33 protein-coding genes and 2 tRNA genes are annotated in these 41,097 nt (G+C 41.3%); 16 read left to right on the top strand and 19 right to left on the bottom strand.

Annotated features, from left to right (window positions below):
- The 6 genes from BP74_RS20025 to BP74_RS20000 all read left to right on the top strand — a co-directional run.
- The coding region (locus BP74_RS20025; protein WP_496373928.1) for a transposase at positions 1-266 on the top strand (266 nt) is incomplete at its 5' end.
- A gap of 223 nt (positions 267-489) precedes the next feature.
- The gene (hutU, locus tag BP74_RS20020; RefSeq protein ID WP_496377034.1) at positions 490-2,172 is read left to right on the top strand and encodes a urocanate hydratase; all 1,683 of its coding nucleotides are present in this window, start codon (positions 490-492) and stop codon (positions 2,170-2,172) included.
- A 224-nt stretch (positions 2,173-2,396) separates the two neighbouring features.
- Positions 2,397-3,329, top strand: coding sequence for a hypothetical protein (locus BP74_RS20015; RefSeq protein ID WP_496377032.1), 933 nt, complete (start codon positions 2,397-2,399; stop codon positions 3,327-3,329).
- Between the two features lie 133 nt (positions 3,330-3,462).
- Positions 3,463-5,694 (top strand): bifunctional alpha,alpha-trehalose-phosphate synthase (UDP-forming)/trehalose-phosphatase, encoded by a 2,232-nt coding sequence (locus tag BP74_RS20010; protein WP_496377030.1) that lies wholly within the window; start codon positions 3,463-3,465, stop codon positions 5,692-5,694.
- A 57-nt stretch (positions 5,695-5,751) separates the two neighbouring features.
- On the top strand, positions 5,752-6,990 hold the full coding sequence (gene hutI, locus BP74_RS20005; protein WP_496377028.1) for an imidazolonepropionase: 1,239 nt from the start codon (positions 5,752-5,754) through the stop codon (positions 6,988-6,990).
- Positions 6,991-7,151: 161 nt separating this feature from the next.
- The gene (locus BP74_RS20000) at positions 7,152-8,207 is read left to right on the top strand and encodes a formimidoylglutamase (RefSeq protein WP_496377026.1); all 1,056 of its coding nucleotides are present in this window, start codon (positions 7,152-7,154) and stop codon (positions 8,205-8,207) included.
- Here the strand turns inward: BP74_RS20000 and BP74_RS19995 are convergent.
- Positions 8,204-10,177 carry an ATP-binding cassette domain-containing protein gene (locus BP74_RS19995; protein ID WP_496377024.1) on the bottom strand — a complete coding sequence of 658 codons (1,974 nt, stop codon included), beginning with the start codon at positions 10,175-10,177 and terminating at the stop codon, positions 8,204-8,206. The genes BP74_RS20000 and BP74_RS19995 overlap by 4 nt on opposite strands.
- A 310-nt stretch (positions 10,178-10,487) precedes the next feature.
- Between BP74_RS19995 and BP74_RS19990 the strand changes: the two genes are divergently transcribed.
- The 3 genes from BP74_RS19990 to BP74_RS19980 all read left to right on the top strand — a co-directional run bounded on the left by BP74_RS19990 (position 10,488) and on the right by BP74_RS19980 (position 14,957).
- Positions 10,488-10,943, top strand: a complete 456-nt coding sequence (locus BP74_RS19990; RefSeq protein ID WP_496377022.1) for a DUF3347 domain-containing protein — start codon at positions 10,488-10,490, stop codon at positions 10,941-10,943.
- On the top strand, positions 10,940-13,294 hold the full coding sequence (locus BP74_RS19985) for a TonB-dependent receptor (protein WP_496377020.1): 2,355 nt from the start codon (positions 10,940-10,942) through the stop codon (positions 13,292-13,294). Before BP74_RS19990 ends, BP74_RS19985 begins: the two co-directional genes overlap by 4 nt.
- Before the next feature lie 94 nt (positions 13,295-13,388).
- Entirely contained in the window at positions 13,389-14,957 is a 1,569-nt protein-coding gene (locus tag BP74_RS19980; protein WP_496377018.1) for a M28 family metallopeptidase, read from the top strand.
- A 51-nt stretch (positions 14,958-15,008) separates the two neighbouring features.
- Here BP74_RS19980 and BP74_RS19975 read toward each other — a convergent pair whose 3' ends face one another.
- Both BP74_RS19975 and BP74_RS19970 read right to left on the bottom strand, forming a co-directional pair.
- Positions 15,009-15,800: a hypothetical protein gene (locus BP74_RS19975; protein WP_496377016.1), complete on the bottom strand. Its 792-nt coding sequence runs from the start codon at positions 15,798-15,800 to the stop codon at positions 15,009-15,011.
- A gap of 52 nt (positions 15,801-15,852) precedes the next feature.
- Positions 15,853-16,956 carry a hypothetical protein gene (locus tag BP74_RS19970; RefSeq protein WP_496377014.1) on the bottom strand — a complete coding sequence of 368 codons (1,104 nt, stop codon included), beginning with the start codon at positions 16,954-16,956 and terminating at the stop codon, positions 15,853-15,855.
- A gap of 77 nt (positions 16,957-17,033) precedes the next feature.
- On the opposite strand from BP74_RS19970, the gene thrS reads away from it, so the two are divergent.
- On the top strand, positions 17,034-18,977 hold the full coding sequence (gene thrS, locus BP74_RS19965; RefSeq protein ID WP_496377012.1) for a threonine--tRNA ligase: 1,944 nt from the start codon (positions 17,034-17,036) through the stop codon (positions 18,975-18,977).
- 169 nt (positions 18,978-19,146) lie between these two features.
- Positions 19,147-19,761 carry a translation initiation factor IF-3 gene (gene infC / locus BP74_RS19960; RefSeq protein ID WP_072834346.1) on the top strand — a complete coding sequence of 205 codons (615 nt, stop codon included), beginning with the start codon at positions 19,147-19,149 and terminating at the stop codon, positions 19,759-19,761.
- A 58-nt stretch (positions 19,762-19,819) separates the two neighbouring features.
- On the opposite strand, the gene BP74_RS19955 is transcribed toward infC, so the two are convergent.
- Genes BP74_RS19955 through BP74_RS19945 form a run of 3 tightly spaced genes read right to left on the bottom strand, consistent with a single transcriptional unit; the run spans position 19,820 to position 23,700 of the window.
- The gene (locus BP74_RS19955) at positions 19,820-21,778 is read right to left on the bottom strand and encodes a tetratricopeptide repeat protein (RefSeq protein WP_496377010.1); all 1,959 of its coding nucleotides are present in this window, start codon (positions 21,776-21,778) and stop codon (positions 19,820-19,822) included.
- 31 nt (positions 21,779-21,809) lie between these two features.
- On the bottom strand, positions 21,810-22,430 hold the full coding sequence (locus BP74_RS19950) for a hypothetical protein (protein ID WP_496377008.1): 621 nt from the start codon (positions 22,428-22,430) through the stop codon (positions 21,810-21,812).
- Between the two features lie 40 nt (positions 22,431-22,470).
- A complete protein-coding gene (locus BP74_RS19945; RefSeq protein WP_496377006.1) occupies positions 22,471-23,700 on the bottom strand; it encodes an OmpA family protein in 1,230 nt (409 codons plus the stop codon).
- Positions 23,701-23,797: 97 nt separating this feature from the next.
- On the opposite strand from BP74_RS19945, the gene BP74_RS19940 reads away from it, so the two are divergent.
- Both BP74_RS19940 and lepA read left to right on the top strand, forming a co-directional pair.
- Positions 23,798-24,145 carry an MmcQ/YjbR family DNA-binding protein gene (locus BP74_RS19940; RefSeq protein ID WP_496377004.1) on the top strand — a complete coding sequence of 116 codons (348 nt, stop codon included), beginning with the start codon at positions 23,798-23,800 and terminating at the stop codon, positions 24,143-24,145.
- A 100-nt stretch (positions 24,146-24,245) separates the two neighbouring features.
- Positions 24,246-26,123: a translation elongation factor 4 gene (gene lepA, locus BP74_RS19935; RefSeq protein WP_496377002.1), complete on the top strand. Its 1,878-nt coding sequence runs from the start codon at positions 24,246-24,248 to the stop codon at positions 26,121-26,123.
- Positions 26,124-26,172: 49 nt separating this feature from the next.
- Here the strand turns inward: lepA and BP74_RS19930 are convergent, their stop codons facing one another.
- From BP74_RS19930 to BP74_RS19870, 13 genes are all read right to left on the bottom strand, one after another.
- Positions 26,173-27,147 (bottom strand): hypothetical protein, encoded by a 975-nt coding sequence (locus BP74_RS19930; protein ID WP_496377000.1) that lies wholly within the window; start codon positions 27,145-27,147, stop codon positions 26,173-26,175.
- A gap of 59 nt (positions 27,148-27,206) precedes the next feature.
- Positions 27,207-28,448 carry an HAD-IIIA family hydrolase gene (locus BP74_RS19925; protein WP_496376998.1) on the bottom strand — a complete coding sequence of 414 codons (1,242 nt, stop codon included), beginning with the start codon at positions 28,446-28,448 and terminating at the stop codon, positions 27,207-27,209.
- A 32-nt stretch (positions 28,449-28,480) separates the two neighbouring features.
- A complete protein-coding gene (locus tag BP74_RS19920; protein WP_496376996.1) occupies positions 28,481-29,053 on the bottom strand; it encodes a D-sedoheptulose-7-phosphate isomerase in 573 nt (190 codons plus the stop codon).
- Between the two features lie 12 nt (positions 29,054-29,065).
- The gene (locus BP74_RS19915) at positions 29,066-30,088 is read right to left on the bottom strand and encodes a GHMP family kinase ATP-binding protein (RefSeq protein WP_496376994.1); all 1,023 of its coding nucleotides are present in this window, start codon (positions 30,086-30,088) and stop codon (positions 29,066-29,068) included.
- 46 nt (positions 30,089-30,134) lie between these two features.
- Positions 30,135-31,265 (bottom strand): glycosyltransferase, encoded by a 1,131-nt coding sequence (locus tag BP74_RS19910; RefSeq protein WP_496376992.1) that lies wholly within the window; start codon positions 31,263-31,265, stop codon positions 30,135-30,137.
- Entirely contained in the window at positions 31,265-32,206 is a 942-nt protein-coding gene (locus BP74_RS19905) for a glycosyltransferase family 2 protein (RefSeq protein ID WP_496376990.1), read from the bottom strand. Before BP74_RS19905 ends, BP74_RS19910 begins: the two co-directional genes overlap by 1 nt.
- Positions 32,206-32,727 carry a DUF4199 domain-containing protein gene (locus tag BP74_RS19900; protein WP_496376988.1) on the bottom strand — a complete coding sequence of 174 codons (522 nt, stop codon included), beginning with the start codon at positions 32,725-32,727 and terminating at the stop codon, positions 32,206-32,208. The genes BP74_RS19905 and BP74_RS19900 overlap by 1 nt, the downstream gene beginning before the upstream one ends.
- Before the next feature lie 4 nt (positions 32,728-32,731).
- On the bottom strand, positions 32,732-33,991 hold the full coding sequence (locus BP74_RS19895) for a dihydroorotase (RefSeq protein WP_496376986.1): 1,260 nt from the start codon (positions 33,989-33,991) through the stop codon (positions 32,732-32,734).
- Between the two features lie 103 nt (positions 33,992-34,094).
- Positions 34,095-35,120, bottom strand: coding sequence for a phosphatidylserine decarboxylase (locus BP74_RS19890; protein WP_496376984.1), 1,026 nt, complete (start codon positions 35,118-35,120; stop codon positions 34,095-34,097).
- 75 nt (positions 35,121-35,195) lie between these two features.
- Complete coding sequence (locus BP74_RS19885; protein ID WP_496376982.1) at positions 35,196-36,098, bottom strand: cyanophycinase; 903 nt, start codon at positions 36,096-36,098, stop codon at positions 35,196-35,198.
- Positions 36,099-36,267: 169 nt separating this feature from the next.
- Positions 36,268-36,344: transfer RNA gene (locus BP74_RS19880), tRNA-Pro, on the bottom strand.
- A 221-nt stretch (positions 36,345-36,565) separates the two neighbouring features.
- Positions 36,566-37,543 carry a fasciclin domain-containing protein gene (locus tag BP74_RS19875; RefSeq protein ID WP_496376980.1) on the bottom strand — a complete coding sequence of 326 codons (978 nt, stop codon included), beginning with the start codon at positions 37,541-37,543 and terminating at the stop codon, positions 36,566-36,568.
- 967 nt (positions 37,544-38,510) lie between these two features.
- Positions 38,511-38,587, bottom strand: a tRNA-Pro gene (locus BP74_RS19870).
- Positions 38,588-38,651: 64 nt separating this feature from the next.
- On the opposite strand from BP74_RS19870, the gene BP74_RS19865 reads away from it, so the two are divergent.
- The 3 genes from BP74_RS19865 to BP74_RS19855 form a co-directional block, all read left to right on the top strand.
- Complete coding sequence (locus BP74_RS19865; RefSeq protein ID WP_496376978.1) at positions 38,652-39,248, top strand: TrmH family RNA methyltransferase; 597 nt, start codon at positions 38,652-38,654, stop codon at positions 39,246-39,248.
- A complete protein-coding gene (locus BP74_RS19860) occupies positions 39,238-39,720 on the top strand; it encodes a TlpA family protein disulfide reductase (protein WP_496376976.1) in 483 nt (160 codons plus the stop codon). Before BP74_RS19865 ends, BP74_RS19860 begins: the two co-directional genes overlap by 11 nt.
- Positions 39,721-40,321: 601 nt before the next feature.
- Positions 40,322-41,097: hypothetical protein (locus BP74_RS19855; protein WP_496376974.1), on the top strand; the 776-nt coding region annotated here is incomplete at its 3' end.

Here is a 41,097-nt window from a genome sequence, read left to right as displayed (position 1 = left end):
AAAGTCTAAGCACTTTTTATGAGTTTCCAGGGTGCATCAGAAAAATAATATACACCACCAATATTATTGAGAACATCAATAGGATCATAAGAAAGTACACAAAGACAAAATGCAGCCTGCCCAACGATCAGGCAGTAGAAAAGGTAGTGTACCTGGCACTGATGCAAATAGCCAAAAAATGGAGCCAGCCCCAGGATGACTGGGCCACCATGCTGGTAAACTTTATTGATATATTCGGTCAGGAAAGATGTGATGTTGAAGTATAAACCCTTTGCACAGTTATCTAAACTGGATAGAAAACCAGCTTACACAGATAAGTTAACACTCTCTTATTATACTCTTATGTATGGCTTTACTGCATATTATCAAAGACATTAGTTTCTTAATAAATAGAGATGAAAAATGATCGGATTTTGATAGTATTCCAATGATTCACCGGCGCCTGTATATAAAAGAGTAATATTTTAGCCTTCTAATATTACTTGCTATATGATCACTGACATCCTTCCGAAATATGATCCTGTAAAATATAAAACACCCACCGGCAATACATTACAGTGTAAAGGCTGGATCCAGGAAGCGGCACTACGGATGCTGTTAAACAATCTTGATCCTGAAGTTGCGGAAAGGCCGGATGATCTGATAGTATATGGCGGAAGGGGAAAGGCTGCCAGGAATTTTGAGGCGCTGGACAAGATCATTGCGTCACTGAAAGTTCTGGAAAATGACGAATCCCTGCTTATTCAAAGCGGGAAGCCTGTTGGTATTTTAAAAACACATAAGGATGCCCCCCGTGTATTGATTTCCAATTCGCAACTGGTGCCTAACTGGGCTAACTGGAAGCATTTTGATGAACTGGAAAAGAAGGGGTTGATCATGTATGGACAAATGACAGCAGGTAGCTGGATCTATATTGGATCGCAGGGAATTGTGCAGGGCACTTATGAAACCTACGCGGCTGTAGCTGATAAAGATTTTGGCGGCTCGTTAAAAGGCAGTTTGAATGTTTCAGCCGGGCTGGGAGGTATGGGTGGCGCGCAACCATTGGCCATTACAATGAATGAGGGTGTGGCATTGATAGCGGAAGTGGAAGAATGGCGTATAGATAAAAGAATAGAGACCAGATACCTTGATCAAAAAATAACCAATATTGATGAAGCCATTGATGCTGCCTTGAAAGCCAGGGACTCGGGACAAATCCTAAGCATTGGCGTATTATGCAATGCTGTTCATTTATTGGAAAGGCTGCTTGAGCGACAAATCATTCCCGACACACTTACAGACCAAACCTCTGCACATGATCCCCTGGTAGGGTACTGGCCACATGAGATCAGTTATGAAGCAGCTAAACAATTGAGAAAAGATGATCCCGAAAAATATATAGAACTGGCTTATAACTCTATGTACAGGCATGTGGAGCTGATGTTGGCCTTACAGAAAAAAGGCGCTGTCACCTTTGATTATGGAAATAATATCAGGGCCAGAGCAAAAGAAAAAGGTCTTGAAAATGCTTTTGATTTTCCCGGATTTGTTCCAGCCTATATCAGGCCATTGTTTTGTGAAGGTAAGGGGCCATTCAGGTGGGCAGCCTTAAGTGGCGACCCTTCGGATATTGCTGTAACGGATAGATTGATAGCAGATATGTTCCCGGGAAATAGCTCATTACAGCGATGGCTAAAACTGGCTAAAGAACGCATAGCCTTCCAGGGATTACCGGCACGCATTTGCTGGCTGGGCCAGGGAGAAAGAGAAAAAGCCGGGATTGCATTCAATGAATTGGTAAAGAGTGGCAAGGTTAAGGCTCCGATTGTTATTGGCCGGGATCACCTGGATACCGGTTCGGTTGCTTCGCCCAACAGGGAAACGGAAGCCATGATGGATGGTAGTGATGCTATTGCAGACTGGCCAATTTTAAATGCGCTGGTCAATACTGCGGGTGGTGCCAGTTGGGTTAGTCTTCACCATGGTGGAGGTGTAGGCATGGGATATAGTATTCATGCAGGCATGGTGATAGTGGCAGATGGTTCGGAAGATGCCTCCATAAGATTAAGCAGGGTACTGCGTAACGACCCGGGACTAGGTGTTATACGTCATGCTGATGCCGGGTATGAGCTTGCTAAAGAAACCGCAGAAAATAACGGGCTAAATTTAGAATCGAGACTGGAAGAATAATAACTGTTTAAATAATCAATTGTTTAAATATAAGTGGACTTTGAATGATACAGGGTATTATTACGAGGTAAAAAAACCATGTGGATCATGGCAAAAACACCTATTTGTTTTGCATGCTGCTGTTTACTTTTGTTCAAGGAAAAAAAATTGATATCCTGATTTAAACTTTATTGCAATCACTGCGTCTATCTGTGATCAATAAACGAAAAACTAAAACAAGCCCTATGCGAATGAACCTGCGCCTGATGTCTTTATTGACATTAGCACTATTCACCACTTTTATTGCCTGTAAAAAAGATTCCAGCACCACCCAACAGGACCCAGGCCCTGAACTGACTGTTCACTCTGAAGACCAGGCTCGTATTTCTGGCGAGATGGATGCCGTTGATTATGACCTGAATGTAGCCCTGGAAAATAATCCGGGATTCAGCGGAAGGTTATATGGTATCAACAGCCTTTGTGGAGCAGACGTAATACCAGATACACTAAGCAATCCACGCAAGATCACTATTAGCTATAATGGAGAAGATTGCGAAGGCCTGCATTCACGCACTGGTAGTATCGTTATTTCCATGCCTGCAGGTGTTCGTTGGAAAGATGCAGGTGCCGAGCTTACCGTTACTTATCAAAACTATAAGGTGACACGACTGAGCGACAACAAAAGCATTACGATCAATGGAAGCCACCTGCTTACCAATGTAAGTGGTGGATTACTCTACCAGCTTCCAACACGCCAAACGATCACCCATACTATTGGAAGCAGCAACCTTTCCATCACTTTTGATGATGGCACTAAAAGAGACTGGAGCGTAGCCCGTAAAAGGGTATATAGCTATAATGGGGGTGCGCCTTTGATCACTATTTATGGAACACATACTGAAGGTAGCCAAACAGGAATTGCTGACTGGGGAACAGACAGGTTTGGTCGGGCTTTCAGCACTGCCATCACACAACCATTGGTAATCAGCTCTGATTGTGATTTCAGATTGACGAGCGGACAGGTATTACATACCAGGCTTGGGGCCACAGCTGTGGTAACCTTTGGTTTGGATAAAAATGGCAATGCCACTTCATGCCCCGCTACCGGTAGTTATTATTTTAAATTGGTATGGACAGGAGCAGGCGGCAATTCGCAAACTTTTATAGCACCTTATTAATCATTCACATAGCAGAACTTAAACCGTGGGCAAGCTCACGGTTTTTTTTTATGTCTCCTTAATGTATGAAAGGGTAGCTCATCAGTTCAATGGTCTAATTTTTGGACATCATACAGGGCATTAGACTGGATTCATGAGCAGATTAATTATTATTTCTAACAGGTTGCCCTTTTCTATAGACAAGGATGGTGATCGTATGACCGTCAGGCAAAGCTCGGGTGGACTGGTATCAGCTATCAAAAGCTATTTTGAAAGAGAACAGGGCCACTCAACGGGGTATACCCATAAGATTTGGGTGGGAAGTATGGATTCAAGCCTGGAAGATTGGGAAAATGTGCAAAAGCAGGGAAATGTCAATGAAGATTTCGAGATAATTCCATTGTTTCCACCCAAAGAGTGTTATGACGATTTTTACAATGGTTTTTCCAATTCCACACTGTGGCCTCTTTTCCACTATTTCCCTTCTTTAGTTGAAAATAAAAAGGAATATTTTGAAGCCTATAAAAGGATCAACCAACTTTTTGCTGATAAGATCCTTGATTTTGTAGAACCAGGTGATGTCATTTGGGTGCATGATTACCAATTAATGCTGCTTCCACAAATGCTTAGGGAAAAACTCCCTGATGCGGCCATTGGATTCTTCCTTCATATACCATTTCCTTCTTACGAGATATTCAGGCTGATGCCAACGAATTGGAAAAAACCAATCCTTGAGGGAATGCTGGGCGCCGACCTGGTTGGTTTTCATACACATGAATATGTACAACATTTCCTGCATTCAGCCAAGATGATCTTGAAAGTAGAATCACAGTTCAACAATATTCAATATAGGGACAGGCTTATCAAGACTGACCTGTTTCCAATAGGCATTGACTATGAAAAATTCAGGGAAGCATGCATTGATGAAACCGTGGTGGAAATAGGTACCAGTCTTGAAGAAAGGTTTTATAACCAAAAACTGCTCTTTTCTGTTGACAGGCTGGACTACACAAAAGGGCTTAATTACAGGCTTGATGGATTTGAAGTGTTTCTCAATAAATATCCTAAATGGAGAGAGAAAGTAGTGTTCATTTTAAATGTGATTCCATCAAGGGATGCCATTCAAACATATAGTGAAAAGAAAGGAAGCATAGAAGAAAAGGTTAGCACCATTAATGGAAAGTTCTCAACGCTGCATTGGCAGCCCCTGATATACCGTTACAATCATTTGACGTTTGAAGAATTATGTGCTTTATACCAGGTGGCAGATGTAGCCCTCATAACGCCCTTAAGAGATGGAATGAACCTGGTGGCCAAAGAATATGTTGCCAGTTGTATTGACAAAGGGGTGTTGATATTAAGTGAGCTTACTGGTGCTGCCAATGAACTCAATGAAGCCTTATTGGTAAATCCAACGGATGTAGATGAAGTGGCTTCCGCCATTGATACCGCATTGAATATGCCTTTAGTGGAACAGCGTTCCAGGTTATCGTATATGCAAAGACGTTTGAAGAATTATGACGTTTTTAAATGGATGGATGAATTTTTAGATTGCCTTATAGAAACAAAAAAAGAACAGGAGTCAGTAAAAGTGAATTTATTAAAAGAAACAACCATTGCCCAGATTCAGGATGATTTTAACAATGCCAGCAAGCGATGCATCCTTTTAGATTATGACGGAACCCTTGCTCCGTACCAGAAAGTGCCTTCGCTAGCCTTGCCAAGTGATGACCTGCTGCAGTTATTAAAACAATTATCCTCAGATCCTTCGAATGACCTGATCATTATAAGCGGAAGAGATGCGCAAACCCTGGATAACTGGCTGGGACATCTGCCATTGACTCTTGTAGCCGAACATGGGGCCTATGTAAAATACAAGAATGAAGAATGGCGGGAATATATCACAGTTCCCAATGAATGGAAAGACCAGATACGCCCACTGATGCAATTATTTGTAGACCGATGCGCTGGTTCTTTTATAGAAGAAAAAAACAGCACATTAGCCTGGCACTATAGAAATACGCAACAGGAGCTGGGTTTTTCCAGGTCAAGGGAATTAAGAAACAGCCTGATGCAACTGATTACGAATACCCCGCTACAGGTGATCGATGGTAACAAAGTGCTGGAAGTAAGAATGATTGGTGTGGACAAAGGGGCAACAGCCATGAACCTCATTAATTACCTGAACCCTGATTTTATTTTATGCATTGGTGATGACACAACTGATGAAGATATGTTTCGTTCATTGCGTGAAAGAGGATATACAATTAAGATCGGAAGGGGCAACACTGCAGCTCAATATACCATTATGACCCAACGGGAAGTATTTCCATTTTTAAGCAGGTTTCTTCAAACGGTAACGAAACCACAACCGATCTTTTCCTGACCCTGGAATTTTCCAAATCATTGCCAAACAGGTCAACAGTGCTATTTTAGCTATTGTATGACCACATTAATATTTGACATCGGCACTCTGGCCAATGTACGGGAAAGCTATAGTCTTTTATATGGGAAAGAGCTGGCTTTCCTTCCCTGTATTCATAATGCCTACTTGTTGGTGGAAGATGGAAGAATAGCTGATTACGGTAGTATGAAAGACTTGCCTTTCCCCATCACGGATTTTACGTTGCGGTATAGTGCTGAAGGACGATGTATTCTTCCCTCTTATTGTGATAGTCATACCCACCTGGTGTTTGCAGGTAGCAGGGAAGATGAATTCGTGGATAAAATAAAAGGATTAAGCTACAGCGAGATAGCGGCTAAGGGTGGTGGCATTTTGAATTCCTCAAGAAAACTACAGGAAACGACTGAAGATGCGTTATATCAACAATCTTATAAAAGGCTGCAGGAGATTATCCGGACTGGTACAGGTGCAGTAGAGATCAAAAGCGGTTATGGGTTGACAGTGGAAGATGAATTGAAAATGTTGAGGGTGATCCGGAGATTAAAGGAAAGTTCACCGATCCCTGTCAGGTCTACCTTCCTGGGTGCGCATGCTCTTCCAGAGAAATATAAAGACAACAGGGAAGGATATATCCAATTGATCATTGAAGAAATGTTGCCCCGGGTAGGTAAGGAGGGACTCGCCGATTACATAGATGTCTTTTGTGAAAAAGGATTTTATACGCCTGAAGAAACCAAAAAAATATGCCTGGCAGGTAAAGAATTTGGATTAAAGCCAAAGATCCATGCTAACCAGTTATATGCTTCAGGTGGGGTGCAGGCAGGTGTTGAATTAAATGCTGTTTCAGTAGATCACCTTGAATCGATGGACGATGATGCGATCAGTTCCCTTGTCCATTCCAAAACCATTGGCACTTTATTACCTACAGCAGCATTTTTCTTACGAATGCCTTACCAACCGGCAAGAAAATTAATTGACAGCAACTGCGCGATTGCCCTTGCATCGGACTATAATCCCGGTTCCTCTCCTTCAGGCAATATGAATTTTGTAGTGTCTATAAGTTGCATCCAGTTGCGCATGCTTCCGGAAGAAGCTATGAATGCTGCAGCGTTGAACGGAGCTTATGCCATGGAATTACAGGATGAAGTAGGAAGTATTACTAAAGGAAAAAGAGCTAACCTGGTGATGACCGTTCCCGTTCCTTCCATACAATACTTGCCTTATTCTTTTAGCAACAATCTTATTGAAAAAGTTATGGTGAATGGAGAGTTCATCTAAGTTATTATTACTTCCAAAAATTTTTGCTGGATTTTCATGCTTTCAGTCGGCTTGGGAAACACTAAAATGAAAATTCCATATTTATTTGAGTTATCATATTATTTAAAAAGAAAAATGATGAAATTGTGGGGTCTGAATATCAAGATTGAAAAGAAATAACTATGAGCCTTACACATTTTAAAAGTTATAGCAAACAGGATGTACTTTCTCTCGTTAAGATCCGGCGATTTGAAACCAAATTGGGTGAAAGGATACAGGTGCTCAGTGATACATCTGCAATTGTTGATTCTTTAAAGAATCTGACAGCCCGTTATGTGATCATAGGCATTCCTGAAGATATTGGCATACAAGCCAATTATGGCACTGCGGGCACCAGCACAGCTTGGCTTTCCTTCCTGCAATCATTTCTGAACATTCAAAGCAATGATTTTTTTGAAGGGGGTGAAGTGGCCGTAATCGGCCATTTTGATTTTGGTGACATACAGTTTGTTATTGATAAAAACGCGCATACCGAAGAAGAAAAAATTGAAGCATACAGGCATGCTGTGAATGCAATTGATGAAGAAGTAGAAGGCCTGGTAAAACAAATCACAGCCAACAATAAGATCCCTATTGTAATAGGTGGCGGTCATAATAATGCTTATCCCATAATCAAAGGCAGCGCCAAGGGTTTATTGCAGGCCCAAAAAATCAGTCTTGCACAGATCAATTGTGTAAACCTTGATGCGCATACCGATTACCGTCCCCAGGAAGGAAGGCATAGCGGCAATGCCTTCAGGTACGCTGAGGAGGACAATTTTTTACAGAAATATTGTATTGTAGGTATTCATGAGAACTACCTTCCTCAGAATGTATGGGTTGATATCGTAAACAATCCTTTTATTGATTGCATAACATTTGAAGACATATTTATTCATGAAAAGCGAAGTTTCCGCCAGGCGGTTTCACATGCCATTGAATTTACAGAAGATAATTATGCAGGCATCGAGCTGGACCTGGATAGTGTAGAAAATGTTTTAAGCAGTGCCTGTTCTCCTTCAGGTGTGAGCGTTGTAAATGCGAGGCAATATGTGAATTTATGCGCCGCTCATGTGAAAGCAGCCTACCTCCACATATGTGAAGGAGCAACCAGGCTGAATAATGGAAAGACGAATGATTCAACCGGTAAACTGATAAGCTACCTTGTAAGTGATTTTATAAAGATGCACGAGGTTTAGGACTGTTGTTCTTCCAGCGTCATGATCTTTTCAAATACTTTTTCATAATCAGCATTAACTGAAGCCAGTTTATCCTGCACCTGCCTGTATGCATTTTCCGTTTTCTTAAAGGCTTCTGGATCAGCATAGGTGGATGGGTTGGATAATTGTGCTTCCAGTTCGGCTTTTTGTTTATTCAAATCCGCTAGCTGTTTTTCCAATTGCTGAAACATTTTTTGTTGCTTCTGCAATTCTTTCTGGGCTTCTTTGTTAATGGGAGCGTTGGGACCTCCGGTTGATTTGGTGGGTTGCCCATTAGAGGTGGACTTTGGCGCTTCTTTTTTTTCTTCTTTTACAGGGGCTGTACAGGAGACTATAGATTGATTTCGTGACTCCGCTCTTTCTTTCCATTCCACCCATTCTTCATAAGTGCCTTTAAAGACCTTGATCTTCTTATCGACTATTTCCCAGATCTTATTGGCTGTTTTGGAAATAAAATACCTGTCGTGGCTAACCAGGATCAGGCTTCCCTGGTAACGATTCAATGCATCTATTAAAAGCTCATTGGAATGAATATCCAGGTGGTTGGTAGGTTCATCCAGTAAAAGGAAATTGGCTTTACTGATCATGGTTTTGGCGAGCGCCACCCTGGCTTTTTCTCCTCCACTCAGTACTTTGATCTTTTTATCTGCATCATCACCGCTGAAAAGAAAGCAACCTAATAATGTTCTTAGTTCAAGCTCTGTTTTTTTAGAACCAGCTTCTTTCATTTCATCCAGGATGGTATTATTGATATTCAGAGCCTCTAATTGGTGCTGGGCGTAAAAGGCATCATCCACATTATGGCCCCATTTACGCTCACCCTCAAAAGGCTCGGCACCAGCCAGAATCCGTAAAAGTGTTGACTTACCTTTTCCATTGGCACCAATCAATGCTATCTTATCGCCACGGTCAATTTCAGCCGAAGCATCCTCAAGAATGTCAATGTTTTTAAAGTGTTTGGAGACATGCTTTAATTCTACCAAAACACGCCCTGGAGCTTTATCTACATTAAAATTGATCTTGATATTAGGGCGCTCTATTGTAACATCCTCGATCCGGTCTAGCCTGTCCAGTCTTTTCTGAATACTTTGAGCCTGGGCAGCCTTACTGGCCTTGGCCTTAAAACGTTCAACAAATCGCTCCTGCTGGCGAATGTAATCCTGCTGATTTTCAAAAGCCCTTTGTTGCAGTTCGACCCTTTGTTGTTTTTCTACTTCGTAAAAATCATAATTGCCATTATAAATATGTAACTCACGCTGGTATAATTCCACTATCTTCTTTACCATGCGGTTGAGAAAATATTTATCGTGGCTCACTATGATCACAGCGCCTTTATAATGCTGCAGGTATTTTTCCAGCCATTCAATGGATGGAAGGTCAAGGTGGTTGGTCGGCTCATCCAGCAACAAAAGGTCTGGTTGCTGAAGGATCATCTTGGCTAACAACACACGCATTCTCCATCCACCGCTGAATTCACGGTAAGGTCTTTTCAGATCGCTATTGGAAAATCCTAAACCCTGCAATACTTCTTCGGTTCTATGTTCAATCGTATATCCACCTGCTTCTTCGTATTCATGTAGTTTTTCACTGTAAGCATGTAATAACTCATCTGTTGTATGCTCTTCCAGCTTTTTGGTAATTTCCTCCAGCTCTCTTTCAATCTTTTTTGCTATATCAAAAGCATGCAATGCCACCTGCAGGATAGATTCATTGGTATCAAAGCTCAGTAGATCCTGGTGCAGGTAACCTATGGAGGTGGAGCGGCTTCTTTCAACTGTTCCTGCAGAGGGGGCGTATTCTCCTGCAAAAAGTTTCAATAGGGTTGATTTACCAGTTCCGTTATACCCGATTAGCCCAATACGTTCATTGGGATGTATATGCCAGGTAGCATCTTCAACGATTGTCCGGGCGCCAAATTCAAAAGTAACATTTTGTAAACCTGCCAACATAAGCTTAATAAAAGTTGCAAAGATAATTGCAAGCCGACAGGTATGTATTCAATTTCGATGAACAGGAGGCAGGGAAGCAGACTATTTAAAAAGAATTAACATGAATATGATGAATAACAACTTATAATCTGTTAAAAGGAGTGCTTTACGGGTTTACTTTTGTCCAAAAACAGCAATGCACCGACTTATATTTTTAGGTTTTTTGCTCCTTACTATCATATCCTGCAACAACGAAACTAAAAAAACTGCTAATGAAACTCCAGCTCCAAGCAGGCATAGCTCTGAATTTAATAGATCAATAGAGGGCTTAATGAATAGCTACTACCAGCTTACTGAAGCATTTGTCAATTGGGATTCCACTAACGCTGCTACCTTATCCAAAAAGGTAAAGGAAAGAATGGACAGTTTGCCTATGGAGGAATTAAAAAAAGATAGCTCATCCGAAACAGCCATTGGCATCCTGGATGGAGCAAAGAATGATTTGAATTCTATTAATGCAGCAGCAGACATCACATCCAAAAGACATGCATTTAACGCATTAAGCGATAAATTATTCCTTTTATTAAATACGGTGCGGTATGACCGTCAAAAATTGTACCTGCAGGAATGCCCGATGGCGTTCAATGATGAGGATCCAGGCCATTGGTTAAGTCCTGTAGATTCTATCCGGAATCCTTATATGGGTCTTCACCATCCCCGGTACAAAGGAGGCATGGTGGAATGCGGTGAAACAAAAGAGATAATCAATTTTACAGGAACAAAATGACCTGGAAAAAGATCATTTTTATTGTATCTCTTGTATTTGCCGGCATTCATTCTTTTGCCCAGAATAAATACACGCTTAATGGGTATATCAGGGACAGTGTGAGTGGAGAGTCCATTCTTTCTGCGAGTATTTCTTTTGGAGGAAAGGTCATTACAAGCAACTCGTTTGGATTTTATTCCATTACGCTCGATGAAGGAGAATATACAGTATTGGTATCACATGCCTCCTACATGACCAGGGCTGTAAATGTGGAGCTTACACACGATATTCAACAAAATATTTTACTGGTGCCCAAAGCAGGCGACCTCAATGAAGTGGTTGTATATAGCAGGAAGCGGGATGCCAATGTGCGCAATGCACAAATGGGAAAAATAGACCTTTCAATAGGACAAATAAAAAGTATTCCTGCCTTTTTGGGCGAAGTGGACATACTTAAAGCCATACAATTACTTCCCGGTATACAAACTGCCGGTGAAGGAAACTCGGGATTTTATGTCCGTGGCGGCGGTCCTGATCAAAATCTTATTATCCTTGATGACGCGGTGGTATATAATACCGGGCATTTATTTGGTTTCTTTTCCATTTTTAATTCCGATGCTATTAAAAATACTTCCATCATCAAGGGAGGCATGCCTGCGCAATATGGGGGCAGGTTATCCTCTGTTCTTGATGTAACCATGAAAGATGGAAACAGCAACCGCTTCCAGGGCGAAGGCGGTATTGGGCTTATTGCTTCGCGACTTTCTATACAGGGACCTCTAAAAAAAGACAAGGCTTCATTTATTCTTTCTGGTCGCAGGACGTATATAGATGCATTGGCCAAACCGTTCATTCCTAAGGAAAGTAATGCCTACGGATCTGGTTATTATTTTTATGACCTTAATGCCAAGGTCAATTACAAAATATCTGAAAAAGACAAGCTATTCCTGAGTGGTTATTTTGGTAGGGATGTTTTTTCTTTCCGAGATAAAAAACTGTCTTTCCGTGCAGATATTCCATGGGGCAATTCTACAGGAACCCTGAGATGGAACCATATATTTAACCCCAGGTTATTTGCCAATACTACATTGGTGTATAATGATTACAATTTCAATTTCGGGGCGGCCCAGAACAATTTTGAGATCAACCTTTCTTCAGGCATAAAGGATGGAACCTTTAAGATGGATTTTGATTTTTATCCTTCCGGTAGTCATAAGATGAAATTCGGGGGGCTTTCTACCTACCATAAATTTATTCCGAACGTTACTTCCGGTCACCAGGATTCCGTGGTATTTCAGCCAAGCAATGGTGGAGAGAAATATGCTTTGGAAAATGCTTTATATATCCAGGATGATTGGGATCTTTCCAGTAGGATCAAGCTGAATTATGGTTTGCGCTGGAGCAGTTTTACACAACTGGGACCTTATACTAAATTTATAAAAGATGACAACCAAAACAAGCTGGATAGCACCTATTTCAAGAATTTTCAAAAGGTAATTACTTATTCCGGTTTAGAACCAAGAGCCACAATTCGCTATTCGATTGATAACAATACTTCGATAAAGGCCTCCATTACACGCAACCTGCAATTCATTCACCTGGTAAGTAACGCAGGCACTACATTGCCTACAGACCTTTGGGTGCCGAGTACATTTTTAGTGAAGCCCCAGATCAGTATGCAGTATGCTGCCGGCTTGTTCCGTAATTTCCAAAACAATGTATATGAAACATCAGTTGAAGTATACTATAAACGCATGCAGAACCAGATCGAATACAAAGAAGGTTATTCACCTTCGTTAAGAGATCCTGAAGAGGAATTTGTATTCGGAAAGGGGTGGAGCTATGGGTCAGAATGGTTTGTAAACAAAACAAGGGGTAGGTTAACTGGATGGGTAGGATACACGCTTTCCTGGACGTGGAGGCAATTTCCGCAATTGAATGAAGGACGTAAATATCCCGCTAAATATGACCGGCGAAATGATCTCTCTGTAGTAGGCATGTTTGAATTGAATAAAAAATGGAAGCTGGGAACTGTATTTATATATGCCACGGGCAATGCCACCTCACTGCCCGAACGTTTTTATGTGCTGAATGGAGTGCTGACCCAGGAATACAGTGCAATCAATAAATACCGTTTGCCTTCTTATCACCGGCTGGACGTATCCGCAACCTATACACCAGATAAGAAAAAAAAGAAGAAATGGGAGAGCTATTGGGTATTCAGTGTATATAATTTGTACAATCGCAAAAACCCTTACTTCATTTATTTCGACCAAACGGGTAACCCCTATAATGGGTCTGTACAAATTCAGGCCAAACAGGTTTCTTTATTTCCGATCCTTCCTTCGGTCACCTGGAACTTCAGGTTTTAATAAATGCAGATGTTTTATTTTTAAAAGGATCGCTACAGAGAGGCGACTCCAGATCTGAAATTATTGGTATCTTCTGCCTTTTAAACAAACGCACATGAGAAAAATAGTTCTGTTCGGACTAATTCAGTCCGCTTTCCTGGTAAGTTTTGGCCAGTCAGTTCCTGATGCTGATATAATCAGTAAGCTAAAGCAGGAAGAATCGCAAAACTCCAAAGTGATGGACATTGCTTTTCATTTAACTGATGTCAGCGGACCACGCCTGACGGCATCTCCCAATTTTATGAATGCGGCTAACTGGGCTAAGACTACCTTGAGTAGCTGGGGTTTGGAAAATGCACGGTTAGAACCATGGGGAGATTTTGGAAAAGGATGGCAGCAGGAGCGGTGTTATATCGCCATGACAAAACCCTATTACACACCTATTGTGGCCATTCCAAGGGCATGGACCGGGAGTACACCGGGTAAGAAAATGATCACTGGTGGCATAGTATTACTCAAAGCAAAAGACTCTGCATCACTTGGTCAGTATGCCGGCACATTAAAGAACAAGATCGTAATGCTTTGGGTTGATGATGCATTAAAACCTTCTTTCGAACCTGATGGTGCAAGGTTGGCCGACAGCAGCCTGGCTAAGATGGCAAAGGCTGAAATGAATACAGCGCCGGGGCAAAGGCCTGCCAATGACCAGGCACGCCAGCAATTTATGTCAAGGCAATCTTTTCAACGCAACCTTACAAAATTATTCAATGAAGAAAAACCATCACTGGTTTTAAGCATTAACCCAAGGGGGAACGATGGAACTGTATTTGTACAAGGTGGAGGAGAGTATGGTAAAGATGCACCTGAAGGTCCTGCTAATATCATGTTATCCAGCGATGACTATTTAAGATTACAACGGTTGGTAAATGCAGGTGTACCTGTGGAAGTAGAGGCTGATGTGAAAACCAGGTTTTTTGACAAGGACCTGAAAGGTTATAATGTTATTGCAGAAATACAAGGCACTGATCCAAAATTAAAAGATGAAGTAGTCATGCTGGGTGGCCATCTTGATTCCTGGCAGGGAGCTACAGGGGCTACAGATAATGCTGCGGGATGTTCAGTTATGATGGAGGCAGTGCGTTTATTAAAAGCCATGAATTTTAAACCCAGGAGGACTATTCGCATTGCTTTATGGAGTGGTGAAGAACAGGGATTGTTTGGATCCCGCAATTATGTAAAGAATCACCTGGGCGATCCGGCGACAATGAAATTGATGCCGGAGCAACAAAATATTTCCGCTTACTACAATTTGGATAATGGTACCGGGAAGATCCGGGGCATTTACCTGCAAGGCAATGAAGCTGTAAGACCTTTATTTACCAGTTGGCTACAACCTTTTACTAATGATGGAGCAACTACTGTAACTATTAATAACACAGGCGGAACAGATCACCTGGCATTTGATGCTGTAGGCATACCTGGATTCCAGTTTATTCAGGACCCTATAGAGTACGATACAAGGACCCATCATACCAACATGGATACTTATGATCACCTGGTTCCTGAAGACCTGAAACAGGCTTCAGTTATTGTGGCATCTTTTGTTTATAATACTGCTATGAGAGATGAAAAGATTCCAAGAAAAGAATTACCCAAACCAAGGGAAGGTCAGCGACCAATATAGATGATGTACTACATGAGATACAGGACCGGGAAACTATAACTTCCCGGTTTTTTAATTTGCAACGAACCGGGGATCTTCATAAATCACCCGCACCTGGGCACTTCGCTGTTTGTCGGATTTAAGGAATAACCTGTACTTCCTGTCTGCCGCTGTAATGATGACCATTGCGGTATTGGGTGGAATGGTTCCCAGGTTGTCAGCTATCATGGTAATTTCCTGTTCTCTATGATCAAGGTCCACTTTCACTTCAAGGGTGAGTGGTTTCAAACCTAGTTTTTGATGGCTTAACAGTGGGCGGTTATCCAGGGTAACAGTGATGGAATCACCATCTATTTCAGCATTATCATAAAAATCAAGGCGGATCATGCCCGTATCAACTTTTATTTCCTGGATATGGTTAAAATCTGATTGTGCCACACGGTGAAGAGTGATTTTACCGGGTGTGCAGGCTGCCGTACCATTCATTACCACGCCACCCCAGTCACCGCTTAAAATTTCTTTATTGCCGCTATTGCTATAGGCTAAACTGAAATACCTGATACAGGGAGTGCAGTCTGATGGAATATGAAATGTTGTTACTTTTTCTTCCTGGATGTCTATTGTTTTTGTAGCTGCATTATAAAATCCATTGTAATTCTTCTTAACATAATTCAGCACATCCGAATAGTGGTAACAAAATCCAGCCACCTTGTTATTAATGATATTAACCTGTAATTCCACATTATACACCGGAAAGCAACCGCCAGCCTGCTGTGTAAGTGTGCCTTTCCAGACGCCATTCAATTGTTGCGAAAAAGCAACCATATGCAGGAGGACTAAAAGAGTACTTAGTTGCCACTTCACAATGGGAAAATAATTGTTTTGGTGTATCCTGTACAAAAAATTATATAAATGGTCAATTACCCGCTTTTTGATACCTGAAGCGGACCATTGCATTTTTTTGTTCTGTTGAAGTTATGCTTACCTGGTATCGCTTATCCCCATCCTGAACAATCATGAGTGATGTATTGGGAGGGATCCTGCCCAGGTTTTCTGCCACCATCACCAATGTATGTTCCGGATTGTTTTCATCCATTTTCAATGTATAGGTAATAGGTGTAGCAGACAATCTTTTGTTGGCAATAATTAACCTGCCATCCAGGTAAACACTAATGGTATCGTCATCAATTTCGCCATTGTCGTATAGCCTGATCGTTATTTCTTCATTGGTAACGGCCAATGCAGTTGTCAGTTCATTCTTTCGTGACCTTGTTACCTGGGGCGCCTGGTAAGGTGGCAGATCAGCTTTCTTTTCTACTATTACCGGCGTTACGGTTTTGGGAACCGGCGAATCAATAGTAGAACGCTTAGATATTACAGGAGGTGTATTCGGTTTTTTAACCGGGGCTTTGGCAACAGGCTTCGCCTGGGTTTTTTTATTGGTGACCAGCGGTTTTTTAGAAGGAGGTTTCACGGCTGTTTTCATAACCGGGGTATCGGCGGAAGAAATGATCTTGTTATTCCTCAGGAATGGTTCCACATAGAAATCAGAAGTGGTAACCTTTCTTAGGTAAACTGTACCTCCACCACAATCACCCCATTTCCCATTGTTCTTTGGATTGGCCCTGTCCTCGGTTTTACCAACATAACTTCCTTCCAAAAATTCTTCCCTTCCTGAACGTGCATATGCGAACTTATAATTCATCAGGCAGGTGGCTCCACCACCCATATTTTTTACTTCGACGGTGCGTAATTCCTGGATGGTGAATGAATTGTTTTTAATTACGAAATTACCCGTCATTGTAGCCTTACCATAAAACCGTGTATCCAGGTAAGAATAAGATACCCCTGTAACCGTCTTTGACTTGGCTTGCTGCACCTGGAATTCAAGCCTGTAGTTTTCACCTGATTCTGTGATAAAATATCCCCTCCATATACCTGTCAGGTTTTGACCCATGCCAATCAAAGGAAATACTGCGGGAAGAAGAAATAAAAGGAGTTTAGACAAGGGTAATTTCATCTTAAACGCAAATTAATTATTAAGGCTTCTTTAAAACCCCTGTTGTAGCGATTGATTTGTTAATTTTGCGGCTCTTTATGAGTGAGTTTATAAATATTACATTACCAGATGGTGCTGTTCGCCAATACCCAAAAGGCAGTTCAGCGCTGGATATCGCTAAATCCATATCAGAAGGTTTAGCCAGGAAAGTTTTGGCAGCGGATATCAATGGATCGGTGTGGGATGCCACACGACCGCTGAATGATGATGCAGCATTGAAATTGCTTACCTGGGAAGACAATAATGGAAAGAGCACATTTTGGCATTCATCTGCCCACCTGATGGCTGAGGCAATTGAAACCATGTTTCCCGGTGTAAAGTTCTGGGTAGGCCCCCCTGTTGAAAATGGATTCTATTACGATGTGGACCTGGGAGACAGGACGATCAGTGAAGATGACCTGCGCAAGCTGGAAGTAAAGATGGCTGAACTGGCGAAGCAGAATAATACCTACATACGGAAGGAGATCCCAAAAAATGAAGCGGTTCAGTACTTCACGGAAAAAGGTGATGAATATAAACTGGACCTTCTGCAGGGCCTGGAAGATGGTGCTATTACATTCTATACACAAGGAGCATTTACAGATCTGTGTCGCGGACCACATATTCCTGCTACAGGGTTTATCAAAGCAGTTAAGCTGACCAATATAGCCGGCGCTTACTGGAAAGGTGATGAGAGGAACAAACAGCTTACCCGTATCTATGGTGTCACCTTCCCATCTCAAAAGCAGCTGGACGAGTACCTGCAGATGTTGGAAGAAGCTAAAAAAAGAGACCACAGGAAACTGGGCAAGGAGTTAGGAATTTTCACTATGGACGATGATGTAGGACCAGGGCTGCCTTTATGGATGCCTAACGGTACTATTATCATTGAAGAACTGGAAAAACTGGCTAAGGAAACAGAACAGGATGCTGGGTACAAGCGTGTTGTTACACCACACATAGCCAAGGAAAGCATGTACATAACCAGTGGTCACCTGCCTTATTACCAGGATAGTATGTATCCGCCCATGGAACTGGAGGGTGTAAAATACTATCTCAAGTCTATGAACTGCCCGCACCATCATAAGATATTTGCGGCTGAGCAGCATAGTTATAAAGATCTTCCCCTGCGATTGGCAGAATACGGTACCTGTTACCGTTATGAGCAAAGCGGTGAATTGTTTGGATTGATGCGGGTACGTTGCCTGCACATGAATGATGCTCATATTTACTGTACGCATGACCAGTTTGCACAGGAGTTCAGGGCTGTGAATGATATGTATCTTAAATATTTTAAGATATTTGGAATTGATAAATACGTGATGCGTTTATCGCTGCACGATCCTGCTAAACTGGGACAGAAATATATAGATGAACCGGAACTATGGATTCAAACCGAGGCAATGGTAAGACAGGTAATGACAGAGGCAGGAATTCCATTTGTAGAAGTTCCTGACGAAGCAGCTTTCTATGGACCTAAAATAGATGTACAGATCTGGAGCACCATTGGCAGGGAATTTACACTAGCAACCAACCAGGTGGACTTTGCCCAGGGCCGTCGATTCAAGCTTGAATACATTAACCAGGATAACCAGGCAGAAACTCCATTGATCATTCACAGGGCGCCTTTGGGAACCCACGAGCGCTTTATTGGGTTCCTTTTGGAACACTATGCGGGTAAGTTCCCTGTATGGCTGGCGCCTCTCCAGGTGAAGATTTTGCCTATCAGCGACAAGTTTATGGACTATGCTAAATCTGTACTGGATAAATTAAAAAAAGCGGATATTCGTGCGGAAATCGATGACAGGAACGAAAAGATAGGAAAGAAGATCCGGGATACTGAGTTAATGAAGGTTCCTTACATGCTGGTAGTGGGAGAGAAGGAAATGAATGAAGGGAAGGTATCCGTAAGGAGACAGGGAAAGGGTGATCTTGGAGCAAAGCATGTAGATGAGTTTCTTATAGATGTAGTTAAAGAAGTAAGAGAAAGGATTGGGGAATAAGATAGTCCCTGCCTTTTTTGGGAAAACATATAGTATTATAAATTAACAAGTGATTGATTTGTAAAGCTTATTAGTCACGATTCATTAATTTCGACAATAACTTAAAATAAAAAACAAGTAAAGCCACAATGTTTACCGGTTGTCGACTGTAAACTGTGGACCATTAATTATGGCATTACCAAACAGAGGAGGATTCAGACCTGGCGGTGGTGGATTCGGAAGGGGTAGATTTGTTCCCCGTAAAGAAGCAGAACACCGCATCAATCATCACATTAGAGTTCCGCAGGTGCGGTTAGTTGGAGACAACGTTACCGTTGGGGTTTATCCCACACAAGAGGCTATGAAAATGGCCCAGGACCAGCAGCTGGACCTGGTAGAAATTTCTCCTCAAGCCGATCCGCCGGTTTGTAAAATAATAGATTATAACAAGTTCCTTTACGATAAGAAGAAGAAGGAAAAGGAAATGAAGGCAAAAGCGAAGACCACAGAAATGAAGGAAATTCGCTTTACACCTAATACGGATGACCATGATTTTGATTTCAAATCGAAACATGCCGAAAACTTCCTGAAAGAGGGCAACAAGGTAAAGGCCTATGTCCAGTTTAAAGGCCGTGCTATTCAATTTAAGGATAGGGGTGAATTACTGCTGCTCAAATTCGCTGACAGGTTAAAGGACTTCGGACAACTGGAAAGCATGCCTAAACTGGAAGGGAAAAGAATGCTCGCAATCTTTACACCCAAGGGTGGTAAAAAGCCAAAAGCAGAACCAAAGCCACAATTATAATTATCTATAGACTTACAATAGAAATGTCGCTTTTTTAAAGCGACATTTTTTATTGAACTTAATTTTTAAACAGAGGCGTAACAATGTTACTTAATGGCCCTGCATCAATACTTCCTTCATTAAAACTTATCCCGGAATTGATGCCTATTTTATAACCCATTGCTGCTCCCGCTGAAATATCTTTTGAAAGGGTAAGCGTTCCTTTTAATCCTCCTTCGGCAGTTGCAGAAGCCGTTGCATTCGCTTCAAAACTTATCCCTGCATCTGATATGCTGTTATTTGCATCAAAACAGATATAAAAAGATTCTGACGCTCCAACATTAGTTGTCCCGGTAATTCCCAATATCGAGTGGTTACTTTCGAATCCTAATCCTGCACCAATTGATAGAGTAGATTGTTGAGAACTAAAATCCTTTTCATAAGAAAAAACGAGAGCTTCACCTGCCTTGAAGCTAAATTTATCGCAATTAAGTACCAGCTTTCCTATGATAAATGGAATGTTGATATCAAACGGGCATTCGGGCTTTTGAGCCTCATCTTCTTCAGATTCTTTTTTTCCCTCGTGACCTGGATAGGAGCAATTAGGTTTTTCATATGTGGTTGTAGCCATAGCTCTAACATCACCCAGGTATTTAGAGACTGAACCATAAAATGCTGAATTGGCAAGGTGTTTATTCAAACCAGCCAGGTATCCCCAGTAAGACATATCATTAAAGACCAGCTTTGCATAATTTAATTGTTTAACCTGCATATCTCTCCTTATTGCAGCCATTTTAGCGAGGTACCTGTTAGCCATTTCATCGAATTGTTCACATGACATGCTAACCTTTGTGTCGTTATGAAAATCGCGGGTTAACAACTCCATTTCTTTTTCCTTTTTCTCCAGGTATTTACTCAATGTTTCATATTGATTCCCCAGGTCTATTGCGCATTCGCCCATCATTCTCATACCTAGTTTGCTAAATGGGAGAAGTAAAGAAGAATTGCCAGGAGATTGTAGTAAAGACTTCATTTGTTTTTGAACAACTTCTGTTCCCAATTTGCTTTCATCCTCCTTCAAGGAATTATAGACCTCTTCAAGTTTTTGTAAGTTTTCTACAAATTGTTCATGAAGTATTTTGATCGAATCTGCTTGCCAAACATTTTCACATTGCGCTGGCAATTTGAATTTGTTTTCATTAAAATATGAGGGAAATTGAACCCTGGGTCTGACCATTTTGTATAATCTCTCTTCTGGTGCCAATTCACTCATTCTCTCCTCGGCATTTTCTGTAAATGCTCCTCTTAATGAATTCTTGAAATATTCAATAGCAGCAGTATTATTTCCTTTGCTGGATTCAATAAGGCCTGCTGTATTATTTGCCTCAGGATGATAAGGTTGATTTGCTACACAGAGTTTTAAGTACTTCATGGAGGAATCCAGCATTCCCATCCTGGCATATGACTGACCCAGATTATTTAAAGCAATAGCATTTTGAGGCACCTGTTGAAGCACGGTTTTCAAAATAGGCACCGCTTTAAAAGGAATACCTCCTAAATTCATGATGGCAGCAAGGTTATTTAGTCCCAATAAGTTATCGGGATTTTGTGCACTTGCTTCCAGGGATAATAATAATGCCTGTTCCGGTGAAGAATTGTACCAGGCCATTACAGCCGCAGCATCAAGTTTTTCCGCATTACCACCAAAACCAACAATTTCTGTATTTACTGATTCCTTTGTAGATGTACCAACTCTTTTCTGTACTTCTAGTTTTATATTATTTACAAAAGATTTGATTTCAGTTCCAGATAGTGGATGATCTAACAAAGCTGCAATGGCTTTCTTATTTTTCTGACCAAATGGAATAGCTTCAGACTTTTGTTGAGAATAAGCAGCCATCCTCGGATCTTTCTTTGCACTTTCCGCCATGGCATTCACCCGCTTCATCAGCTTGTCCATTTCAGCCTTGGAAGGAATGTTCTGAGCAAATGAAACAGATAATACAATAAGCAGTAAAAATGTGAGTCCAGTTTTCATTTTTTATTTGGTTCTTATATAGATGAAAAGCTTATTTGTTGTTCAATTCATCCAGCCATTTCTGGGCTTCTACGCGGGCGGCTTCAACCACAGATCTTCCGGCCCTGTAACACATTTTCCATTCACCAGGTTTCTTTTCATACTCAGGCTTTACAAAGGTGCGTGCTGAAGTTAGTTGTGCATCAAAATCAACTGTGGAGGAAATAGCAAGAAAATCCGTTAACCTCTTTTTGATCATGTCACCTGGATCCTGGGGATATTTCTTTTCATTATCTCCCTTATCAATTTGATTGTCTATTTTATTGCTGATGATCTTACCAAATTTGGGTAATCCAAGTTTCGTTTTACTATCATGATTCAGCTTTTCATTTCTCCATTTCTTATAGTCTTTTTTGAATTCATCCGAGGTAGAATATTCATGTGCCAATTGAATCAGTTGTCGAATGCCTTCCGCTTTATCGTCTTCGGATAATTGCTTGGCATTGGTTAAAAGGTCTGGATGGCCATTCCTGTCAAGGTATCCACTGGTGATTGAAAGCAACAAACATTTCTTAGCATCATCCTTTGAAATATTCAATGATTCATAAATGCTCATTAATAAAGTAGCTGAAATACATACAATAGCCAGGAGGCTGAAAACTATTTTTTTCATTGTTTTGGTTTTGGGGTTAATGGTGGTTATTACAGCATTATCAAATCTTTACGAATTCAACCCTGCGGTTATTAGCCTTTCCTTCAGGAGAATTATTATCACTGATAGGTTTTGATTTGCCGTAACCTTTAGTTGTAAGCCTTGAATCATCGATTCCCATACTCACCAATTGAGCCTTCACAGCATCGGCACGTTGTTGTGAAAGTTTTAGATTATACGCTTCATCACCATCAGCATCCGTATGTCCACCAATCTCAAACTTTAATGCAGGATTATCAGTCATCATTTTAGAAATGCGATTCAACTCACCCATGCTTTCAGGTTTGATAGTAGCCTGGTTATAGTCAAAACTGATACCTCTTGCAATGAACTTCCCTTCCTGTGTGGCTCTTTTATAATAGTCTATGCCGCCTTCAGCGATACGGACATTCTTTATGTAGGCAATGGCTTTATTATCACAACCATTTGGGGTTATATTCAGTGTAATAGCTTTTGGATTTCCTGTAAACGCAGGTGCATTGATAGTGCGGCTTTCATTGATATAAACCTTTAATAAGTTTTTATTGACTGCAATCGCTATATGATTCCAGCCTCCATGCATTTTAGCTTCAGGAACTTCAGATGTAAAATCCTTATACTTGGCACCTTTCTGATCTATTGTCAATTCTTCAGGCACAGTTTCCCTATAACTGTACGCATTTTTATCAGTTTCATCATAAAAACTAAGCTTGGTCCACCACCAGCCAGATGCTCCCCATTGCGGTGCGAAATAAGCATCAAATTCCAGGGTGAATTGATCAGGTAAATAATCACCTCCATTCTCACTACCCTTTACCCGGGGCACAAGATTTACGCATCCTATACCCTGGATTGCCTTAACACCTTTCAGGTCTACCACCTGGGCCTGCCCGCTGGAGGTATTATACAAAGAAGGAAATTCACCTTCAGTTTCCGAAGAAAGATTGTCTTCAAATATGATCTTATTACCCGGCACAAAATCATATTTTGCATAGGTGACCAATGATGAATTTTTTGTCTTGACGGACTCGGAAGTGTTATTGTCTTCTGTAGTGGCTGAAGGGTCAGCATTACTGTTTGAATTGGATGCTCCCTTCTTTCCGTCCACTGCATCATCAATTGATTTGTCTACTTTATCACCGGCTTTTTGCTCCATTTTTTGCTTAGCCCTGTCGCCAAGGCGTTTTAATAGTTGAGCATTAAGGTTGGTGCATAATAAAATGAGTAAGAGTCCAGGTAGGAACTTTTTCATATTGAAGGTTTTATGGTTTATGGAAGACTTTAAGTTAACAATTATATTTAATCTGTAAAAAATAATTATATGTATACATTCAAACAACTGGTTAGCAATGGAAATTGAACAATTAAGAAGCTATTGTCTTTCATTACCTGCAGCTACAGAAGATATCAAATGGGGTAATGACCTGGTATTTTCTGTAGGTACCAGGATGTTTTGCGTTTGCTCACTGGAACCGCCATTGAAATGCTCATTTAAGGTAAAAGATGAGGAATTTGAAGAACTCTGTGCTACAGGTAATTTTTTGCCTGCCCCTTATATGGCAAGAGCGAAATGGGTGCTGGTAAGCAATCCGGCGTCCATCCATAATGAAGAATGGAAGGCGCGCATCAAACAGAGTTACGACCTGGTGAAGAACAAATTGACTAAAAAGGAAAAAGTCAATTTAGGGATTACTTAATATCATAGTTACAGGCAGCTTATTTCAGCATTCTGATCGAGGTGCTGCAAACCAATACTATGCTGTAATCACCTGTTAAAGCAGTCATTTCATCCCTTATATGCCACCCAAATCTGTTACCTTTGCACGCCTTCCTAAGCTTTTAAGGGAGCATGGGGCTTATTTTATATTTAAGGGAATACAGAAAATGAAGAACATCCGGAATTTTTGCATTATTGCACATATCGACCATGGTAAAAGCACTTTGGCTGATCGTTTATTGCAAACCACACATACGATCAGTGACAGGGAAATGATGGACCAGGTACTGGATGATATGGACCTGGAAAGAGAAAAAGGTATTACCATTAAAAGTCATGCTATCCAGATCAATCATAAACATAAAGGGGAAGACTATATTCTCAACCTGATTGATACTCCCGGCCATGTGGATTTTAGCTATGAGGTGAGCCGTGCCCTTGCTGCCTGCGAAGGCGCATTATTGCTGGTAGATGCCACCCAGGGTATCCAGGCACAAACCATTTCCAACTTATACCTGGCCATTGACAATGACCTTGAGATCATTCCAGTTATCAATAAAATTGATATGGATGGAGCTATGATTGAGGAGGTCAAGGACCAGATCATTGAACTGATAGGATGCAAGCCCGAAGAAATTCTGCTTGCCAGCGGAAGAACCGGTATTGGTGTCGATGCTATCCTCGAAGCTATCATTGATCGTATTCCTGCCCCAAAAGGAAAAGAAAATGCTCCTTTGCAGGCACTCATCTTTGATAGTGTATTCAATAGTTTCCGTGGTATCATCGTCTATTTCAGAATAGTCAATGGAACATTAAAAAAGGGAGATAAAGTAAAATTTGTATCAACAAACCAGGAATACGAAGCTGACGAGGTGGGGATTTTGAAATTGGGACTCGAAGCAAAGAAGGAAGTCACAACAGGTGATGTTGGCTATATCATTACCGGTATTAAGAATGCTAAAGAAGTGAAAGTAGGAGATACTATCACAAATGCCCTTAATCCAACCCAGGAAATTATTAAAGGATTCCAGGAAGTAAAACCAATGGTATTTGCAGGAATTTTTCCGGTAAATACAGATGAATTTGAAGAACTGCGCGACTGCATGGATAAACTGCAGTTAAACGATGCTTCACTGACATTCGAATTGGAAACATCCCAGGCCCTTGGATTTGGATTCCGTTGCGGATTTCTTGGATTACTCCATATGGAGATCATCCAGGAAAGGCTGGAAAGAGAATTTAATCAAACAGTGATTACAACAGTTCCCAACGTAAGTTTTATTGCTTATACGACAAGGGGCGAGAAAATCATAGTGAACAATCCTGCGGAGATGCCAGAGGCTGTCAAGACGGATCGTATTGAAGAGCCATTCATCAGGGCACAGATTATTACCAAACCGGAATATATAGGTAATATTATGACGCTCTGTTTAAGTAAGCGTGGTATCCTGATCAATCAAAGCTACCTGACACAAACAAGGGTAGAACTGGTTTTTGAAATGCCTTTAACAGAGATCGTATTTGACTTTTACGATAAATTGAAAAGCCAGACACGGGGTTATGCCTCATTTGATTATCATCCCATAGGATACAGGGAAGCTGATATTGTGAAAATGGACATTCTTCTGAACAATGATAAAGTGGATGCCTTGAGTGCCTTGATTCACAGGGGTAAGGGACAGGAGTTTGGTCGTAAATTATGTGAGAAATTAAAAGAACTGGTTCCCCGCCAGCAATTCCAAATTGCCATCCAGGCTGCCATAGGCGCTAAGATTTTGGCTCGTGAAAATATATCGGCCATGCGCAAAGATGTTACTGCCAAATGTTATGGCGGTGATATCAGCCGTAAACGTAAATTATTGGAAAAGCAGAAAGAAGGTAAAAAGAGAATGAGGCAGATCGGTAATGTGGAAGTGCCACAGGAAGCATTCCTGGCTGTATTGAAACTGGATGAATAAAAAATACCTGGATTTAATAATATAAGCCTTGTAACCTACAGGGCTTTTTTTATTCTTTTCCTTTCTTTACTTTGGTCTTATTCTGGTCCGTTCTTTCCTGCAATTTCTTTTCGTCGTTGTTTCCATTGGCATCACGAATAGGATCAGGCATAGGAAATTCACCATCCTTTAATTTCTGGTCAAAGACCTTATCTACATGCTGCCATTTGCCATTAACCCATTTAAATCCTTCATAATCTCCATCGGGGATCAAGGTCCATGGATTATCAGGTTCATCAGATTCTGAAACCAGGTGATCAACCAGGATCATCTGAAGCTCAGGGTCATAATTGAGAGTAGTGGAGGCGTCTTTTTTATATTCAATGCTGTACCGGTACCTTGGATCTCTTTTTACACTGTCTTTATCAAAAGTGAAATAAGAACCACCAAATACGGGCATGTTACGATTGTCGAAGGTCATTACTTCTATCCATTTCTTATTGCTGCGGATACTGTTCTCATCATAGCCAAATAATGTATAGTAGTTCTTGCCATTGTACTTTGTCTCTACAATATTGTAATACACAGCACCGATCCAGGTATCCTTGTTCCTGATGGAATCCATGGCATTATCTGCAAACTCTGAATAATCCCTTAATGGCACCAGTTTCAAACTGCCATTGGGTGTGTTGTATTGAATGGCACCACGTTGCCTGACATACATGCCATCGTAATCGAGCTGCCAGGTAAAGATCCTGAATGTACTGTCAGGGGCATATACCTTTGATACACCCTGTAAAGAATCAAAAGGATAATAAAAGGAGTTTTTAACCTGAAGGCTGCGAACCAGTGTGCGGATAAATAAGCTGTCACTCCGCATCCTGCCTGCAGTAAGACTATCCAGGAAAAGATCCTTCATCAAACGCTTTAAAGAGTCTTCTTTTTTGTGCAGCACCTTAATATCATTCAGATTGATCGGCTGAACCTGCGAAAAGCTGGTAACTGTAAAAATCAGGAATGCTAATATGAAAACTGGTTTTTTCACAATAATGGATGCTTTGTTCTTGCTAAGAACGACAAAAAAAATCAAAAATTATCCTAAGATTACAAGGCCTCTGCAAAGGCAGAAAGGGTAGGATACATCAGATCTATATCCGGGTGGGGAAAAGGCTGGCCAGGATTGGTTGTTGTTACAAACACGGTATAAACCCCGGCACCCCTTCCAAAGCGCATATCACTGGGTTTGTTCCCTACCATGATCGTTTTTCCCAGGTCTATGCCAGGATAATCTTTAATAGCCTGTAAGGCCATGCCCGGGTTGGGTTTGCGGTTAAAACATTTGTCATTTTTATCAATGCAATAATAGATCCTGTCAATTTTCCCGCCGACAATTTCCACTTCTCGTTGCATTTCCAGGTGAATGCTTTGCAGGTCCGCCTCAGTCATTATTTCTTTACCTACGCCACGCTGGTTGCTGATCACAATGATCCTTCCAAAACGATCACTTAACTTTTTAAAAGTATCCAATACGCCTTTGCTGAATATAAATTCACCCCAGTGCTTTACATATTCACCCAAAATCTCTTCATTGATCACACCATCCCGGTCAAGGAATAGTGTCCATTCTTTATCGATAGCAGAAAGATCGGGTTTGTCCTTATGAAGATCAGCTTGCGCCTTTTGAAAATCTTCAGGTATGCCTATATCAATAAAATAACCATCCTGTACAGATGCATAAAAGGGTTCTTGTTTGTAATACCTCTCCAGGTAATCCTTTTCAAATGAGAAAACGGGATCAAAACTGTGCTCCAGGAATTTTTCCTTGTCCAGGATATATAACCCGCCATTGATCAACCCCTCTGCATAATATTGTTTTTCCTGGAATGAAACGATCTTGTCCTCACTATCGGTCATCACTACACCATATCGATCAAATGCCTTCATGGGTTTTAGTGATAGTGTACAATAAGATTGATGCTTCCGGTGCACTTTAAGGACATCTTCAAGATTGACTTTAAATAATGTATCCCCGTTGGCAATAACTATATCTTTCCCGGTTGTTTTTTGCAAGGCCAGCCTGATGGCGCCACCGGTTCCCAAAGGCTCGTCTTCAATTACAGTTGTATACTGAAGGGTAGGATATTGCGTGAGTAAATAATTTTCAATAACGCCCCATTTATATCCTAGGGAAAATACAAAGCTTTCCATGCCCTGCATGCGCAGGTGATCAATAACATAGGAAATAAATGGCCTTCCTGCCACCGGGGCCATGCATTTTGGAAGGTCAGGAACTGCTTCCCGCAACCTTGTTCCTAATCCACCCGCTAATATGATTGCTTCTTTCATCTACAATAACACTACAATATGTAAATTATAAATCAGGAGAAATAATTTTCTTCCACAAGCTGGCAAACAATATGGCCAAGGAGGATATGACTTTCCTGTATCCTTGGTGTATCAATTGAGGGTATATTAATGAGATGATCGGATATCTCTTTCATCACGCCGCCTGTCATTCCTGTAAAGCCAATGGTGATAATACCTTTTTCCCTGGCAACCTCAAATGCCCTGACAATATTGGCAGAGTTACCTGAAGTGGATAATCCTACCAAAACGTCTCCCTTATTACCTATACCTTCAATCAGCCGGGCATAAACAACTTCAAAGCTATAATCGTTAGCCACTGCCGTGAGATAGGATGTGTTGCAATGCAATGCTTCAGCAGGTAATGCCCTCCGGTCTGTATAAAATCTGCCCGAAAATTCCGCAGCCAGGTGTTGGGCATCGGCTGCGCTGCCTCCATTGCCACAGAAATATATGCGCCCGCCGTTTTGTAAAGAGTTCACAATTGTTTCTGACACCCTCACGATAGTTTGCAGCAAGGCTTCGTTCTCCAACACCTGTTCTTTTACACTGATTGATGCCTGTATGATGTTTTTGATCTTTTCCATTTTCTTCGGTTGTTAAATAGTCCAGGATTTTAAACCATGTTCCGTAAATGCATAATTACGGTGCACACCACCAAATTTCTGAAGGCTTTTAATGACCTGGTATTTGGTGGTTCCGGGGCAATAAAATATCATGAAACCACCACCACCTGCACCTGATATTTTGCCGCCGGTTGCTCCTGCTTCTCTGGCGGTCTGGTAGATCTCTTCCATCAGGGGATTGGAGATACCTTCTGCCATCTGGATCTTTTGCTGGTATCCATAATCCAGTATTTCACCAAATTCATGGAGCCTGCCTTTTAACAGGGCTTCTTTCATCATCTGGGATTGCTGCTTTAGCTGGTGCATGGCTTCTATCGAAGCATCTTTTTTAGCCACTACATTCTTTGACTGCTGCTCAATGATACGGGCAGATTCCCTGCTGGTGGAAGTATAGTACAATACTAGATTGTTTTCCAACTCAAAAAGATACTGCTGTTTGATACGAAGCGGATTTACGATCACCTTATCGTCTTCATAGAACTCCATGAAGTTCACCCCGCCAAAAGTAGCAGCATACTGATCCTGTTTCCCTCCGGCCAGGTTCAAATATTTTCTTTCGATCTGGTAGGCATAATGGGCAATATCATATTCACCAAGTGGAAGCCGTAACATTTCTACAAAAGCGCCAATAATGGCTACAACAAGAGTAGAGGAAGTACCTAATCCCGAACCGGCAGGCGCATCCACAAAAGTGGATAATTTGAATCCCTTGCAGTTCAGGCCATAATCTTTTTGAATTGCATTATATACGCCTTTCAACAATATCAGCCTGCCATCCAGGGGTAATTCCTTTTCCAGTTCATATTCCTCCTTTTCATTGCGGTCAAATGCTTCCAGGATGATCCGTGGTTCATCAAGCAATTCTATCGTGGCCTGGGCATATAAAGAAATAGTTGCGTTGAGAATGGCACCTCCATACAAGTCGCTATAGGGGCTTACATCTGTACCACCACCTGCCAGTCCGATACGTAAAGGGGCTTTACTTCTATAGATCATGATATTTCTGCTTGAGCAGTACCGCCGGGCAATAATTGGAGAAAGCTTACAGGCTTTTCGCCAAAGAAATGATCGCTTTAGTTAAATGGCTCCAGGAGTACTTTTGCTTTTCACTGCGAAGATGCGGAATAAAATAATTATCCCCTAATTGATAAAAACGGGCAATTGCATGCGCAATGGAAGTAGGATCAGGCTCACAAACCAACCCCGCTTTTTCATGAGGCACCAGGGAGGGGAGGCCACCTACATTGGTTACGATCATGGGCTTTTCAAAATGATAGGCCAGGGGTGTTACCCCGCTTTGCGTGGCATTGCGGTAAGGTTGAACAACGCAATCAGCGGCACAGAGATAGAATTTCACCTCGCTGTCTGGAATAAAATTCGTTTTTAAGATCACCCTGTCTTGCAGGTTATATTCCCTTACAAGGTCAAGGTATTGTTTAGCGTCCTCATAAAATTCACCCGCTATCAGTAGTTTGATTCCCTGTTGCCGGAGCTCTTTATCTGCCATAGCTCGCAATAAAAGATCTAATCCTTTATACTGCCTGATAAAACCAAAGAATAAAATGATCTTGTCTCCAGGTGCAAGGCCCAGGTGCTTACGGGCCTCATCCTTAGACATAATGGCTCCAAAATTATCGTAGAGCGGGTGTTGAATCAGCTGTACGGGCTTTTTTGTTTCAAATTCAAAAAGATCATTACGCACTTTCTCACTCATGGTAACAAAGCCATCGCAGGATTGTAAAAAATACTTGGTAAATATTTTATCTCCAGGCCTTTTTTCATGTGGCTTCACATTATCCGCTATACATATAATGCGGGTGTGCCTGTTTTTTTTAATCAATCGCAAAATGGTGCCCAGTGCCGGTCCCATAAAAGGAAGCCAGAAACGCACAACAATAATTTCCGGTCTTTCACGCCGAAGTTTCCTTCCCACCGATAACCAGTTCAAGGGGTTGATGGAATTTATAACGGAGAGGATTTGTATATGCTGAGGTGCAGGATCAGAAGAATATTGTGTGGTGCCTGGAAAAAGAAACGAAGGATACTGCAAGGAAAAAGACACGATGGAGCAATCATTTCCTTCCTTATTAAATTCCTCTGCCAGGCGCTGGTTAAATGTTGCCAAACCTCCGCGCAGCGGGTGGGCAGGACCCATAATAATGATACGCTGCATTATAAACCTATTTTGTCTTCAATGAGATAGGTGTTCCTTCCGGGGGCGTTGCGGGCAATAAGTTCAGATATAAATCCAGCAAGGAATAGCTGCATACCAATGATCAGCGAGGTGAGTGCCAGGTAAAAACCAGGTCTGTTCGTTAACGCTACTGATGCGTCCACAAACTTGGCTATGATCAGGTATAATGTAATACCCAGGCCCACCATGAAAAATAAAGTGCCCCACAATCCAAAGAAGTGCATGGGTCTTTTAGAGAATTTACCAACGAACGTAATTGATAACAGGTCCAGGAAACCATTTACAAATCGCTCCCAGCCAAATTTGGTAACGCCATATTTCCGGGGGCGGTGCTCAACCACCTTTTCACCGATCTTTTTAAATCCCGACCATTTAGCCAGTACAGGAATATACCTGTGCATCTCGCCATAAACTTCTATGCTCTTCACCACTTTCTTCCGATAGGCTTTCAGGCCACAATTGAAATCATGCAGCTTTATATGTGAAACCCTGCTGGTAACTGAATTAAAAAACTTGGAAGGAATATTCTTTGTCAGTGTATTATCAAAACGAACCTTCTTCCAGCCGCTGACCATATCATAGCCATCGGTTACGATCATTTTCCGCAACTCCGGGATCTCATCGGGACTATCCTGCAGATCAGCATCCATAGTGATCACCACATCGCCATGAGCAGCTTTGAAGCCTTCATTCAATGCAGCAGATTTGCCATAGTTGCGCTGGAATTTTATACCCTTGATGTTACTATCAGCGATACGTAATTTTTCAATGACCTCCCAGGAATTGTCAGTACTGCCATCATCCACCATGATTATCTCGTAGGTGTACTGGTTCTCGTCGCAAACCTTGCGGATCCAGGCAGCCAATTCAGGTAGCGATTCTTCTTCGTTCTTTAAAGGAATTATGATGGATAGATCCATTATACGGCTGGTTGGTCAAAAGGATTATGAGGTTGTTTCTTTGTTATGGCTGCTCCCAATAAAGAACCTATAGCGCCCACAATTACAAAAACCAGCAGCGAGCCACCCACGACCCCCACCCAGAAGAATTTCCTGGCTATCTCCATTCCTTTATCGATCTGGTCGTCAGTAACGTTGGGACTTTGTTCCATTTGCTGGCGTGCCATTTCCAAAGATTTTTCTTTGATATCAGGAAATAGCAAAAAGAAGATAATAATGAAAATAATATAAAGGGAGGTGAATACTGCTGTGGATTTAAATCCAAAGGCAAACAGGTCGCCAAAGCTTTTGGTGTAATTGTTTGCTTTACCAAACTGGTTTACAAAAAACATGAGCCCACCAATTATGAGCAGGTATTGCAGAAATCCAAGGCTTTTTTGCTGGGTCAGCCCGAGAAAATTGGTAATGATTGCAAAAACGATGACCAAACCTGCAATGATCAATCCTGCAGTAATATGGGTGATAGGCTTCCTTTCTTCCATGATTTTAATATTCGTTCAAAAATAGCTTGTCTTTATTAATAATGCCTATAGCCTTTCCGGTAAGTTCTTTTCCTACGAAAGGACTGTTCTTCGATTTGGTGTGGAGGGTTTTAACGGTCCATTTTTCTGCCGGCAAAAATAAAGTGAGGCAGGCATTGGCTTTGATATCGATAGTGTTTCTTTCCAGGTCAAAGATCCTGCGAGGATTGCTGCTTAAAAGCAACACCAGTTTCTCCAGTGGTAATTCAGGCATGCAGGAATGAATGGCGGAAAAACAGGTTTCCAGACCGGTCATACCATAATCTGCATATTCAAACTCCAGCACTTTATGATCCGTATCCTGTGGCAGGTGATGGGTGGCAATACAATCAATATTGCCATCAGCAACAGCAGTTCTAATGGCTTCCATATCATTCCTGGTGCGCAAAGGAGGATTTACCTTCAAATTGGTATCATATTGCGCCAGGTCCTCATCGCAAAAGCAAATATGATAAGGTGTAACAGAGCATGTAACAGCAATACCTTCCTTTTTGGCTGCCTTGATTAATTCAATAGACTTCCGGGTGCTAACTCCTGTCAGGTGGATCCTGGAATTGGTGTATTTAGCCAGTTCTATATCTCTTTGCACCATCAGTTCTTCTGCAATGGCAGGCTTCCCGGGAAGGCCAAGACGGGTGGATTCAATCCCTTCATTCATTAACCCTGTAGCACTGATGGCTTTATCATCCGGAACCTGGATGATCGTTTTATCTATAGCCTTTAAGTATTGTAACGCTTTCAATAAAATTCCGGAGGACTGGATTGTATTGGTACCATCACTGAAGGCTACAGCACCACTTTCATGCATATCATACATTTCAGCCAGTTCCTTACCCTCCGCGTTTTTAGTGATGGCGGCAATAGGATGGATAGTAACCGGCAACGACCTTCCTTTCTGAACCATGTATTCAATACCTGATTTGTTATGGACCACAGGCGCTGTATTAGGAAGGACCATAACATCGGTATAACCACCTGCAGCAGCAGCCTGCGCGCCCGTGCTTAGTGTTTCCTTGTATTCCAGTCCCGGGTCACAAAAATTGGCATATACATCAACCCAGCCAGTAGAAACATGTAAACCTTCAATTTGAATTTCCTTTGAAGCTTTGGAATCAATTGCACCAACCTGGCTAATTATTCCATTTTGAATAAGAATATCTACTTTTTGCTGATGAAAAGGCGAGGAGGGATCAATTATGCGTACTTGCCTTAATAGAATATCCATTAAGCAGCGAAGATAATGGATAGATTGAAAAATTGGATAAAATATGCCTTTAGGGTCTTTGGATTTCATCCGGTACCATACATGGTATATTCAGCCTCATTACTTAGATAGCATGCCCAATTTCTTCTCCCTGTTTATAATGCTTTTTTTCCTCCGCTGTCAGGGTCACCTTATCTTTTTCAAAAAGCATGATAAAATCCGAGCCGCCAAATGCAAAGTATCCGAATTCATTTCCCTTTTGAAGTACATCACCCTCATCAACAATAAAGTTTACGGAGGATATGTGCCCCATTCCAACAGGAATTAAGGCTATGTAACCAATAAAAGTTTCCAAGATCATACATCCCCTGGTGTGGGTAAATTGAAACCCCACATTATCAACGTTTTCCAACGAACCATCGGGTTTTTCAGCTTCTTCAATCCAGGTGCGCCCGGGTATTTTTTTGATCTCTACAACTTTGCCGCTTAGCGGAACATGGTAACGGTGATAATCTGTTACACTTAAAAAGCTATGCGTGAATAAACCACCTTTAAACCTGTCTCTGAATGCACATTCGCCAAGCAAATCTTTAATTGAATAAAGTTGACCTTTTACAGTTAACGAGGAATTTTCCTTTATTATCCATTGACCTCTATACTCGCTATCCGTTGGTGAAACAAGAATGTCGTCATCACAAATGGCCGCAACGGGTCGTTTACCAGGCTTAACCTGTCTTGCTAAAAATTGATTGTAGGTTAACCATCCACTCGGTGTTTTTGCGTAATCTTCAATATGATAATCTGGGTTACTTATAAAAGTATGCAAGGTTTCAGCCGATGCTGTTGTGTCCATAAAATTGCCCCTGGAAACTACAAATTCATTCATCCAGTCGTTAAATGCAGTATCCTTTTTTAACAGATCGCCGGGTGATCTCCAAATGACGAAATAGAATTCCCTTACAGAAGGCATTAATTCTTTTTCATTTGGAATATGCGTAAGAATGTTATTGAGATAGTTGTAAAAATCTTCCAAAGTTGTTAACCCCGGCCTGCCAGCATTTTGCAGGGAAGTCTCTAATGCATCTTTTAAGTCTGACCTTGACCGAAGTAATGTTTCCAGTTTTTTTACCACTGCCTGTTGTTCCGCCATATAGCCTGCTATGAGTTTTGAATATATTTAAACCAGTTTTCAAAAACAACAAATCAATCTTGCTTGCCTTTATTGTTATTTATGAGGAGGATTGATCTGTTGTATGGTATAGGTGTTTCCATCGGATAATAAATGAACCGTAAGATTTCTCGCCGTTATAGGTTTATCATCAGCAAACTCTTTAATATTCGCTTCTTCGATTTTGAAACCTTCAATTACCACAACCAACCCCGTTCCTAAAACCTGGATCTCTTTACCATTCTGTACCAAAATACAGGTGTCTTCTCCAATCCCGATGCCAATGCTTGTTGGATTGGTAATGACCACCTGGGCCAGCCGAACAAAACGTCCGCGATGTACAAAATGTGTATCAATACACACATCTTTAAGAAACTCAAGACCCATGGCTACCTTAATTTGACCACCCAGTTCCTGCACTTCTTCACTACCTGCATAGATCATCGGGGTGGACAATGACATCGCTCCAGCACTGGTACCTCCAATTACAATTGCCTCCTGTATATATCGTTGTTTTAGTAGCCTAAGGAAATCAGTTCCCCCATAAATGGCTGTTAGTAGTAATTGATCACCCCCTGAAAAGAAAAAAGCATCTGCATTTTTGATCCTTTCCAATAAAGGATCATCTAAAACTTCCTGCCTTCTTTCATGGTGGATATGACCAATCCGGCTAATACCAATTTTCTCAAACACTCTTTTATAATCCCCGAACGATTGGGCTCCTTCATTACTGGCAGTAGTGATCACTTCCACATGCGGATCACGCTTATGCGTGGCATCCTTAAATGCTTTCAATACTTCCAATTTTATAAAATCGGAAGGTTTCTTTTTGTTATCAGGTGATTCCTGGCCCTTATTTTCTTTACCGCCTATTACAACTAAGGTGCCCTCTGGAATAGGTGCATGATTTTCATTGAATTTCTTAATCAATGATTTGGATTTTTGCTTTCTTGTTTCCATATGTTACAAAAACTGGAAATGCAATTTTTAAACCATTCAGGGTTTAAAATAATAATGTAGATATTGAATGAGAAAGCAGGCAGCGTAACTTATTAGAAAAAGCTCAGCAATAGTAAAACGTTCCCGGCAAATGACCGGGGGAAGACCCAGATCAGAAGATAATTGTGAATGGTCGGGATGACTGGATTCGAACCAGCGTCCCCGTCGTCCCGAACGACGTGCGCTACCGGACTGCGCTACATCCCGAAGAACAGGACAAATTTATTAATCAACCAAAAAACAGCAAATGAGTTTGGGCAGGAAATCTATACTCTTGCCAAACTAAAAAAGGGCAACCAGAAAATGGTTGCCCTTTAATTGCAGGGATGCTTCTGAAAATGCCCAGGCTAAAAGCAATAATTATTTTAATACAGAACCCAAACTTGGGAGGATTACATTTTATAAATTCCTCCACAGTCATCAAATGATTAGGGAAGCAATACCCTGTCGATAGCATGGATCACACCATTGGTAGCCATAACATCGGTCTGAATAATAGTTGAAGGTGCTGAATTGGCACCATTTATTTGTGCACCATTAGTCAGAGATATAGTGGTCATTCCACCAGACAGCATGGTCAACATTTGTCCATTCATAAGGTCGGATGAGAAAACCCGGCCGGCGAAAACATGATAGGTAAGTATAGGAATCAATGCCGATGCTGGCGCAGCTTCAATAGAGGCGATAGTTGGAAAACCAGCATCAATGAACGCCTGGTTGGTGGGCGCGAATACAGTCAGGGGACCAGCACCTGCCAGTGCATTAACAAGTCCTGCTTTTTGTACAGCAGCAACGAGGTATGTAAAGTTGGGATTAGCAGCAGCCACTTCCACAATATTACCTGCGGGTGGTAACAGCACACGGTCGACTGCATGTATCACCCCGTTCTTTGCTGCAATATCTGCAGCTACCACTGGAGTGCCATTGATAAATACACTGGCATCTCGACGAATGATATAAGCCGCCTGGTTACTCAACATGGTGAGAGTGGTATAAGTTGTTGGAACCTGGGCTGCCAGCACCTTACTACCCAGCACATGGTACAGCAAGATAGCTTTCAGCTTATCTACAGGCACACTACTGATAGCCTGGCGGGTACCCAATCCCAATGAAGCAAATGCCTCATCAGTAGGTGCAAATAAAGTGTAAGCAAATTTTGGATCGTTCAATTCGTTAGCCAGTCCTGCCTTTGCGATGGCAAAGGATAAAAGTTGAAAGCTTGCCTGGCGCGGCGTATTCCTGGCATGGGCATCGCTGGTTTTATGTATTTCAACGGATAATTTTTGAAGCAAGGCAACGATGTTTTCCCCGGCTGGGTTTTGATTTTGAAAATCGCTGGAGTTTTTTTGACAGGAAACAAATAAAAGAGCAGGCAGCACCAGTGCCACCAAAAGATTCTTCCACATTGGGCATTTGTTTTAATGGTTAAAAATGTAAGTTTCCCAGGGTGATTCAGCTATAGCAGATCGAATAGGTATATAACAACCAGGTTGTAGAAAAGTTGAGAAAAATTAAAAGTTGTGCCTTTGATTAACGCATAACCTATTAATGAAAAAAAAGTTGAACAAAAGGAAAATATCCATTCTCCACAGATCAAATCTTGCAATTATGAGAGCCAGTATTCTAATGCGACTTATTGGTTGAGGTGCTGCAAATATGTATGTAATAAAAAAGGGCAGTTTTTACGCTGCCCTCTCTACAAGAGTTAACTTCTTAAGACGAAATAATAAAAACTGAATTAAAAATAAACTTGACTAATAAAAGAAAAATCTAAATAAAAAAACAATAATAACTAAAACGAGGCGAGAAGCTAACCGCTTGAATAATAAATATACGTCTTTTAAATGACTTGAAAGGACTGTACAGTGTTTTATAATTATTCTATTAAAACACAAACATTTTTTACTGATTCTTAACCCATATTGTCGGGCTTTAACCAACAGCCTGCAAGACATAGTTATCTCAAAATAAAGGCCCGGCTTTGCAATTAGTGTTTCGGTGGCAAACGATCTTGCTGAATGGCCTATCACATGAGACACAATTTTCATCATTAACAGTTCACAAGCCACTTGCATATACAAGATTTGCCCAGGTTTAAACCTGCATAAAGAAATTATTTAGAAAGAAGTAATGCAATAAATCCAGTTAGTGCGGAGCTCTGTAAGGGCGGTATTTTGGTAGAAGAAGGCATACGGAGGAAACTGGTAAAGCCCCGGCGGGGCGACATTTTCTTACCCGTATAACTCAGGAAGATACTTCTTATAATAAGCAATAGAAAATTACGTATTGTCAGGCCATGTCCGACGCAGCCCGCCATAATCGAGCTACTTACAAAATAAAAAAGGGCAACCATTTTATTGATTGCCCTTTAATTGGTCGGGACGACAAGATTCGAACTTGCGACCCCTAGCACCCCATGCTAGTGCGCTACCGGGCTGCGCTACGTCCCGAACGGGGGTGCAATTTAGGTAATAATCTGTTTAAAATCATTGTTGTAATGTAGTTTGCAATATTATGACCGAAGAGCGCCGCCAAAAATTTGAAAAGGTGTTGGCCTGCAGGCAAAATGACCTGACCGTGGTACTTGAAAATGTAATTGACCCGCACAATATTTCTGCCGTCATGCGCAGTTGCGATGCCGTCGGCATACAGGAAATATTTGTCTTGAACACCAGGATACCCAGGCATAAAAAATGGGGGTTTCGCAGCAGCAGGAGTGCCGCCAAATGGGTTACCGTTCATCAGTTTGAAGATGTTGTTGACTGTTTTGCCGCAATCAGGAAAAGCTATTCATCCATTTTCACCACCAGCTTAACTGCTAATTCGATAAGTTTATATAGCATGGAACTAACCAGGAGTATGGCCCTTGTTTTTGGGAACGAACAGTATGGTGTCAGTGATGAGATCAATGCCCTGGCGGATGGAAGTTTTGTGATACCCCAGGTTGGCATGATTCAGTCATTGAACATCAGTGTAGCCTGCGCGGTTACCTTGTATGAAGCCTACAGGCAAAAACAAACTGCAGGGCATTATGATCAGCAAAAGCTTACCAGGGAACATGTCAATACATTATTCAACCAATGGGCATTGAACCGTGAAGATGATCTCTAAATATGTAATGATCTTATTCCTGTTCTGTTCTGTGCATGCAGCAGGGCAGGAGATACCCAGGTGGAAACTGGCGGACCTGGAAAATATCATTCGCAATTCAAACCAACCTTTGATCTTGAATTTCTGGGCCACATTTTGCAAACCATGCCTGGAAGAACTACCGTATTTCCAGGAACTGTCAGCACAATATAAAGACACTGGTTTGAAACTGGTATTGGTGAGTCTCGACTTGCCGGAAGATTATAAAAAGATCAAATCATTTGCAGAAAAGCATCATGTTAATGCAACGATTGTTTACCTCGATGAAACCAATGCAGACTTGTTTTGCCCGGCAGTGGATAAGGAGTGGTCCGGATCTATTCCAGCTAGTTTGTTTATCAATAATAAAACTATTTACAGGAAGTTTTTTGAAGCTAAAATCTCCAAAGCAATTCTGGAAGAGGAGATCAAATCAATGATAAAAAAACCATGATACAATTTCATAGAAAAAATATTTTTATAAATTGATTACATATTAATTAAACAGTTATAACTTAGTATCGACTAAGTGTTATCACCTATCCTTCTAAGCTCCTCTAACCCGCACCAGGTTGAATACAAATTAAGCATCCTTTTTATTGGTCTGAAGTACTGTTTTGACCCTTACACTATAAAACAGTTCCTCCCTGTTAAAGCGTTGACTTCTGCTGAAGTTAATTACGTATTGATATGCCATTTTAATATTGATATGCCTTTAACCCATTAATTATGCAACCAATTACTATTTGCGTTCTACACAATACCTGGAAGAGGTTTGCGTATCTGCTAAGTGGAAAAATTCAATTGCTGGATAAATCACCTCCCGTTTAGTTTACCTATTTCATTTGGATCAAGTAAATTCTAAAGCCTCTTATGGCCTGTTGACAGGGCGATTCGGGTTAACAGGAAAGTTATGTATATAAGGCTGTTGCAATTTCTATAAACACCCGTTTTTAAAATTCCTCCAACTGTCCTGCTACCTGATTGAGAATTACATAAACATCCTCTGAGAACAAGGAAGCAGAGTTATTTAATTACTTCTTAAACCTTGTTTTATGGAATTTAAATCTAAACTCGTCAAACAATTTCTAAGCCAGACTGATAATAGATCTGGCATCACCAGGCTCTTATCAGTTTTAGTATTAGTAATGTTTTTTTCCTTCAATCTTCCCGCCCAGGTAATTACTATCAACGGGGATGCCAGTGATTGGGCCAATAAGACGTATAATGCCTATTCGCATGATGCCAACAATTCTAATGACAATCAATTTACTCAGGGGTCAAAAGATGGCGGGGCCATTTCATCCTGGGCATGGAGCAATGGGCAAACCAATAATAAAGGTGATATCACTAATGGTGCTGCCATTTTAGGTACTGAAGGAGGGCATAACATGCTTTATTTCGCCGGTGACCGCGCAGTAAATAATGGTGATGCTGCCATCGGATTTTGGTTTTTCAAATCTGCTGTCAGCCTTGTAGGTACTACATCTGGTACATTCTCAGGCTCTCACACCAATGGGGACATTTTGGTTGTAAGCCATTTTACACAAGGTGGGGGACAAGCTGATATCTTTATTTATGTATGGAATAATGGTGCATTAACCGGGCCTACAACAAGTAGTACTGCTGCTGTAAATGCTGCAGTTGAACCAGTTCCAGCGGGATTCACTTATGCTTCAGCCAATTATCCCATTGGAGACTTCTTTGAAGGCAAAGTAGACTTGACAAACCTGGGCGTACCTCCCTGCTTTACCAATTTCCTGTTGGAAACAAGGAACTCTCAGTCTATTACTGCTTCATTACAAGACCTGACATTTGGATCCTTCACAAC

The organism is Flavisolibacter ginsengiterrae DSM 18136 (assembly GCF_059568575.1).
Note: the sequence above shows the minus strand (reverse complement) of the source record. Positions and strands in the feature narration are given on the sequence as shown.

Coding starts and splice junctions, on each gene's coding strand:
- thrS (WP_496377012.1), top strand. CDS start 17,034: ATGAGTGAGTTTATAAATATTACATTACCAGATGGTGCTGTTCGCCAA.
- infC (WP_072834346.1), top strand. CDS start 19,147: ATGGCATTACCAAACAGAGGAGGATTCAGACCTGGCGGTGGTGGATTC.
- BP74_RS19865 (WP_496376978.1), top strand. CDS start 38,652: ATGACCGAAGAGCGCCGCCAAAAATTTGAAAAGGTGTTGGCCTGCAGG.
- BP74_RS19990 (WP_496377022.1), top strand. CDS start 10,488: ATGAATAGCTACTACCAGCTTACTGAAGCATTTGTCAATTGGGATTCC.
- BP74_RS19950 (WP_496377008.1), bottom strand. CDS start 22,430: ATGAAAAAAATAGTTTTCAGCCTCCTGGCTATTGTATGTATTTCAGCT.
- BP74_RS20000 (WP_496377026.1), top strand. CDS start 7,152: ATGAGCCTTACACATTTTAAAAGTTATAGCAAACAGGATGTACTTTCT.
- hutI (WP_496377028.1), top strand. CDS start 5,752: ATGACCACATTAATATTTGACATCGGCACTCTGGCCAATGTACGGGAA.
- BP74_RS19860 (WP_496376976.1), top strand. CDS start 39,238: ATGATCTCTAAATATGTAATGATCTTATTCCTGTTCTGTTCTGTGCAT.
- BP74_RS19985 (WP_496377020.1), top strand. CDS start 10,940: ATGACCTGGAAAAAGATCATTTTTATTGTATCTCTTGTATTTGCCGGC.
- BP74_RS19910 (WP_496376992.1), bottom strand. CDS start 31,265: ATGCAGCGTATCATTATTATGGGTCCTGCCCACCCGCTGCGCGGAGGT.
- BP74_RS19920 (WP_496376996.1), bottom strand. CDS start 29,053: ATGGAAAAGATCAAAAACATCATACAGGCATCAATCAGTGTAAAAGAA.
- hutU (WP_496377034.1), top strand. CDS start 490: ATGATCACTGACATCCTTCCGAAATATGATCCTGTAAAATATAAAACA.
- BP74_RS19875 (WP_496376980.1), bottom strand. CDS start 37,543: ATGTGGAAGAATCTTTTGGTGGCACTGGTGCTGCCTGCTCTTTTATTT.
- BP74_RS19940 (WP_496377004.1), top strand. CDS start 23,798: ATGGAAATTGAACAATTAAGAAGCTATTGTCTTTCATTACCTGCAGCT.
- BP74_RS19995 (WP_496377024.1), bottom strand. CDS start 10,177: ATGTTGGCAGGTTTACAAAATGTTACTTTTGAATTTGGCGCCCGGACA.
- BP74_RS19915 (WP_496376994.1), bottom strand. CDS start 30,088: ATGATCTATAGAAGTAAAGCCCCTTTACGTATCGGACTGGCAGGTGGT.
- BP74_RS19970 (WP_496377014.1), bottom strand. CDS start 16,956: ATGAAATTACCCTTGTCTAAACTCCTTTTATTTCTTCTTCCCGCAGTA.
- BP74_RS20010 (WP_496377030.1), top strand. CDS start 3,463: ATGAGCAGATTAATTATTATTTCTAACAGGTTGCCCTTTTCTATAGAC.
- BP74_RS19955 (WP_496377010.1), bottom strand. CDS start 21,778: ATGAAAACTGGACTCACATTTTTACTGCTTATTGTATTATCTGTTTCA.
- BP74_RS20015 (WP_496377032.1), top strand. CDS start 2,397: ATGCGAATGAACCTGCGCCTGATGTCTTTATTGACATTAGCACTATTC.
- BP74_RS19900 (WP_496376988.1), bottom strand. CDS start 32,727: ATGGAAGAAAGGAAGCCTATCACCCATATTACTGCAGGATTGATCATT.
- BP74_RS19890 (WP_496376984.1), bottom strand. CDS start 35,120: ATGGCGGAACAACAGGCAGTGGTAAAAAAACTGGAAACATTACTTCGG.
- BP74_RS19885 (WP_496376982.1), bottom strand. CDS start 36,098: ATGGAAACAAGAAAGCAAAAATCCAAATCATTGATTAAGAAATTCAAT.
- BP74_RS19895 (WP_496376986.1), bottom strand. CDS start 33,991: ATGGATATTCTATTAAGGCAAGTACGCATAATTGATCCCTCCTCGCCT.
- BP74_RS19925 (WP_496376998.1), bottom strand. CDS start 28,448: ATGAAAGAAGCAATCATATTAGCGGGTGGATTAGGAACAAGGTTGCGG.
- lepA (WP_496377002.1), top strand. CDS start 24,246: ATGCCACCCAAATCTGTTACCTTTGCACGCCTTCCTAAGCTTTTAAGG.
- BP74_RS19980 (WP_496377018.1), top strand. CDS start 13,389: ATGAGAAAAATAGTTCTGTTCGGACTAATTCAGTCCGCTTTCCTGGTA.
- BP74_RS19945 (WP_496377006.1), bottom strand. CDS start 23,700: ATGAAAAAGTTCCTACCTGGACTCTTACTCATTTTATTATGCACCAAC.
- BP74_RS19905 (WP_496376990.1), bottom strand. CDS start 32,206: ATGGATCTATCCATCATAATTCCTTTAAAGAACGAAGAAGAATCGCTA.